This is a genomic window from Flavobacterium sp. SH_e, assembly GCF_025717045.1.
GTDB lineage: Bacteria > Bacteroidota > Bacteroidia > Flavobacteriales > Flavobacteriaceae > Flavobacterium.
Map to the genome: position 1 here is coordinate 115,343 of NZ_JAOVZN010000003.1, position 57,671 is coordinate 173,013.

General features: G+C 36.1%; 44 protein-coding genes (2 of these 44 running past the window's edge). 12 read left to right on the forward strand and 32 right to left on the reverse strand.

Annotated features, from left to right (window positions below):
• The 5 genes from OD917_RS05625 to OD917_RS05645 all read right to left on the reverse strand — a co-directional run.
• Positions 1-311 carry the 5' end (the start) of a zinc-binding alcohol dehydrogenase family protein gene (locus tag OD917_RS05625; protein ID WP_263522570.1) on the reverse strand. The gene continues 826 nt to the left of window position 1, outside the view, so the window shows 311 of its 1,137 coding nt (coding positions 1-311); the start codon lies at positions 309-311; the stop codon falls past the left edge of the window.
• Positions 312-400: 89 nt separating this feature from the next.
• Positions 401-580, reverse strand: coding sequence for a class I lanthipeptide (locus OD917_RS05630; RefSeq protein ID WP_111289879.1), 180 nt, complete (start codon positions 578-580; stop codon positions 401-403).
• A gap of 793 nt (positions 581-1,373) precedes the next feature.
• Entirely contained in the window at positions 1,374-3,356 is a 1,983-nt protein-coding gene (gene mobC / locus OD917_RS05635; protein WP_263522571.1) for a conjugal transfer protein MobC, read from the reverse strand.
• A 31-nt stretch (positions 3,357-3,387) separates the two neighbouring features.
• Positions 3,388-4,665, reverse strand: coding sequence for a relaxase/mobilization nuclease domain-containing protein (locus OD917_RS05640; RefSeq protein WP_263522572.1), 1,278 nt, complete (start codon positions 4,663-4,665; stop codon positions 3,388-3,390).
• Positions 4,650-5,042 (reverse strand): plasmid mobilization protein, encoded by a 393-nt coding sequence (locus OD917_RS05645; RefSeq protein ID WP_263522573.1) that lies wholly within the window; start codon positions 5,040-5,042, stop codon positions 4,650-4,652. The genes OD917_RS05640 and OD917_RS05645 overlap by 16 nt, the downstream gene beginning before the upstream one ends.
• A gap of 309 nt (positions 5,043-5,351) precedes the next feature.
• On the opposite strand from OD917_RS05645, the gene OD917_RS05650 reads away from it, so the two are divergent.
• Positions 5,352-5,645 carry a hypothetical protein gene (locus tag OD917_RS05650; protein ID WP_263522574.1) on the forward strand — a complete coding sequence of 98 codons (294 nt, stop codon included), beginning with the start codon at positions 5,352-5,354 and terminating at the stop codon, positions 5,643-5,645.
• Between the two features lie 138 nt (positions 5,646-5,783).
• Positions 5,784-6,968, forward strand: a complete 1,185-nt coding sequence (locus OD917_RS05655; RefSeq protein WP_263522576.1) for a WG repeat-containing protein — start codon at positions 5,784-5,786, stop codon at positions 6,966-6,968.
• Between the two features lie 316 nt (positions 6,969-7,284).
• On the opposite strand, the gene OD917_RS05660 is transcribed toward OD917_RS05655, so the two are convergent.
• The gene (locus OD917_RS05660; RefSeq protein ID WP_411970328.1) at positions 7,285-7,755 is read right to left on the reverse strand and encodes a JAB domain-containing protein; all 471 of its coding nucleotides are present in this window, start codon (positions 7,753-7,755) and stop codon (positions 7,285-7,287) included.
• A 383-nt stretch (positions 7,756-8,138) separates the two neighbouring features.
• Between OD917_RS05660 and OD917_RS05665 the strand changes: the two genes are divergently transcribed.
• Complete coding sequence (locus tag OD917_RS05665; RefSeq protein ID WP_263522578.1) at positions 8,139-8,459, forward strand: DUF6965 family protein; 321 nt, start codon at positions 8,139-8,141, stop codon at positions 8,457-8,459.
• Positions 8,460-8,663: 204 nt separating this feature from the next.
• Here the strand turns inward: OD917_RS05665 and OD917_RS05670 are convergent, their stop codons facing one another.
• The 7 genes from OD917_RS05670 to mnmE all read right to left on the reverse strand — a co-directional run bounded on the left by OD917_RS05670 (position 8,664) and on the right by mnmE (position 15,533).
• Positions 8,664-9,116 (reverse strand): response regulator, encoded by a 453-nt coding sequence (locus OD917_RS05670; protein ID WP_263522579.1) that lies wholly within the window; start codon positions 9,114-9,116, stop codon positions 8,664-8,666.
• Positions 9,117-9,717: 601 nt separating this feature from the next.
• Positions 9,718-9,924: an exodeoxyribonuclease VII small subunit gene (gene xseB, locus OD917_RS05675; protein ID WP_111289861.1), complete on the reverse strand. Its 207-nt coding sequence runs from the start codon at positions 9,922-9,924 to the stop codon at positions 9,718-9,720.
• Positions 9,902-11,338 (reverse strand): exodeoxyribonuclease VII large subunit, encoded by a 1,437-nt coding sequence (gene xseA, locus OD917_RS05680; RefSeq protein ID WP_263522580.1) that lies wholly within the window; start codon positions 11,336-11,338, stop codon positions 9,902-9,904. Before xseA ends, xseB begins: the two co-directional genes overlap by 23 nt.
• A gap of 135 nt (positions 11,339-11,473) precedes the next feature.
• Positions 11,474-11,719: a hypothetical protein gene (locus OD917_RS05685; protein WP_263522581.1), complete on the reverse strand. Its 246-nt coding sequence runs from the start codon at positions 11,717-11,719 to the stop codon at positions 11,474-11,476.
• A 423-nt stretch (positions 11,720-12,142) separates the two neighbouring features.
• Positions 12,143-13,285: a site-specific integrase gene (locus OD917_RS05690; RefSeq protein ID WP_263522582.1), complete on the reverse strand. Its 1,143-nt coding sequence runs from the start codon at positions 13,283-13,285 to the stop codon at positions 12,143-12,145.
• The gene (locus tag OD917_RS05695) at positions 13,278-13,847 is read right to left on the reverse strand and encodes a helix-turn-helix domain-containing protein (protein ID WP_263522583.1); all 570 of its coding nucleotides are present in this window, start codon (positions 13,845-13,847) and stop codon (positions 13,278-13,280) included. Before OD917_RS05695 ends, OD917_RS05690 begins: the two co-directional genes overlap by 8 nt.
• A gap of 285 nt (positions 13,848-14,132) precedes the next feature.
• Positions 14,133-15,533, reverse strand: coding sequence for a tRNA uridine-5-carboxymethylaminomethyl(34) synthesis GTPase MnmE (mnmE, locus tag OD917_RS05700; protein ID WP_263522584.1), 1,401 nt, complete (start codon positions 15,531-15,533; stop codon positions 14,133-14,135).
• 181 nt (positions 15,534-15,714) lie between these two features.
• Between mnmE and OD917_RS05705 the strand changes: the two genes are divergently transcribed.
• Positions 15,715-16,548 (forward strand): universal stress protein, encoded by an 834-nt coding sequence (locus OD917_RS05705; RefSeq protein WP_263522585.1) that lies wholly within the window; start codon positions 15,715-15,717, stop codon positions 16,546-16,548.
• 61 nt (positions 16,549-16,609) lie between these two features.
• Positions 16,610-18,382, forward strand: coding sequence for a MutS-related protein (locus OD917_RS05710; RefSeq protein ID WP_263522586.1), 1,773 nt, complete (start codon positions 16,610-16,612; stop codon positions 18,380-18,382).
• Positions 18,383-18,541: 159 nt separating this feature from the next.
• Here OD917_RS05710 and OD917_RS05715 read toward each other — a convergent pair whose 3' ends face one another.
• Complete coding sequence (locus OD917_RS05715; protein ID WP_263522587.1) at positions 18,542-20,146, reverse strand: Na+/H+ antiporter; 1,605 nt, start codon at positions 20,144-20,146, stop codon at positions 18,542-18,544.
• 187 nt (positions 20,147-20,333) lie between these two features.
• Between OD917_RS05715 and ribB the strand changes: the two genes are divergently transcribed.
• The gene (gene ribB / locus OD917_RS05720) at positions 20,334-20,996 is read left to right on the forward strand and encodes a 3,4-dihydroxy-2-butanone-4-phosphate synthase (protein WP_263522588.1); all 663 of its coding nucleotides are present in this window, start codon (positions 20,334-20,336) and stop codon (positions 20,994-20,996) included.
• Positions 20,997-21,569 (forward strand): Crp/Fnr family transcriptional regulator, encoded by a 573-nt coding sequence (locus OD917_RS05725; protein ID WP_263522589.1) that lies wholly within the window; start codon positions 20,997-20,999, stop codon positions 21,567-21,569. It begins immediately after the preceding gene.
• Positions 21,570-21,734: 165 nt separating this feature from the next.
• On the opposite strand, the gene OD917_RS05730 is transcribed toward OD917_RS05725, so the two are convergent.
• Complete coding sequence (locus OD917_RS05730; protein WP_263522590.1) at positions 21,735-23,432, reverse strand: ribonucleoside-diphosphate reductase subunit alpha; 1,698 nt, start codon at positions 23,430-23,432, stop codon at positions 21,735-21,737.
• A gap of 18 nt (positions 23,433-23,450) precedes the next feature.
• The gene (locus OD917_RS05735) at positions 23,451-24,425 is read right to left on the reverse strand and encodes a ribonucleotide-diphosphate reductase subunit beta (protein ID WP_263522591.1); all 975 of its coding nucleotides are present in this window, start codon (positions 24,423-24,425) and stop codon (positions 23,451-23,453) included.
• Positions 24,426-25,269: 844 nt separating this feature from the next.
• On the opposite strand from OD917_RS05735, the gene OD917_RS05740 reads away from it, so the two are divergent.
• The 4 genes from OD917_RS05740 (at position 25,270) to OD917_RS05755 (ending at position 30,558) form a co-directional block, all read left to right on the forward strand.
• Positions 25,270-26,760, forward strand: a complete 1,491-nt coding sequence (locus OD917_RS05740) for an ankyrin repeat domain-containing protein (RefSeq protein WP_263522593.1) — start codon at positions 25,270-25,272, stop codon at positions 26,758-26,760.
• A gap of 100 nt (positions 26,761-26,860) precedes the next feature.
• Positions 26,861-27,343, forward strand: coding sequence for a DUF2271 domain-containing protein (locus OD917_RS05745; protein ID WP_263522594.1), 483 nt, complete (start codon positions 26,861-26,863; stop codon positions 27,341-27,343).
• A 27-nt stretch (positions 27,344-27,370) separates the two neighbouring features.
• Positions 27,371-29,554, forward strand: coding sequence for a PepSY domain-containing protein (locus tag OD917_RS05750; protein WP_263522595.1), 2,184 nt, complete (start codon positions 27,371-27,373; stop codon positions 29,552-29,554).
• Between the two features lie 8 nt (positions 29,555-29,562).
• Positions 29,563-30,558 (forward strand): FAD:protein FMN transferase, encoded by a 996-nt coding sequence (locus OD917_RS05755; RefSeq protein ID WP_263522596.1) that lies wholly within the window; start codon positions 29,563-29,565, stop codon positions 30,556-30,558.
• A gap of 308 nt (positions 30,559-30,866) precedes the next feature.
• Here the strand turns inward: OD917_RS05755 and OD917_RS05760 are convergent, their stop codons facing one another.
• Positions 30,867-31,742: an NAD(P)H-binding protein gene (locus OD917_RS05760; RefSeq protein WP_263522597.1), complete on the reverse strand. Its 876-nt coding sequence runs from the start codon at positions 31,740-31,742 to the stop codon at positions 30,867-30,869.
• Positions 31,743-31,823: 81 nt separating this feature from the next.
• Between OD917_RS05760 and OD917_RS05765 the strand changes: the two genes are divergently transcribed.
• Positions 31,824-32,189 carry a winged helix-turn-helix transcriptional regulator gene (locus OD917_RS05765; protein WP_263522598.1) on the forward strand — a complete coding sequence of 122 codons (366 nt, stop codon included), beginning with the start codon at positions 31,824-31,826 and terminating at the stop codon, positions 32,187-32,189.
• 68 nt (positions 32,190-32,257) lie between these two features.
• Here the strand turns inward: OD917_RS05765 and OD917_RS05770 are convergent, their stop codons facing one another.
• From OD917_RS05770 to OD917_RS05840, 15 genes are all read right to left on the reverse strand, one after another.
• On the reverse strand, positions 32,258-33,151 hold the full coding sequence (locus OD917_RS05770; protein ID WP_263522599.1) for a M20/M25/M40 family metallo-hydrolase: 894 nt from the start codon (positions 33,149-33,151) through the stop codon (positions 32,258-32,260).
• A 92-nt stretch (positions 33,152-33,243) separates the two neighbouring features.
• Positions 33,244-34,296 (reverse strand): sialidase family protein, encoded by a 1,053-nt coding sequence (locus tag OD917_RS05775; RefSeq protein WP_263522600.1) that lies wholly within the window; start codon positions 34,294-34,296, stop codon positions 33,244-33,246.
• A 93-nt stretch (positions 34,297-34,389) separates the two neighbouring features.
• A complete protein-coding gene (locus OD917_RS05780; RefSeq protein ID WP_263522601.1) occupies positions 34,390-35,721 on the reverse strand; it encodes a sugar MFS transporter in 1,332 nt (443 codons plus the stop codon).
• A 179-nt stretch (positions 35,722-35,900) separates the two neighbouring features.
• A complete protein-coding gene (locus OD917_RS05785; protein ID WP_263522602.1) occupies positions 35,901-37,487 on the reverse strand; it encodes a SusD/RagB family nutrient-binding outer membrane lipoprotein in 1,587 nt (528 codons plus the stop codon).
• Between the two features lie 17 nt (positions 37,488-37,504).
• Complete coding sequence (locus OD917_RS05790; protein ID WP_263522603.1) at positions 37,505-40,591, reverse strand: SusC/RagA family TonB-linked outer membrane protein; 3,087 nt, start codon at positions 40,589-40,591, stop codon at positions 37,505-37,507.
• Between the two features lie 262 nt (positions 40,592-40,853).
• Positions 40,854-43,514: a glycoside hydrolase family 3 protein gene (locus tag OD917_RS05795; RefSeq protein WP_263522604.1), complete on the reverse strand. Its 2,661-nt coding sequence runs from the start codon at positions 43,512-43,514 to the stop codon at positions 40,854-40,856.
• Between the two features lie 12 nt (positions 43,515-43,526).
• Positions 43,527-45,746 (reverse strand): GH92 family glycosyl hydrolase, encoded by a 2,220-nt coding sequence (locus OD917_RS05800; RefSeq protein WP_411970320.1) that lies wholly within the window; start codon positions 45,744-45,746, stop codon positions 43,527-43,529.
• 35 nt (positions 45,747-45,781) lie between these two features.
• Entirely contained in the window at positions 45,782-47,266 is a 1,485-nt protein-coding gene (locus tag OD917_RS05805) for an alpha-L-fucosidase (RefSeq protein ID WP_263522605.1), read from the reverse strand.
• A 36-nt stretch (positions 47,267-47,302) separates the two neighbouring features.
• The gene (locus tag OD917_RS05810) at positions 47,303-49,156 is read right to left on the reverse strand and encodes a glycoside hydrolase family 35 protein (protein WP_263522606.1); all 1,854 of its coding nucleotides are present in this window, start codon (positions 49,154-49,156) and stop codon (positions 47,303-47,305) included.
• Between the two features lie 193 nt (positions 49,157-49,349).
• Positions 49,350-51,668, reverse strand: a complete 2,319-nt coding sequence (locus OD917_RS05815) for a beta-N-acetylhexosaminidase (protein WP_263522607.1) — start codon at positions 51,666-51,668, stop codon at positions 49,350-49,352.
• A gap of 236 nt (positions 51,669-51,904) precedes the next feature.
• Positions 51,905-52,927 (reverse strand): isoaspartyl peptidase/L-asparaginase family protein, encoded by a 1,023-nt coding sequence (locus OD917_RS05820; RefSeq protein WP_111425716.1) that lies wholly within the window; start codon positions 52,925-52,927, stop codon positions 51,905-51,907.
• A gap of 92 nt (positions 52,928-53,019) precedes the next feature.
• On the reverse strand, positions 53,020-54,138 hold the full coding sequence (locus tag OD917_RS05825) for a putative glycoside hydrolase (RefSeq protein ID WP_263522608.1): 1,119 nt from the start codon (positions 54,136-54,138) through the stop codon (positions 53,020-53,022).
• Entirely contained in the window at positions 54,113-55,180 is a 1,068-nt protein-coding gene (locus OD917_RS05830) for a carbohydrate-binding family 9-like protein (protein WP_263522609.1), read from the reverse strand. Before OD917_RS05830 ends, OD917_RS05825 begins: the two co-directional genes overlap by 26 nt.
• A 7-nt stretch (positions 55,181-55,187) precedes the next feature.
• Entirely contained in the window at positions 55,188-56,153 is a 966-nt protein-coding gene (locus OD917_RS05835; protein ID WP_263522610.1) for a glycoside hydrolase family 130 protein, read from the reverse strand.
• Between the two features lie 297 nt (positions 56,154-56,450).
• Positions 56,451-57,671, reverse strand: the 3' portion of a protein-coding gene (locus OD917_RS05840) for a sodium:solute symporter family protein (protein WP_263522611.1). The gene runs 657 nt beyond the window's last position; only the last 1,221 of its 1,878 coding nucleotides appear in the window; its start codon lies off the right edge, out of view; the stop codon is at positions 56,451-56,453.

Below are 57,671 nucleotides of genomic sequence, written 5' to 3' on the forward strand. Positions count from 1 at the left end.
TTTTTGCCGACAGCTATAACCTCCCCAACAAATTCAGAGCCGATATATGAAAAACCGGCCTCTCCTCTTTCTGCCAGTGCATTAATCTGCTTATCGTATTTAAGTATCAATGACTTATCTCTATAATTGCATGAAATCCCCCTTTTTTTAATTAACACCCTATTATCTGGATCAGCAGATTGCTCTAAAGACAGATCCTCTTCTTCAACTAGGCCTACATTGATGCTTTCATTCTCAAGCTTAAAGTTCCCTGAAAATTTAATGCCTGCAGGGCCATAAATATTACTGCCTATAAGAGAGACGCTTTTCATAATAATTTTTTAAAATATTTCCTTCAGTAAGGAACTCTTTGAATAAATCGCAGAGTTCCTAAAAAATCATTCAGATAGACTTCTGCTATCTATAAGCTAAGTGTGCATAAAAGGCTTCCTCCCGTATCAGTTAAATCAACTGTTACAGTCACCTGTGGCTGATCCTGCTGCTTTCCTCCCTTAATCATTTCCATTTGATCCGCACTTAAATTTGTAATCTGCTTTTTATCAAGTTTTAAAGTTTTTTTATTCTGCTTAATTTTTTTCATAGATGTTTAGTGTTATAAAATAATTAAAAAAGTAAAAAATGTAAAAAAGGCATCTCCTGAAGATTCTAGAAGGAGAGCTTAGGCCAGCAGCAAATAAGATATGATTCTTTTACCGGTATTGGCACAATTGTATAATAATTTTAAGTAGGCGCGGATCTCTTTCCTTTTTTCATAATTATAGTTTTTATCTGATTACATGCACTTAAACTGCTAAAGGCTCCACTATCGCTAAACGAGTCCGAAAAGAAACTATCTAAGTATTATTTTCTTCCAGCCTCATATAATGAAACCTCTATATTTCATTATTTTTTAAATTATTGTAAGAACAAACTTAAAAACCATCTTTTTCAAATCCTTACGGTTTCCCATATTTTAGATAATTTTATTCAAAAAAAAATCAAAAAAAACAGAAATACCCACTTTTACTGACCTCATCAAAACAAAAACTTAAAAAATTTAACATTTCAGAATCCTATTACGAGTAAGCATTAAATAAAATGAAGCTGCTCTAGTTTTAGACAAAAAGCTAAAGTGCCATTTGCATAAAAGAGTTCGCGCGCGTTTAATTGGGCAGCGCATGAAAGCTGTCCGGAATTTTAAATCAAGCTTTATGAAACAGTTTGATATTATATGCGATTTCGGAGTTTTAGAAGCGATGCGAAAAATATGGTTCGCAGGCATATCTGTATTTTATAGTCGGATAGCAGTTAATAAACGCCGAAATAATGAAGAGGAGGAAAGAAATTTGATTCAGAATCTATTATCCCAAAAGAGAAATTATTTAAAGTAGAGCTCATTTCTTCTTAGCCACAATCAGATGCGCCAGCGCCGGATCATTCAAAAGCCTCTGCATCTCAGTGTGGATAATCTCCTGCACATCGCGTCTGATCTGGCTGAAGTTCTGCTGGACCATCGCATTATCCAGCCTTCTGACTGCAGGTATCTCTTTATAGCCTTCCTCCTCTTTCCGCATAGCCTCATGGTTATTTAAGATTTCCGAATGAAAGGTTTTCAATGCAATCTTGCAGTCCGGATTATCCGCTACCATGCCCACAAACTCCCCAGAGCTTAAAGAGGCTACCTTAGAGGGCGGCACGGCAGCTTCCAATTGTCTGGAACGGCTGATGGAGGTATCGGCGCTGTTGATGGAAATGCTCTCCCTGTCCTGCATGATCTTCCCGAAGCGCTCTGACAATTGTTTGGCGGTATCTCCCGTGACCTGTCCCGAGATGATATTTCCGGTGATATTCAGAATCACATCGGCCTGCTCACGCCCATAATCTTTTCTAAGCTGGCTGAAGTCCTGCACCCCCAGACAGGTTGAAACTTTATTGCTTCTCGCCGTGGCAATCAGGCTGTCCATATTGTTGAGATAGATTGTCGGAAACTCATCAAAAATAAGGCTGGATTTAAGCTTTCCTTTTTTGTTGACCAGCTTTACCAGACGGTTCACATAAAGCGACAAAACCGCTCCATAGATCTGTATCTTCTGCGGGTTGTTTCCCATACAGACAATCTTCGGTTCTAAAGGATTATTGATGTCTAAGGTAAAATCATTTCCCGAAAGCACATAATAGAGCTGTGGCGACGAAAGCCTTGCCATGGCTATTTTAGCCGATGCGATCTGACCCTCCAGCTGGTCCATGGCATCATTGAGATAGGCATTGACAAAGGGGTTGATAAGCACCTCGATTTCCCTGTCTGTCCGCAGCAGGGTAAAGAGGCTGTCGTAATCGATCTGCATGAGCTCGATCACATGGGGAAGCGTGCAGAACTCCCCATCATTGTATCTTCTGAGATACCAGATTACGGCCGATAAAAAATTGATCGGCGACTCGACAAAAAAGTCTCCCTGCCGCCTGATCCACTCCCGGTTTAGCCCCAGCAGGATGGTCCTTGCAGACTCCGAAGCATCGGTAATATCTTCCATGCTCTGCGGATCCAAAGGATTGCAGCGGTGCATGATGCTGTCAAAATTAATGAAGTAGCATCTCGGCATCACCTTATAGACATGCTTATACTTCTCAAAGGTATTGTAGACAATCTTGGAAAGGTCATCGTATTTGAAATCATAGACAAACATGCTGAAACCTTTGGCTATGTGCTGGGTGATCACATGGCGGATGACAAAGTAGGATTTGCCCGAACCAGGCGTTCCCAAAACCAGCAGCCCCCTAAAAGGATTGATGATGTTGATCCAGCTGCTGCGCAGCTTATCCTTGAGATAATATCTCGCAGGCAGGTTGATCGAATATTCATTTTCCAGCAGCCGCTCCTCCTGCGGAAAGGTTTCATTCTCGCTGTTGAAAATATCTGTGGCAGCCAGCCTGTTTTTAATAATTCTGGACAGCAGCGTGCCTCCTGAGAGCACCATCAGATACCCCAAAACCGTAACAATCATATACAGCACCGCATTAGCTGGAACAGCATCGCCAAAAAGCAGTACAAGACCGCTTAAAAAATAAACTGCCAGCCCCGAAACTGCATAATAAAATGCCGTTTTAAACCGCAGCTTCTCGTCCTTTCTTCCCTTTGCCCCTAATAGGGAAACCGCCAGAAGCCCCAGCGAAATAAATTTGGATGTATGGAAACTGCCAAACAGCCCCGTCTTATAGACCGAAACTAAAATGGTATCCACAAAACTGCCTGTAAGATTCCATAACTGGAAAGCTCCATACCAGCAATAATAAAAATGAAGCATCAGTACAATGATGCCCATCAGTCTTGTCATATCGAGTATTTTTCTCAGCGCCTGTTCATTCTCTCCTGTCTGCATAGCTGACCGATTTTACCGTTAATAATTTGGATTAATTCAGATCTGAGCGTCTTTTTCCTTTTCTTTTCCCGCGTTTTCTTTTCAATGCTGCAGGAGCATAGTCCGGCTGCCACTCAGGCTTTAAAAGCCTCTGCAATTCTTGGGCCGCGATAGGCTCGGCCGCGCTTGCGCAAAGGTTTTTAAAGGGCGTTTCTTGTGGCTCGGCTTTCACATTCTTCAAGCTGGTTTTATGCGCTGCACCGCCTTCCATTTTCACACTGCCGCCGCAGCGCTCCAGCATGCCTTTGGCACTGTAGCTTTTACCCAGAGCGCTTCCATTTAGAACACATTTGGTCACATGATCCACATAGGTGATTCCATAAAGCTCTCCGGCATCGCTGCGCCGCAGCACGGCATGGATCCCTTCTTTCTGCAGCATTGGAAAAAGCTTTTCCAAATCCATATCTTTCTGCAGAAAAGCAGTGTCCACCGCATTGCGGATCCGCTTCTTTTCAAACGCGATTTCTGACGCATTTAAAGCAAATCTCTTCTCTAAAAAAGCAAGGGTCGGCTTGATTGCAAAATCGCTTGCCTTAATGGGAACTCCAGCAGTCTTCCCCTCCTTATCCAGTATGCGGTATACAAGCCCGCCCGACTTGAAAACCCTAGAATCTTCGCTGCCCCGATCCGCCTTTAAATTGTAGAGCTGCAGCACCGCGTTGAGCTCTGCAAGCGATGCGTATCTATAATTGTAAAGCACCTGCTGCAGCACACTTGATATGGCTTTTTTGGATTCCATTTTTCCATAGGCCGCTCTGCCTGCAGGCACAGGTTTCAGCGATAGGGCAGCTGCTCTTTCCTGCCCTTCTGCCCTCACCAGATTAAAGGATTTTTCAATCTCTTTTCTCGCCTTTTCAGACTGGTTTCTCCCTATGTTCTGCATGTCTATTCTCGAACCGTCCTCCTTTATTTTAACCGACACCAGATGGATGTGCGGATGCCCCGCATCAAAATGCTCATACACCAGATAGGGCTGCTGTCCAAAACCTATTTTTTCCATATAGCTATCAGCTATTTCCATAAGCTTTTCAGCAGGATAATTCTCTGACGGATGAAAGTTCAGCGAGATATGCACGCTGCTTCTTTTCACGTTCCCATTCAGGGCCGCCTGATGCAGGAGCCTGTTGAGTTTCATAGCCCTGGATAGGTCTTCAGCTGCAGCAGGATAATTCCCTTCCCCGATGCATTTTGCCTGGCCATCTTGAACCTTATTTTCATTGTAATTGAAGATGCGGTGCAGCGAATGCCCCGTCTTTATGACTGCAACCATTTCCCGCTTATTTTAGCAGCAAGATTCTGGATCTGCGACACCTGAAAAAGGAGCCGATCGCGCTGCAGCCCAGTCTCTAAAATCCACTGCCTGAACTCGGGGATCTGCTGCAGGGTGTGCAGCTTTTTAACGCTCTGGTTAAAGTTATTTCCAAGAGCGCTGAGCTCTTTTCGAAGCCGTATAAATTCGAGCATGAATTCATCAAGTGACGCATCGCGGTGCTTCACCGTTACAGGTCTGTTTAGAAGGCATTTTCTGAAGTATTCGCTCATCTGCCTGCATGTGGTGGCCTTGAATCTTCTTTCAAGCGCCTCATATTCTGCCGCTGTAAATCTGACCGCAGCGATGCGGGTCCTGTTTAAAATTTCTTTTTTCATCTTCTTTTCCTCCGTTTTTTTTAAGCGTTAAAATGCTTTCCCTTCAGGCTTCAGCTGCCCGCGAGTTCCGAGCAGAAAGGCCGCCAGATTCGTTTGTTTAACAAACGGACATCTGGCCGACTGCAGCAAGGCGGGCAGTCTTCAATCCCTATAGAAGCATTTGGCATCATTGCCGCCAGAAATAAATCCTGCCCGAAGTTATGAAAGGCAGAGCGATCCCTACCATCATGCCCATATTTTGAATAGGCTGCTTTTAAGGCATCTGCCTATCTTTACAGGAGCTGATTATTAATTTAAAAACGTTGAATTATGCTGACAGAAAATGAAGCTGCCCAGGTTTTTGATACCATACTGAGTATCCCTGGCATGAATGAAATGGTGAGAATTGATCTGAAGATTTCACGAAAAAATGTGCTGCTGCTCCATCATGTGATTGAGCGCGGCATTACGGAGAATGGCGGCAGTGTTTCGCTGCTGCTGCAGAGCATTCCAAAGGAGAATACCGAAGAACTCAAACAGCTTTCCGCAGACTGCCTGAGCAGGGCCGGACTTACCGAACTCAATGAAAAGCTTGCCCTCCTCGGAGCAGAAAAAAAACAGTAGAGAACAGAAAGAAAAAGCCGTTAGCGTGAAATTTCTAACGGCTTTTTTGCTATTCCCAGCGCACTATTATTTTTGTTTATGCACAGCTTAAATCCATATTGCTTTTTATGCTATTTTTGGACAGCTAATATTGAATATATGACCCCCGAAGAACTGAAAGGATTTGAAGAAAGACAGGCTGAAATGCAGCAGACCAGAGACCTTTTTGATCTCATCTGCAGCAGGCTGAACCTGAAATACGGAGAGTTCTTTGGATTTCGCGATACAAGAGGATTCGCTGTCCTTAATATTTACAATGATCAGGGAAATAAAACAAGAGCGCTGAAAGTTTCGCAGACTGCAGAAGTTCTTATTGACACCCATAAATACCACTCGGTCTACCAGTCCAATACGAAAAGAAATATCCTTTTCTTCAGCGAGCTGAGAGACAGGCCTGATGGCTATAATACCACCAGAAAGGGAGTGCTGGATGAAAACTTTGAGGTCCTGCTTCCCGCCCAATACGATTCCCTGCGAGACATCAATGAAGACAGCTTTCTGGCCACTATTGACGATTATGCGGGCATACTCAATTCAAGATTTGAAATAATAATCCCTCTAAAGTTCAGGGAAATTGAATACAATGAAACCCTAAAAATTTTCAAAGCCAGGGAACAGATCATTAAAGAAGAAGAAGAAGAAAGCAGCATTTACAGGATCTTTGACCAGAATGGCATGCTGGTCAATACCCTTGAATACGGACTGGTCAATTTTGCCAACAGCCCATCCTTCTATACGGTTTATGATATCGGAAGCTTCTGCAGCGATTATGTGGATCCGACTGTTATGATTGGCAGACAGGGGCTTCTGGACCAGAACTTTAAGACTATAATCCCCCCGCTTTATGATCTGATTTTTAAAGGCGAAAAGTTTATTCTGGCTTACGAAGAAAGAAACGCGGAAGTGGGCCGTGACTATGAGGCGAAAGAAGCGGAAGGCTCCGAATGCTACTATACGCTGGACGGCGGAAAATGGGGTGCATTTGACCATGGCGGAAGCCTTATCATCCCTTTTGAATACAGCTGGATCGGACAGACGCTTAAGGATGATCTGTTTTTAATCAACCCTTCAGGGCTGATGTACTATTACCAGGGCGAACAGGAAGATGGGGCATGGTATGTCAAGGATGGGCTCTGGGGACTCATCAATTCCAAAAACGAAATCATGGTAGAGCCTATCTATAGGCACTATCAATTGTACGACAGCAAGATCATATTCTTTAACAGGCAGTCTGCCGATTATAGAATACTGGATACCAAAGATGCACTGACCATACATTTATAGCATCTGCTCTAAGGCCTGCCTATATCAATAAACGAAAAACTCCCTAAAAAATAGGGAGCTCTTCGGCAGCCGGCGGGTGCCTGAAATGGTATGCGATAACTAACTAAATCATTGTACAGAACCTCCAGACGAACCCCGCCGGTCCCCTGTGCTTTTTCTGGCTGATTGTGCAGCATCGCTATTAATATAAAGCCAAAATTACGGCAATAAAAATCCAAAAGCTTACAGAATCTTCCAATAAGATTATAGGATTCTAAGCTATGCCAAGCCACAACTCTGGAACTGTTCCTAAAAGAATAAAAAACAGAAAAAGGCGCTATAAAGCGCCTTCATCTGCAAAGGAATAATAGCTCTCTTCTGTAATGATCAGATGATCCAGCAGCTTGATGTCCAGCAGCTCTCCTGCCTGTGCTATCTTTGCGGTGATGTATCGGTCAGGGTTTGAAGGCAGCAGCGACCCTGAAGGATGGTTGTGCGTGATAATCAGGCCTACTGCACCTGCTTTAAGCGCTGCCGCAAACAGCAGTCTGATATCCACCACGGTTCCCGTGATGCCTCCCGAGGAAGCTTCGTAAATTCCGAGCACTTTATTGGACTGGTTGAGCAGCAGAACCTTGAACTGCTCAAGGAATTCGATCTTGCCCGGATCCCAGCAGTCCTTTATAAGGCTATATGCATATCTGGAGGATGTAATATGGGGTCTCTCGGAATTTTTAACTTTTGTCCTGTAGACCAGATCGATTTCTGAAACGGTTTTCCAGCTTTTGTTTTCTTCTGTCTTCATGATGCTGCAGATTTAAGGTTAATAGCAGCACCTGCACCGGGCAGAGGCCAGCGAGCGCAGAAAGCAACGCAATAAAGCAGGACGGATGTCCTGCATTTATGGGGGAATTTTTTGCGGCGAACCGCAGGCTCCTGCCCGAACTTTGTGATGGGATTAAACGATAATGCGCTATCCAAGGCGGCTGCCTCCCATTTCAAGAACAAAAGGATCTGGGCATACGGATAGCAGCACCGTACACAGCGCTTATATCAATTCCAGCATGCAGACCGGAAGCAAATGCCTGAATGATAGAACAGTGCCGGAACGGTATGAAAAACAATCGCCAAATATCCTGCAAAACCGCAGTCCGTCTTGCCTGATGTATAGTTTTCAATTATTTTTGCAGCATGAATTACGAAGACATTAAACGGCATTTTGAGAACAATCCTCCGCCTAGAGAAGTCACTTGGACAGAATGGGCAAAGATCACCGATACGCAGGTTTTCCTTAAGAGCTGCTATATCGGCATCAGAAACTTTAACGGTCCCCTAGACCGCTGTCCGGCATGGTGGCATCTGAGGGATTTTTATATTCTCATGAAAAAAACAGCCCAGCTGCAGACGGCTGAACAAGAGATTGTGGCCGAATCGAACCCTCCAGAAACTGCTGCGGACACGCAAATTGAAGAAACTCCCCCGGCAGCTCCTGCTGAAGACGAAGCCGTATAGATCTATTCATTGCAAAACGCTGCAAGCCATAGAAGATTGGCCTGCACGACAGCGAGGATTATCCCTGAAGCAGCCGCCAGCTATAAATAGTAAGAAAAATTCTAATTAAAAACACCGCCAAACAAAAAAAACGGCCCAAAAATTCCGAAAGCAAAAAAAAATATTCACCGGCTGGGCTGTCATTTAACATCTGATTTTACGGGCTTAGAAAAGAAGAAACTTTGTTTTATTTCTTCCGGCTGTCGCGCTCCAGTCTATTGCCAATATGTCCTGCAGCAGATCTTTAAGCTCCTTAAAACTGGAGGGCCTGATCGCGTAAAAATCGGCACCCATTTTATACGATAGATCTATATCCTGAGGACTGCTGCTCGTGGAAAGGATGATCACTTTTATGCAGCTTAACGGCTCCTCGGCATTTCGGATTTCTTCCAGACATTCAAAACCATTTTTAACGGGCATATGAATGTCCAAAAAAATCATTTCCGGCAGGCTGGCCCTCTCCTGATAAAGCATATTGAGCAGCTCCTGTCCGTCTTTGTATACCTTTGAGATTACAGGAAGGCCGAGCTCCTCCATGGCACTGAGAAAGAGCATTCTCTCATCTGCATCATCATTAGCCAAATAAATGGCTTTGAGCGGCTTCTTTTGCTGTAACATGGCCTAATATTTTATGCAGTTGCAGAAGACAAGAATCTAAAAATCTGCAAAGGCCATATACCGGAATATACAGGCAGCTGAAAATCGATAAATAATCGAATTATATCCGTCGAGCGGTTACTAGATCATAAAGGTAGCTTTTCTTTTTGTAGGAAATACTGCTGATCTCGAAAAATACTCAATATTATCAAAACAATAACATATTTTTCCGCATATTTTTTACATTTAGAATTCTGTTTTCTGCTGATGAAAGGAAATACCAATGCCTGGCTGAAATTTGCGGACCAGACAGAACAGACTGACGCGATGGCCAATCAGAATGCCCAGAACATTTTTACTGGTAAAAATACTCGCGAAGATCAGGAAGAACGGTAAAAAATCCTGTACCAAAACGAGTATCGCAATACCCCTGCCTAAAAAAAAACTTAATTCACTTGCTTGAATACAAAAGCCCATTGTTCATCTGAAGCAATGGGCTTTGTTTTGTATCGGCATATAAATAAGGAACGCCTGAAACTTTTCAGCAGAGGCATCCGTTTTATCGGAGTGTAATTTACCTTATAACGCCGTAAATCTTGATTTTAGTATAAGGAACGACATTTTATTCTTTAGGATTCTCCATGCTGCTGATGATTTTGCCCACCTCGGCTTCGGTAGCTTTGAGTTTGGCCTGGCAGAACTCAATGAGCTCTGAGGCTCTTTTTACCTTTGCGGCCAGCTCGTCCACCGAAATGGTCTCATTTTCAATTTCCTTTGAAATAGCGCTTAGTTCGGCAAAAGCCTTTTCATAAGTCAGGTTCTCTTCCATTGTATTGTATTTTTTCTTTAACGGTGCTTATCAGTCTGGTGTCTTTCAGGATCACTTCGATATCGTCCCCCTGCTCTATGCTCTCGCCACTGCTGGCAATGGCATTATTTACTCTGACAATCGCATACCCTTTTCTAAGGATATTCTGCGGCGACATCATTTTTATGGTCTTCTGATGATGCTCCAGCGTAAGCTCCTCTCTGCGAAGATAAGAATTACTGAATGTTTTAATGGCATTTCTCAACTGAACGAGTTCTCCTTTTCGCTCCGCCAGAATCATCTTCGGGCGCTGAAGGGTCTGCTGGGCGGCAACAAGCAGTCTTTTCTGGTTTTCATGCAGCACTGCCCTTGAATTTCTGGCAAGCTGCTCTCTGGTCCTCTCGAGCTGCTTCTTATGGTTTTCAGCCAGTGCTTTTGCGTTATAGGAAACAGCATTTTTCAGCTGGCTGAGTTCCCTGTAATGTCCGAGAAAAAGCTGCTGCGATCTGATCACAATAGTCCGCTGCAATGCGAGTATGCCTTCTTCAAAGCTGCGGTTATGCGCAATGATGAATTCTGCAGCCTTGGTAGGGGTCTTAGTGCTGGTATGCGCCATAAGATCGGTGATGCTGACGTTTTTCTGGTGTCCTATTCCTGTAATGACCGGGATGGGAAACTTCGCCACCGTCCTGCCGATACTGTAATTGTCAAAAATCAGAAAATCGGACTGAGAACCTCCCCCTCTTGCAATAACAATGGCGTCATAAGGAATTCCGGTATTATAGACATCAATAAGCTTATTCAGAAAGAGTTTTGCATTATTGTCTCCCTGCACGACAGTATGGTAATCATCAATCTGGAATGCATAGCCAAAATCATTATGGACCATCGTATGGCGGAAATCCTCATTTCCGGCAGAGCTGCTGGAAGAGATTACCGCAATCTTCTGAATTACCGCAGGAAGCTTAAGACGGCTGTTCAGCGTAGAATACTGCTCGCCTTCTTTCCAGATATAGCCATTTTCCCTGACCAGTCTTGCCAGGGTGGCATTACGCTGCTGTTCCAGAATGCCAAGCATAAAATTACTGTCGATATCCAGCAGGTTTACAGATAGTCCGTAAAGCGGATGGAAGTCTATGCTGACCTGCACCAGCACATGAAGATTGTTGGTGAAGCGCTGTCCGGTTGCTATTTCAAAATCAAGTATCCGCAGCGCACCTGTTCCCCAGGACTTGCCCATAATCTTCGCTGTAATGGTGCTGTCTTTTTCTGATTTCTCCACCAGCTCAAAATAATGGATCTTCTTGTCAGCCTTAAAGGAATGATTGGTGATATCGGCCACTATCCAGTAAGTCTGGCCCTTAAATCGGGCATTGATCGTATCCTGGATCTGGTCATTAAGCTGTGAGAGTCTGATATACTGGTCCTGTCCCATTTAAATATTCATTCCTGAAAAGGATTTTTCTGTTCTGCTATATGATGCCCATTAGAGCAGGGAATTTAAAACTGATTTTATAAAGCATAATGCCTCAATCCTCTCATGTGAAAGCACATTCAAAGGAAATCATTCTTATTTAAGTGTGATTGTGTCCGCAAGGTTTTCCTGATTGATAAAAGCAGCTATATACTCCTGCACTTCATTTCGCTTTTCAGAAGAAGTTTCAAAAGTATTGATATGAAATTCTTCATCCTGATCCACTATATGGATAATTTCGGTATAGCCTTTTGAAATCAGGCTTCCTTTGAGCTTAATTATGGTGTGCTGCTGGCGGGCATCCAAATCTTTTCTCACTTTTAATTGTATCGCTTTTTCCATTCTGAAAGATCTATTAGTGTTTTTTTGATCATTCTCCAATCCAAATATACTTATTTAGATCGTATGCACATCCCGCAGCAGTGTTAAAAAAAAGACTGCTGTCAAGTGAAAATTATAAAAGTCTTAAACATAATTGTATAAAATTAAATACCGCCAAAAAATTACTTTTAAAAAATTATCCTCACGAAAAAAACTTCATCTTAACCCTCTAAAAAAAACTGTTATGGAATACGAAAAGCATGATTACGCACCTGAAGGGTTTGGAGCAGGCACAGAAGCATACGAAGAGGATCTTCTCTTTTATGATATGGAATGGGAAGAATAAAACTTTAAGCAGATAAGCTTTCTGCCAAATTTTGCCAAAATGCTATAAACGCCCCACTTGCAAAAAGGAGGCGTTCAAATTTTATAAGCACTTTCAATTTATTGGATGGAAATTCTGTTTGCAGCGTCTCTTTTCTTCTGATCAATCACTTTTGCATAAATCTGGGTCGTTTTTACGCTCTTGTGCCCAAGCATTTTTGAAATGGTAAAAATATCTGTTCCTGCTGTCAGCTGCAATGTAGCATAAGTATGCCTAAAGCAGTGGAAAGTAATATGCTTGCTTATTCCTGATAGTGCCACCCATACGGGAAGCACACGGTCAACATCCCATTTGTTTAAACCTTTAAATACCTTCTCATTTTCTCCTTTTCTCTTTCCCAAAAGCTCAAAAGCCTCATCAGAAATAGGAATGGACACAGCCCCTTCCGTTTTCTTCTGCCTGAATATGATATAATGGCCGTCATTCTCAATGTAATGCAGTTCTGACCAGGTCAGCTTTGCAATATCTGAATATCTCACACCTGTAAGAACCGAAAACATTGAAATCTTACGTACAGTCAGATTAGGGCAGGGCGTTGCAAAAAGCCTGCGCGTTTCTTCAAGAGTCATAAAATTCCGCTGGGATTCCATTTCCTTTATCGATCCTATCTTGGCATTGATATCCGTTTTCAGCTTATCCTCTCTATAAGCAGCCTTCAGGGTTGTTTTAATCTTGTTATAATAGGAAAGAGCTGTATTTCGTGACAGCTGCTTTTTATTCTTTCTCAAGCTTTTAGCTTTTAAAAGATAATCCCTGAAATCTTCAATTAAAGAAACCGTCACCTCATTAAATGCCAGATCCTTCCCTTTTAGGAAGGCTTCAAAATGGGTAATAGCAGAGGCCCAGATTGACAGATTGTTGCCGACTTTTTTAGCGCCTAATTTTTTATAATACTCAAGAAAAGATTCCCTTCCAACCTCCTGTATTGCTAATTGCTCTTTCTCAAATGCAGAATAGATTTCACTTTTATTGATTTCATTCTGTTTTCTTGCCCTTATAAGTTCAGCAGTGTGGAGATTCTCAGCATTAGCAGCCTTCTCGTACTGATTTGCAGGCTTCTGGTGAAGATAAAGCTTCAAAAATTCTCGTCTTGAGAAACTGTTCGTTTTCGAATCCCAAAATGGAGGATAATAATCAAGATATAAGGATAATCGTCCTCCTGAAATAGCTTTCTTTCTAAGTGTGATACTACTTTTATTCATGATCAATACCTTTTAAATAAACATCCAAATCCTTTTTCTGCACGTATGAATAATTACCGGAGACATACTTTTTTATACCATACTTTTTAATAATAAAGTACAAGCCGCTCTGGCTTATGTTATAAGCCGTCTGTGCCTGGGAAATAGTATAGCAGCCATCCAGATCAAAATCAATCGTATCTGACGCACTTTCTTCTGGCTGGGGGTTCTGAACAATAAATAAACTGCTTATGCTGTCTTTTGATATTAGGGTCCTTCTTCCAAGTTTTACAATATCTAAATCATTTCTGGCAATCATTCTGAATATTGTCCTTCTGCTGATTCCAAAAATTTGGCTGCACTGCAGAATGGTGAAAAAATCCTGCTTTTTAAGCACCTCCAAATCATAGCTTCTGATGCCTTCAGATGCCTCTTCCGGAACATCATTAGTTACTTGTCTTTTTCTGTCCTTGTAGCTCTTACTCGCGCATTTCAGGGAGCAGAAGCGGGTTTTAATTCTCTGCGCGATAAAATTGTTATCGCAAAACTCGCAGATTTTGTTAATTCGAATGTTTGAACTCATAATTTTCTTACATTTTAAGTTATGTGTCCTACTTTATCCGTTCATTTGTGCCATGACGTGCCGCAAGGTGCGTTTATGCGCCACTGTGTGCCATTGAGTGCCATAATTTGTCGATCGAGGTACAAAAATTTGTACCTCGAAATTCGAGGTACAACTGGGGTACAAATCCGAGCAAAACAACACCCAAATATTCCAAAAAACCACCCAATAAAAAAAGAGCTAAAATGTTAATTACCAACATTTTAGCTCTTTTTGTTATTTTTATTTTGTTTCTTTTTGTCCCTTCTACTTGCCGATGCAAAAGTTGGCGAAGATGTTCCCTAACAATTCGTCATTAGAGACTTGACCTGTGATTAACCCGAATTGGTATAAAGCTTCACGAATATCGAGCGCCATTAAATCACTTGAAAGTCCAGACTCTAAGCCAAATTTCACTTTCTGAATTTCATCTAAAGCTTTTAATAATGAATCATAATGTCTTGTATTGGTTACAATAGTTTCATTGTTTCGAAGTGCACCAGTATTTACAAAAGACAATAACTCATTTTTTAAATCTTCTACTCCTATTTTTTCTTTCGCAGAAATTAATAGCAATTTTGCATTTAAATTTTCTAACTGATTAGTAATGTTTGCTACTTCATCATTAGAAAGGATATCTCTTTTATTTACTACAATAATTAGAGGTTTTAGAGGATATTTATTCTTGATTTGTTCAATTTCATTTACAAACTCAGAACTTGAAGTTTGAAATTTCAATCCATCAAATAAATAAATCACGACTTGTGCCTGTTCTATTTTTTCGAAAGTTTTTTTGATTCCGATACTTTCTACAACATCTTTTGTATCACGAATTCCAGCTGTATCAATAAATCTAAATCCGATTCCGCCAATTACCAATTCGTCTTCGATTGTATCGCGTGTTGTTCCAGCAATGTCAGAAACAATTGCACGCTCTTCGTTCAATAAAGCATTCAATAAAGTCGATTTTCCTACATTTGGCTCACCAACAATCGCAACAGGAATTCCGTTTTTAATTACGTTTCCAACGGCAAATGAATCAATAAGACGTTTTAAAACAAATTCAATTCTATTTAATAATTCATGAAATTGTGTTCTATCTGCAAATTCTACATCTTCTTCCGCAAAGTCCAATTCCAATTCAATTAAAGAAGCAAAATTTAAAAGTTCTTCTCGCAATTTTGCAATTTCATTACTGAACCCACCGCGCATTTGCTGCATTGCAATTTGGTGAGAAGCTTCATTGTCTGACGAAATCAAATCGGCAACTGCTTCCGCTTGCGACAAATCTAATTTTCCGTTTAAGAAAGCTCTTAACGTAAATTCACCTGCATCTGCCATTCTACAGCCATTTCGAAGCAATAATTGAATAATTTGCTGTTGAATATAAGTTGACCCGTGGCACGAAATTTCGATCGTGTCTTCTCCTGTATAAGAATTTGGGCCTTTAAATACAGAAACTAAAACTTCGTCTAAGGTTTTGCTTCCATCTACAATATGACCTAAATGCAGTGTATGCGTTTTCTGTTTGGTTAAATCTTTGTTTTTAATAGATTTAAAAACCGAATTACCAATTTTAATAGCTTCAGCTCCCGAAATACGAATTATGGCGATAGCTCCAGCTCCAGATGGTGTGGCTAAAGCAACTATAGAATCTTGATTTATCATGCTGCAAAGGTATAAAAAAAGCCTTAATTTCTTTTCTGCACTAACACGTCTCAATTCTCGTAAAAAAGCAGTAAATTAGATACGGTTAAGAAATCATTAAGTGTTAAAATACTGATAATTATCAGGTTGTTTTCCTTACATAATAAGTAAATTTGAGAAACAAACCTTAATCCTAAATACGATGAAAAAGATATTGTTCCCTACCGATTTCTCTGATGCTGCTACTAACGCATTTGTCCACGCTTTAGAATTTGCTAAAGTTGTAAAAGCCGAATTAATCTTGCTTCATACATTTGAGATTCCTGTTTACGACAGCCAGTTTTTTCCAGAGAATTATGCAGCTATATATAGTTCAATAGAATTAGCAAAATTTGAAATGTTCAAAGATGAAATTCCAAAACTACGCGCGATTGCTGCCGAACGAAAATTAGAAGATATAGTAATAAAACACCGACTAATGGATGGTGACCTTATTTATAACCTTAAAAATGCGGTTGAAGAAGATAGCATAGATTTTGTAATTATGGGTACAAATGGTGTTTCTGACTGGACAAAATTTTTTACGGGATCGAATACCAATTCTGTAATTTCTGGTGTAGAAGTTCCTGTTTTATGTGTACCTGTTGATGCCAAATACAAGAAAATCAAAACCATCGGATTTACTACTCGCTACCGTGAAAAAGATAAAAAAGAGTTAAAAAAAATCTTGAAGATAGCTAAGAAAACAGATGCAAAGGTTAAAAGTTTATATGTAAAAACATCAAATTCTGACGTTTCGGATGGTACTATAAAAGAATGGGAAAAAGAATTTGCAACTGAAAATGTAGAATTTTTGGTTTTGCCAAGTGATGATGTAAAAGAAACCATTCTTGATTTTGTTCTTTACAAAGACATCGATATTTTGACAACTATCACCCACAAACGTTCTTTCTTTGAAAGTTTATTTGACTCTAGTTTTAGTAAAAAAATATCAAAAGAAGTCCAAATTCCAGTTTTGGTTATGCACGAAGATTAACTATTCTAATGAATAATTTTGTAACTTAAAAGCTATATTTGTATTCAAGCAAATTATTAGAATGAAAGCATATCAGGACAACGTTACAAAACATTCAGAATTATATCATAAAACCAACAAAAAATATAACAGCATAAGCCTTTTGAGGTTATTGAGTATTTTTATGTTTTTGTTTTTTATGTTTTACTACATCAAAACAAACGAAATACTTTATGTCTTTTTAGCTGTTTTATCTTTTGCTGGTTTTATTGTTTTAATGAGAATACATTCTAAACTGTCTTTTCAAAAACTATTAGCCGAAACGCTTTTAAAAATTAATCAAAACGAAATAGCTTTTCTAAAGAGAGAAAAAATACCTTTTGAAAATGGTGTCGAATTTATCGATTTTCATCATCCGTATGCGTATGATTTGGATATTTTTGGAGAACATTCTTTATTCCAAAACCTAAACAGAACGGCTTCATTTATTGGAAAAAAAACTCTTGCATATTTATTATTAAACACTCTTCCTAAAACTGAAATTTTAGAAAACCAAGAAGCTATTAATGAATTAAAAAATAAAATAGATTGGAGACAAGAATTTCAAGCACTTGCAATTATTAGCGAAGATTCCAAACAATCTTATGAAGCCATAAAACATTGGACTTCATTTCAAAACAATAGTTTATCTAAAGTTTTAGCAGCACTTTCGATTATTCTTCCTGTTTCCTTTTTTGGATTCTTAGTCGCTTATTTTTTTACTTCTAAAACCATTTTGCTTTCTTACCTGACATACATTTTTATTGCCAATTTAATTGTTTTAGGAAGATCATTAAAAAGAATTCAGTCGGAAATTGCAAAAGCTGACAATATTGATAAAATAATAAAACAATACAGTTTATTGATTGAAAAAATTGAGAATGAATCTTTTAAATCTAAAAAACTAATCCATTTGCAAGAACAACTTCATTTTAAGAATGCTAAGGCAAGTCAGCATTTAAAAAAGCTTTCTGAGTTGTTTTCAAGAATGGATACGATAAATAATTTTGTAACAGCCACTTTATTCAACGGAACATTTTTATTCAATCTGCATGTTTTAAGAGCGCTTTTAAAATGGAAAGAAGATTTTTCTTCAGAAATTGATCGTTGGATAACTATCATTGGCGAAATTGAAGCTCTAAACAGTTTAGCAAATTTAGCTTACAACAATCCAGATTTTGTTTTCCCTGAAATCAATTCTGAGTATAAAATCGAGTTTAAAAATTTAAGCCATCCTTTATTAAATCCTGTAACAAGAATTGGAAATAACACTCAGTTTTATCCTCAATCTTTCGTGATTTTGACTGGATCTAATATGTCTGGAAAAAGTACATTTTTAAGAAGTTTGGGAATCAATATGGTTCTTGGTGGAATTGGCTCAGTTATTTGTGCATCAGATGCTAAGATTCATCCACTTCCAGTTTTAGTTTCAATGAGATTATCAGATTCGTTATCTGATTCTGAATCTTACTTTTTTGCTGAAATTAAACGTTTAAAACAGATCATGGATGCACTTGAAAATCAGCCTGCTTTTGTTCTATTAGATGAGATTTTAAGAGGTACAAATTCCGATGACAAACGAAACGGAACAATTGAAGTCGTTAAGAAAATAATTTCTAAAAAAGCAATCGGTGCAATCGCAACTCACGACATTGAAGTTTGTCTTACGACGAACGAATATCCTGAAATCTTAATCAATCAATGTTTCGAAGTTGAGATTCAAAACAACGATTTACATTTCGATTACAAACTCAGAAACGGGATCTGTAAAAACAAAAGCGCAACATTTTTAATGCAGAAAATGAACGTAATTTAATGATTAATTGTTAATGGTGAATTGTAAATTATCAATGGTTAATTATTAATGGTTAATTATTAATTATTTTCTGTGCGTAAAGAAAGACATTCATAATTCATAATTCATAATTCATAATTCATAATTCATAATTCATAATTTACAATTCACCATTAACAATTAATTCTCCTCGTACATTTCCATCCATAAACGGGTTTCTTCCAAATCTAGCTCTTTTTCTATTTTGCGGAAGATTTCTTCGTTTACAGAGCCCAATTTATGCATCGATTCCAATTTTGCTCGTTCTACGTTCAGCAAATCAATTTGAATTTTAGTGAAATCATTAAAAATTTCACCTCCAAGAAGTTTACCATTTCCGAAAAAATTAGCTGGAAGTTCAGTCTTTTGCAGACGGTTGAATTTTACTTCGTATTTGCTTTTTATATTATGAAGCAATTCATCATTCAATAATGAGAAATTATCTTCAATATGGGCGATAGTTTCTGAGACAATAACATTTCTAATATTATATTCTTCTGCAAGTATCGAGTAGCGTTCAATTTTCAGCTTCTTGATCAACCATGGAAGTGTAAGTCCTTGTATAACCAAAGTCGAAAGTATCACGCAAAAAACCAAGTATATAATTAAATTTCTGAGCGGAAATTCTTCTGTTTTATTCAACATTAACGGAAGTGCCAAAGCTGCCGCCATTGAAACCACTCCACGCATTCCAGACCAGCCAAAAATGATCATATTTCGATAATCGAAAGTTTCTTTTTCTCGAATTCTTTTACTAATTATTCTCGGAAGAATTGTAGCTGGAATGACCCATAAAAAACGAACTAAAATAACCACAATACTAATTACAGCTCCCCAAATGAATAAAGAATTTCCTGAGTAATTACTGATTCCTGCAATAATTTGTCTCAATTGAAGTCCGATTAAAATAAAAATCAAACCGTTTAGAATGTTGTTTAAAACGTCCCAAATAGTATTCGTCATAATTCGGCTTTCATGAGAAAAAATAGTTCCTGATCTTGCGGCAAGGAAAAGACCTGTAGTTACAACTGCCAAAACTCCCGAGCCTTCAAAATGTTCTGCAATTAAATAAGATGCAAATGGCGTTAATAATGTGAGTGTTACCTCGATAATATCATCGCAAACAAATCTTTTATGAATATAAAACATTATGTAACCAACGGCTAAACCTATTGCGATACCAAGAACTGACATCAAAACAAAATTTAATCCTGCCTGCCATAAAACAAAATTTCCTGCTGTAATCGCTGTAAGAGCATATTTGTATGCAACAAGACCGCTTGCATCGTTTACCAAACTTTCTCCTTCGAGAATCGCAATTAATCTTGGATTAAGTCCCAAACCTTTTGTAATTGCTGTTGCAGAGACTGCATCTGGCGGTGAAACAATAGCGCCAAGTAAAAAAGCTAACGGCCAAGAAATATCATCAATAAGCCAATGCGCCGCTACGGCAACTAATCCTGTTGTAAAAAAGACCAAGCCTACAGCAGCAAAAGTTATCGGTCGAATCGACTGCTTAAAGTCAGACCAACTAGTATGCCACGCTGCATGGTACAAAAGTGGTGGAAGAAATATAATAAATACTATTTCTGGACTCAAAGCAATTACTGGAAGTCCTGGAACAACACTAATTACAACGCCACATAAAACAAGGACTATAGGAATTGGAAAATTATATCTTTTGCTAATAAGACTAAGAAAAGCAACTCCAAAAAGCAGCATTATAATAACGGTAATATTCTCCATGTGAGATGGTATTTATTGGATTTTGGATTATAGATTTCGGGTACTAAATTAAGATTTTATGACAACTAAATTAGATAAACATTAAAAAAATAGAACACCGATTTATTGACTTACATCAAACTTTTTGTTTTCAAACAGCGTTAGATTTGCTTTTTAGTTTCTTCAAAATAAGTTTAAAATATATCAAATGATAAGTACAGAAATAAGTCCGTTAGTACAATTTGGCTTAACGAGTAAAGAACGTGTTGAAAATGCTTTAGAACAGCTTAAAAATGGAAAAGGTGTTTTGGTAACCGATGATGAAAACCGTGAAAATGAAGGCGATCTTATTTTTTCTGCCCAACATATGAGCGTTCAAGATATGGCTTTAATGATTCGTGAATGCAGCGGAATTGTCTGTCTTTGTCTAACAAATGAAAAAGCTGATGAATTGAAACTTCCGTATATGGTAAAAGAAAATACAAGCAGTTTTCAAACTCCGTTTACTATTACTATAGAAGCTAAAAATGGAGTAACAACTGGAGTTTCTGCAAAAGATCGAATTACAACGATAAAAACAGCGATTGCAAAAAATGCAAAACCTGAAGATTTAGCAAAACCTGGGCACATTTTTCCACTTAGAGCGAATAATAACGGCGTTTTAGGAAGAAATGGCCATACAGAAGGAAGTGTCGATTTAATGAAACTGGCGGGTTTACAACCTGAAGCTGTTCTTTGCGAATTGATGAACGAAGACGGAAGCATGGCTAAACTACACAAAATCATTAGCTTTGCACAAGAACACGATTTAGTGGTTTTATCTATTGAAGATATTATTTACTATCGCAAATTTGTTAGAGATTACAATTAAATGATATACGAACAGCTTGGCAATTCCATTCGAAAAAGCATTAATGTTTCTGTTGAAGATTTAGAAACCATTCTCTCTTATTTTAAACTTGTAAAAAAAGGGAAAAACGAGATTTTGTTGGCTCAAGGTCAAATCAGTCAAGAGACTTTTTTTGTTGCAAAAGGCTGTTTAAGAATCTTTTTTATTAATGAAGAAGGAAAAGATGTAACTAGATATATTGCTTTTGAAAATCAGTTTGCTACAGCTTTGGTTAGTTTTATTACTAAAATGCCAGCTCTCGAAAATATTCAGGTTGTTGAGAAATCGGAATTGCTGTCTATTTCTCATGAAGATTTTAATCATTTAATGAAAATTATTCCGCAATGGCACGAGTTTTACAGCAATTATTTGGAAAAAGCGTATGTAAATAATGCCAATCGTTTAATGTCTTTTACGACAATGGACGCTTTGGAAAGGTATAATCAGCTCTTGAAAATTAATCCTGCAATTGTAAAACGGCTTCCTAATAAAATTGTGGCTTCTTACATAAATATTTCTCAGGAAACGTTGAGTAGGCTGAAGTCTAAGACTTAAGTTTAGTTTGATTGTGGAGTTACTCTTGGAGATGTCTTCTTCGTCGACATGACAAAACTATTTGGAAAATCTTTGTGGATTTTCGCGTGTGATTCCTCGTTCCTCGGAATGACAAACAGTATGAATAAAAAAGCCGAATCTAATTTAAGATTCGGCTTTTGATTTTTATGATTCACAACTGCTGCAAGAAACAAGACTTGTTACTAATTCTTTAGAAACACTTTGGCTTCTTTGGTAGTACAAACTTTTTACTCCTTGTTGCCAAGCTTCGATCATCAAACGGTTTACATCTTTAATAGCTAATTCTGCTGGAATATTAAGATTTAAACTTTGTCCTTGATCAACAAATTTCTGACGAATTCCTGCCTGCTGTACAATTTCTAACTGGCTAATTTCTTTAAATGTTTTAAAAACATCCTTTTCCTGCTGAGTCAATTGTTCCATGTGCTGAACACTTCCTCCGTTTAACATAATTCCTCTCCAAACTTCTTCGTTATCTAAACCTTTTTCTTCCAACAGTTTTTTAAGGTATTTGTTTTTACGCATGAAATTACCTTTACTCAAACCAGCTTTATAGTAGTTACTGCTGAAAGGCTCAATACCTGGTGAAGTCTGTCCTAAAATTGCAGAAGAAGATGTCGTTGGAGCAATCGCCATTGTAGTTGTATTACGTCTTCCGTAACCTTTTAACAATTCTGGTTCACCGTAAATTCTAGCCAATTCTTGACTTGCTTTATCTGCTTTATCGCTAATATGTTTGAAAATTTCTGTAGTCTTCATTTTAGCTTCCATTCCTTCAAATGGAATCATGTTTTTCTGCAAATAAGAATGCCATCCTAAAACTCCTAAACCTAATGCACGGTGTCTTTTTGCAAATTTATTAGCAGCGGAAAGATAATAGTTTCCTTCTGTTTTTTCGATGAATTCCTGTAAAACAGCATCTAAGAAAAAGATCGCCAATTTTACTGCTTCAGTATCTTTCCATTCTTCATACAATTCTAAGTTCATAGAAGATAAACAGCAAATAAATGATTCATCATGGGTTGAAGGAAGCATAATCTCACTACACAAATTACTTGCATTGATTCTTAGATTCTGATCTTTATAAACTTGGGGTTTATTTTTATTTACATTATCACTAAAGAAAATATAAGGCAAACCTTTTTGTTGGCGGCTTTCTAATACTTTAGCCCAAATTTGTCTTTTTTCGCCATCGCCATCAATCATTTCCTGCATCCAATAATCTGGTACACAGATTCCAGTAAACAAGTTCTGAATTGGATTTCCAATACTTTTAATTTTCAAAAACTCTTCAATATCTGGATGATCAATATCCAAATAAGCTGCAAATGCACCACGACGAACTCCACCTTGTGAAATGGTATCCATTGCCGTATCAAAAAGTTTCATGAAACTTACCGCTCCACTACTCTTTCCGTTATCGGTTACAGCACTTCCGCGTTCGCGCAATTCACCAAAATAACCAGAAGTTCCACCTCCAATTTTAGTCTGCATGATTACTTCTCCAAGCTTATGTGTAATTCCTTCAATTTTATCTGGAACGTGAACATTAAAACAAGAAATTGGCAATCCCCTTTCTGTTCCCATATTTGCCCAAACTGGCGAACTGATACTCATCCAGCCTCTTTCTATCATTTCCATAAAAGACTCTTTCAACTCTGGTTTGTAAAGTCTTTTTGAAGCAGCCGTGCAAATTCTATCAATTGCTCCTTCTACTGTTTCTCCTTTCAAAAGATAACCGCGGTTTAAAATTTGCTCACTTTCAGAATTTTTCCACCACATTTTACTGTCGTTTTGTGGTTCAAAATTGTTATTTGCTGGGTTTGTGTCTATTGTATTCATATATATTATGGGCTTGTATTAGAAAAGATCGTTTGCAGTGATACTCTTGTCGTGTTTCGTATATTCAACTGGACGTTTTGCAAAGAAATCATCTAAACTGTTTGCAAAAACTTCTTCTTCAAACCAAGTCATTTTTGAATACTCTTCTGGAGAAACATTAAAAATGGTTTCGATATTGATTTGCTTCAAACTTTCATCAATTCTAAATTTCATGAAGTTTACCAAATCTTCTTTATTTATAGTTTCAACCGCTCCGTTTTCAAAAATCCAATCTAAAATATCTGCTTCAACCGTAATTGATTCTTTAACGGTTTCTCTAATTAATTCTAAAGTATCTGCATCAAAATATTCAGGGAATTCTTCACGGATTTTATTGATGATATAAATTCCGCCATTTGCATGAATTTGTTCGTCTATTGAAGTCCAAGCGATAATATTGCTCACATTTTTCATATATCCTTTGAATCTTGTGAACGACAATAGAATAGCAAACTGACTGAATAATGAAACATTTTCGATTAAAATACTGAACAAAATCAGCGAAACCATGTATTTTCTGTTGTCCTGAGATTTTGTATCTTTCAGTACATTAGAAAGATAATCTACACGTCTGCGAATCACAGGAACGTCCAAAAGTCTTTCAAATTCGTCATTATAACCTAAAACTTCCAATAAACGAGAATATGCTTCTGAATGTCTGAATTCACATTCTGCAAAAGTAGTTCCCAAACCATTGAATTCTGGTTTTGGAAAATGCTCGTATATATTACCCCAAAAACTTTTTACAGCTACCTCAATCTGTGCGATTGCCAATAAACTATTTTTAATTGCTGTTTTTTCAGCCAAATCCAAATGCGCATGAAAATCTTGCGTATCGGCAGTAAAATCTACTTCAGTGTGTACCCAATAAGCCTTATTAATTGCTTCGGTAAATTGCAGAACCTCAGGATATTCAAAAGGTTTATAATTGATTCTTTTATCAAAAATTGACATATATATAGAGTTTTAAGTGACGAATTTGAAATAGAAAAGCGAGCGCACAAATTTGGGGTCGTATTGGCGTGATTTCTATAATTACAAATTTAACCCACAGTTCTTCTTTTATCCAGTTTTTGATGTTAAAAATCCGTCCAATTATCAACAGTTTTAAAACTTCAAAAAACCTCAAATTCGCAAATTTTATCAACAGTAACATAATATCTTGTAATTGTCAATGAGCTAGCATTTTCCTTAAAATTAATGTTAAGTTATCAACATGAAAAAGCGAACTTTTTTAGTGTCAAATGCAAAACAGTTATCAACACTTCGATTTAAAAAAAGCAAAATCAAAGCTACATTTTTCAACCAAAAAAAGCTTCTTATTAATAATTGTTCTAAATAATTTTTTAAGCTATTTTTTATTTATAAAATCACAACATTCTTGATCACAAATGTTTACAGGAAATAATTTTATGAGATTATTTTTTATTATAAAAAACAAGATCGTTAAAAAGACTTTTTTTGAGACGAAATAAGATTAAAAGACGAATTATGTAATAAACATCCAACAAATTAAAATCTTCCGTACAGTTTCTATCTCTTGAGTTTTCTTTTACCATCAAAATTTCGTTTTTTTCATCTCATACAAATTATAAGATTAAAAAAGAATTAATATTTGCTTAAGCTATCCTTAATTTTAAGCAAAATTAGACTCGAATTCCTTTTTGCGACAAATTATTCTTGGTTTAAGAATATTAATTTCTACATTTGCTTTATTTTTATTTATTCTAAATAGAGAGAAATATTCCTAAAAATTAAATCAATATTGTACAATTCAATAACCATAAATTATCGAAATATGAAAAAGAATCTTTTCGTTTCTTTTGCATTAGCTGCGACTTTATTTGTAAATGCACAGCAAAAAAACTCGTTGTTAGATGCTGCATTCTGGAAAACTTCCCCAAGTGTTGAAACGGTTCAAGCAGAAATCGCTAAAGGAAATAATCCAGCTGAAGCTAATGTAAATGCTTTTGATGTTACAACATTAGCAATTAATAATGATGCTCCTTTTGCAACTATCAAATTTTTAGTAGAACAACCTGGAAATTCGATTACAAAATTAACTCACGATAATCGTATCTATCTGCACTGGGCTGCTTACAAAGGAAATACAGAATTAGTACAATATCTTACAACAAAAGGTTCTGACGTAAATTTTGAAGACAGCCACGGAACTGCTCCTGCTGATTTCGCAGCTTCAAACGGTCAATCAAATCCTGCGATGTACGATGTTTTTTTCAAAGCAGGTCTTAATCCAACAAAAAAATATGCAAACGGCGCTAATCTTCTACTTTTAGCAATTGCAACAGATAAAGATTTAAAAGCTGCCGAATATTTTTCTACTAAAGGAATGTCTTTAAAAGACGTTGATAATGATGGAAATACTGCCTTTACTTATGCTGCAAGAGCAGGAAACCTTCCACTTTTGAAGAAACTTTTAGAAAAAGGAATTAAACCAACTAGCGATGCTCTTTTATTTGCGGCACAAGGAAGCCGTAGAGAAACTAATACTTTGGAAACCTATAAATATTTGGTTGAAGAAGTAAAAATTAAAGCAACTGCTCAAAACAAAGCAGGACAAAACGTATTGCATATTTTGGCTGGAAAACCTAATCAGACAGAAATCATTAAATATTTCTTAGAAAAAGGTGTTGATGTAAACAAAGCTGATAAAGAAGGAAATACGCCAGTTATGGCAGCTGCAGCAGCGAGAGAAACTGCTGTTTTAGAATTGTTTCTTCCAATTGCAAAAAACATAAATGCCCAAAATCTAAAAGGAGAATCTGCTTTGACTTTCGCTGTTAGAAACGGATCTCCAGATGCAGTAAATTTACTTTTGACTAAAGGTGCTGATGTAAATGTAAAAGATAAAGACGGAAATAATTTAGGCGTTTATTTAGTACAATCTTATCGTCCGGCTGGAAGAGAAAAAGTAACTATAGATCCTTTTGATGCAAAAGCTAAATCTCTTCAAGATAAAGGATTGAACTTAGCGACTCCGCAAAAAGATGGAAATACTTTATATCATTTAGCCATTACAAAAAATGATGTTTCACTTCTTAAAAAAATAACTGATTTAAAAGTTGATGTCAATGCTAAAAACAAAGATGGCTTAACAGTATTACATAGAGCTGCAATGATTTCAAAAGATGATTCTGTTTTAAAATATTTAGTTTCTATTGGAGCTAAAAAAGACATCAGCACAGAATTCGACGAAACGGCTTACGCTTTAGCAAAAGAAAATGAGCTGTTAACTAAAAACAACGTTTCTGTTGAATTTTTAAAATAAACAATTAATTAATAATCAATATTTGAAATTCCAAATTCCAAACTCTATTTTTGGGATTTGGGATTTCACATTACAAATCCACACAAATACATAATTTCAGATGAAATCAATATTAAAAATTGCTCTTACAAGCGCTTTTATCTTTCTAGTTTCTTTTCAATCTCAGGCACAATCTAGCAAATACAAGATTATGCTGCAAATGAATAATTATATGGGAGAAGGTGCTTACATCGTTGTTTCTTTAGTTAATTCGGCTGGTGAATACGAAAAAACGCTTTATGTAATGGGCGATGACAAAAAATGGTACAAGTCTTTAAAAGAATGGAATAAATTTCATACTGCAAAATCAGAAGATATTAGTGCAAAAACTGGAGCTTCTGTAACTGGAGGCGATCGTAGTGTGACAACTATCGAAATCGAAAATTCTAAAATTAATAAAGGTTACAAATTACGTTTTGAATCTGCTGTTGAAGATCAGAAATATTATGTGAGCGATCTTGAAATTCCGCTTACAACTGAAGGTCTTGCAGATAAAACTGATGGTAAAGGTTACATCAAATACGTAAGATTAAGTAAAATATAATACGACTACATTTCTAGAATACACTCAATGACTCTTTCTTTTTGGCGTTACGCACATTTGGCTTTGGCCTTATTTTCTTCTATTTTTTTGCTTTTGGCTTCGGTAACAGGAATCATTCTGGCAGTCGATGCAGTTCAGGAAAAAACGCTTCCTTATAAAGCTGAAAATTTTAATAAAATAACTTTAGGCGAAACACTACCAATTTTAAAGAAAGCGTATCCAGAAATTACAGAATTGAGTGTAGATTACAATCAATTTGTAACACTTAAGGCTATTGATGAAGATGGAAATGACGTTAATGCTTACATTGATCCAAAAACTGGAAAAGCATTAGGAACTCCTATAAAAAAATCAGAATTCATTAAATGGATTACTAGTTTGCATCGTTCTCTGTTTCTTCATGAAGCAGGACGATTTTTTGTTGGCGTTATTTCTTTTTGCTTGTTATTAATATCAATTTCGGGTTTCGTGTTGGTTCTAAAAAGACAGCGCGGCATCCGAAATTTCTTTTCTAAAATTATTAAAGAATATTTTGCGCAATATTACCATGTTCTTTTAGGAAGATTAGCTTTAATTCCGATTTTGATTATTTCGCTTACAGGAGCTTATTTATCGTTGGAAAGATTCAACTTTTTTATGGGTGAAGAAAAAGCTAAACCTGTAAAAACAGAACTTTCAGCCAAAGCAAAAACAACTTCCATTTTCAAAACAACTTTATTATCAGATGTAAAAAAAATCGAATTTCCGTTTACAGATGATCCAGAAGAATATTATATAATTGAATTGAAAGATCGAGAAGTTGAAGTAAATCAAGTTACAGGAGCTGTAATTTCTGAAAAAAAATCTCCTATAACTGCACAATATGCAGCTTTGAGTCTTGATCTTCATACGGGAAGAATTAACGGAATCTGGGCTGTAATTTTGGCTATTGCGTGCCTTAATATTTTGTTCTTCATTTATTCTGGTTTTGCGATTACCTTGAAACGAAGATCAAGCCTGATTAAAAATAAATTTAAAGCAAACGAAAGTACTTTTATTCTTTTAGTAGGTTCTGAAAATGGAAGTTCTTTCCGATTTGCAAACGCAATTCTGAAGCAAATAATAGATCAAGGACATAAAGCTTTTATAACCGAATTGAATAAGTTTACCGCTTATCCAAAAGCAGAACATATTATCGTATTTTCTTCAACGCATGGTTTGGGAGATGCGCCTTCTAATGCTAACAAATTCAAAACATTATTAGAAAAACAAAATCAGGAGCAGAAAATCAATTTTTCTGTAGTTGGTTTTGGTTCTAAATCATATCCAGATTTCTGCGGATTTGCAATTGAAATTGATCAGCTTTTAGAAAATCAAAATTGGACGGAACGTTTTTTAGATCTACAAACTGTAAATGACAAATCGGCTGTAGAATTTGTTGAATGGGCAAAATTATGGAGTGCCAAAACAGGAATTCCATTAGCTACAACACCTTCTTTATACAATCACATTCCGAAAGGTTTGCAAAAATTAATGGTTTTAGATAAAACTCCAATTTCTGAGACCGAGCATACTTTTATTTTGACTTTGCGTCCGAACATGAGAACTAAATTCACTTCTGGTGATTTATTAGCAATTTATCCAGCTAATGATTCAAGAGAGCGTCTCTACTCAATTGGAAATCATTCTGGAAATATTCAATTAGTTGTAAAACTTCATCCAAACGGTTTAGGTTCCGGATATTTAAATGCTTTAGAACCTGGAAATGTTATAAAAGCTCAGATTGTTAAAAATCCTGCTTTCCATCTTCCGAAGAAAGCGCAAAAAGTAGCTTTTATTTCTAACGGAACAGGAATCGCTCCTTTCTTAGGAATGATTGAACAGAATAATACTAAAAAAGAACTGCATCTTTATAGCGGATTCAGAATGGAAACGCCAACGCTGATGGCTTATAAAAAGTTTGCAGGAATCATGATTCGGAAAGAACAACTTGATAATTTTCATGTTGCTTTATCTCGTGAAGCAGAACATATTTATGTAATGGATTTGATTAAAAGAGATTCTTCGTTTTTTGTTTATTTATTAAAAAGAGGTGGTGTTATCATGATTTGTGGTTCGCTTCAAATGCAAAAAGATGTTGAAGTAGTTTTGAATGAATTATGCACAGCAAACCAATTAAAAACGCTTTCAGAATATAAGGCCAATAATCAAATTTTAACCGACTGTTATTAGAAAACAATATGTCAATCAATTCTTGCTATCATAAAATTTTATTTCTATTTGTAATTACTTGCTGTTTTTCAGTGCATTCGCAAGTTTTAAGAAAAAGAACGACTTTGCTTATGGGTGGGCGTTTTGACATTAGTATTGTAGATAAAGATTCACTTTCGGCCGAACAAAACATTGATCTAGTTATTGGCGAAATTACCCGAATTGAAAATTTAATTTCTGATTGGAAACCCGATTCTCAAGTTTCCGAGGTTAATCAAAATGCAGGAATAAAACCCATTAAAGTAGATCGTGAAGTTTTCGAATTGACGCAAAGAGCGATTAAACTTTCTGAAATTACCAACGGCGGATTTGACATTAGTTTTGCAGCTTTAGATCGCATTTGGAAATTTGATGGCTCGATGACCGAAATGCCTTCAGCGGAAGCCATAAAAAAATCGGTTGAGAAAGTAGGTTATAAAAATATTATTTTAGACAGTACAGAATCGACTATTTTTCTAAAATTAAAAGGAATGAAAATTGGTTTCGGCGCTCTAGGCGAAGGTTATGCAACCGATAAATGTCGTAAAATGATGCTCGAAAAAGATGTTCAGGCTGGAATAATAAACGGTTCAGGCGATATGAGTACTTGGGGAAAACAACCGAACGGACATGATTGGAAAATTGGAATTACAAATCCGTTTAATCCTGAAAAATTGATTGGAACTGTTGCGCTTAAACAAGGCGCTGTTACGACTTCTGGCAGTTATGAAAAATTTGTTGTTTTTAATGGAAAACGCTATTCTCATATTATAAATCCCGCAACTGGCTATCCCGCAACTGGTTTATGTAGCGTAACTGTTTTTGGCCCAAACGCAGAAACCGCCAACGGTTTAAGCACTTCTATAATGGTTTTAGGCCAAATAGAAGGCCTTCTTTTACTTCAAAAATTTCCTGAATACAGCTGTCTTATGATTACTGATAAAGGGAAAGTTATCAAATCTAAAAACTTTGATTATAATTTGTAAATGGTTAATAGTTAATGGTTAATCGTAAATCATTAACAATTAGCAACTCACATTAAAAAAACATTAGAATCCACAAGGCAATTCTAATAATCTTCTAATTGTTTTATTAAGATTAAATTTTAATTATCATATAAGTTTGCAGTCCAATAAAACTGTAACATTGAAAAAAAATACGGCTGTGAAAACAGCACGTTAACCGCTCTCATTTTGAGATTTTTTTTTTTAAATTAAACATTCCGCTTCTGTCTTTAGTAAGCGGAATGTTTTTTAATTTATGTATTTAAAACATTTTAATCAATTGGTCATGATTAGAATTTTGAAGAAAATTCTTTTGCAAAATCTTCTAATTTGATTTTTCCTTGTACGTTTCCATCATTGTTTAAGAAATCGGCAGCGATAGTTTCGTTTCTTAATCCTGTTCCCATTTCGGTATATAAACCAGCCATTTCTTCAGGAACTCCAGCTTGTGTCATTCCGCCAAAATATTGTTCATCTGTAAACTCAATCCAAGGAAGTTCTGGTTTTCCAATAGCAGCTCCAAAAGTTTTTACAATTTCTGAAGGCGTTTTAACATCACTTACAATGTAACGAATGTTTTTGCCTTCTTGTGTTTTCTGCAATTCTTCTGCTGCGGCAAATGCAATATCTTCTGGATGCACTAACGGAATACGGTTTGACGCAGGGAAATTTGCTCCCATAATCCCCGCTCCTTTTATCATCGGAATATCATTAAAGAAATTAAAGTAGAAATATCCAGCTCTCAAAAATGTAATTGAAGTGTCCAGTTTCTCATAAATCTTTTCAATATTATACAAACCTGCAATTGGTCCGTTTCCTGTCGGTAAATCAGCTCCAATACTGCTTAACATTACTACTCTTTTAATGTTGGCTGTCTGGATTGCTTTTGCGAAAGCGTGACCCGCATCTGTAGTGTTTTTAATAATATTTACTCCACCCATATTTGGAGGTGTCATTGCAAAAAGAGCATCTGCACCTGATAAAGCTTTAGAAAGAAAATCAGCATCGCTAACTGATCCAATTGCTGCTTTTGCACCTAAATTTTCGATGGCGTCTTTTCGATCTGCATTACTGCTGATAACCGTTACATCGTGTCCCGATTTTACTAATTGTGCCGTCAACGGCTTTCCGATATTTCCTAACGAACCTGAGATTATAATTTTCATCTTAAAATGTTTTTTTATTTAACATTACAAAGGTATCTTTGTACTTACTTTTATACAAGTACTTACCCTAAAGTATGTATCATGACAGCAATTAAAGAATCTTCTACTATTCAGGAAAACAAGCAGTATGCGTTGGAAAAATGTCCTGTAACTTTTGTTATGGAAAAAATTGGAGGCTACTGGAAACCTATTATTTTATATCATTTATCGACTGGAGATAAACGTTACAGCGAATTGAAAAGAGCAATTCCGGCCGTAACAGAAAAAATGCTTATTCAGCATTTAAAGCAACTTGAGGCTGATGGTTTGGTTATTCGAGAGGCAAAACCTGTTGTTCCACCATTTGTTACTTATAAACTAAGTAATGCGGGAAATGGCCTTTTACCTGTTATTGATGCAATGGCTGCGTGGGCTTTTAAAGTAAAAGACGGCGTCTATACTATTTAATAGACACCGCCTTTCTTCAAGCAACAAAAAACTAATTAACTTAACTTATTTATATTGAATAACGCTTTTTAATTTTGTTTAATAAAAACCAAAGCTTCTTCGTAATTGGCAATTTGAGTTAGAGCATTGTAAATATATTTTGCAACCAAAGCTCCTCCATCTGAATTAATCAGATCAATATCGTCATCAGGCGTATGATATTGCGGATGTCCGCCTGTATGAAAACCTACGGCAGAAATCGATTCTTTATAAAAGGAAACATGATCAGAACCGCCAACGTCGCCTGCGTGTATAACGGGATTTAATCCGCTATTTTCTTGCAGTTTTTTCATTAATTCAACTCCGTTAGGAAAAGTTCCTGCGCCACCCATATAAAGTTCTTTTTTATCATTTAATCTTCCAACCATATCCATATTCAGCATTACTTTTACGTTTTCTTTTGGAATTGGCAAATGATTGATAAAGTATTTAGAACCAAGCAATCCTTCTTCTTCTCCGCTAAAAGAAATAAAAATGATGCTTCTTTTTGGTTTCACTTTTTCCTTTGAAATTTCTTCTAAAATGCACAATAATGCCGAAACGCCAGAAGCATTATCATCGGCTCCGTTGTGAATAGCAAAAGCTTCTTTCTTTTTACTTCCTGAATTGGGTCCGCCCCAGCCCCAGTGATCGTAATGTGCGCCAATGACAATGTATTCGTTTTTTAGATTCGGATCTGAACCTTCGATATAACCGAAAACATTTTGAGTTGCAACACTATCCGATTTCATTTTATTAATTCCTTCTTTCACAAAAAGTTTGAAAGGCTGATAATAGGAATTATTAAATTCTTTTAAACCGTATTTTTTAAAATACTTCTGAATGTATTCCGCAGCCTCGTTGTTTCCTTTTGTTCCTGGAAAACGCCCTTCTAATTTATCAGAAGATAAATATTTGTCGTGCTTATAAAAGGTTTTAGACATCTCCTTATTTTGAGCATTCGATTGAATACTAAAAAATAAAACAACTAGAAGAAAGTTTTTTAAAGTTTGCATATTTTGTTTTTTGCCGAAAATTATAGACTAAGTTCAAAAGAGGTATGTTTGATATATTTTCTATCATAAGTATATAAAACATGTATTTTTTTGTCTGTTGTCTGGATTATGGCTGGATAACTGAACTCTCCTTTTTCTTGTTTTTCAAGATCAAATAGTTTTTTCCAGTTCAAGCCATCATTAGAATATTCAACATCTAAAATGTTTCGTCCGTTAAACCAATCTTTTCCAATTGGCAGCGGATTATTTACCAATAAAAACATTTTATTGTTGACAGTTAAAACATCAATACCAGAATTTGAATTGACCACATTTATGGTATTCGTACGAATCCAACTTTTTCCATTATCCCCAGACCAGCTAGAAACTACTTTATTGTGTTTGCTTCGAGACAACATTTGGATATCAGTTGAACTATGAATTAAAAATGTCGGCTGAATTACATCTAAGTTTTGATTGTTTTCTACCGCAATTTTCTTCCAAGAATCTGTTGCTTCTGTATATTCTTCTACGTGTATGCGCCATTCGTCTGTGTTTACACTTTCTGTACTGCTTCCACATAAAATTACACCTGGAGTTGTTTCGATAGGTTTGTTACGAATTGGCCCTAAAATTCCGTCTGGAAGATATTTTTGTTCTCCCCAAGTTGTTCCATTGTCTTTTGATACAATCATAGCGCCAAACCATTCTCTAGGATTTTTGCCAATTTTATAAAATAAATATAAGTTCTGACTTTTGCTTTTAAAAAGAACAGGATTCCAACATGGAAGCGTATCTCCATTTTTAATCAAAGGCTGAATTAAATTTTTAGGCGAAGACCATTTTTTATCTTTATAAGCCGAAATATAAATTCCGACATCTTTTGCGCCTTCGTATTTTCCTCCAAACCAAGCAGCTAAAATCTCATTTGGTTTATATTCAACCAAAGTTGATGCGTGACTATTAGTCGTAACTGGAGGATCTGCAATATAACTGCTTTCAATATTTACTGCTTTTGTCTGTGCTTTTATTCCATTCGAAAAAAGAAGAATTGCTAGTACAGCTACTGCAGTATATTTTGTTTTTGATATCATTTTATTATTTTTTATTTTTTTTTAGATGAAAGAAGCAAAAAGAAAAACTTAGAAAGTAAAAATCTTGTCTCTTGCTTCTAAAACATCTTAAATCTAACTATTCTTCAAGCCTACTTTGTGTCCAGCAATTGCATAATATAAAATAAAGATGTAGCATGGAAGTAAAATCCAATACCCTTTTGTTGAAGCGCTTGCTGTAGCATTTACTTCGCTAATACCTTGTGCTATAAGATCTGCTTTTGTACCATCAACAAATTTTCCATACAGTGGCGGAATAACAGCTCCACCTGAAATTGCCATTACGAGAAGAGCCGCTCCAGTTTTTGTAAATTTTCCAAGTCCATTTAGCGTAAGTGGCCAAACTGCTGGCCAAACCAAAGCATTTGCGATTCCTAAACCAGCAACAAATAAAACAGATGTAAATCCAGTTGAAAATACGATACAGAAAGACAAAATAATTCCTAAAACTGCACTAACTCTTAAAGCTAAAGCTTGTGTAATGTATTTCGGAATTAAAAATGCTCCCAAAGCGTAAGTTGCAACCATTGCCAATAGAGTAAATGTGGTGAAAAATTTAGCATCAGCAGCAGGAAATCCTAAAGCGATTCCGTAAGCGATAATGGTGTCACCAGCAATTACTTCTACTCCAACGTACATAAACAACGTTAATACTCCAAGCCAAAGATGCGGAAACTGAAAAATACTCGTTTTTGCTGTTTGTCCTTCTTTTGCTTCTTCAATTGGTGCCGCTTCTACATTTGGAAGCGGTGCTTTACGAATTAATATTCCCAAAATAAACAAAACGACAGCCATAGAAATATAAGGTACTACTACGCTGTCTGCCATATTATTCAGTAAAATATTCTTTTCAAAAACACTAACTTTACTTAGTTTTTCCTGAATTTCATCGATTCCAGATAATAAAATTGATCCGAAAATAAGTGAACCTAAAGCTCCTGCAATTTTATTACAAATTCCCATAATAGAAATTCGTTTTGCAGCACTTTCAATTGGTCCTAAAATAGTAATATATGGATTTGAAGCGGTTTGCAATAAAGTCATTCCAGCTCCTTGAATAAAAATTCCAGTTAAGAACATCCAATACGTTCTAGCTTCGGCAGCGGGAATAAAAATTAAAGCTCCAAGTCCCATGATGAATAATCCTAGAGACATTCCTTTTTTATAGCCAATTTTAGCCAAAATATAAGATGCGGGAAGCGCCATAACCACAAACGAAATATAAGATGCCGAAGCAACTAATAGTGATTGTGCAGAGGTCAATTCGTTAATGGTTTTCATAAACGGAATCAAAGCGCCATTGATCCAGGTTACGAATCCAAAAATGAAAAATAGACTTGCAATTATTAATATTGGTACTAAGGTTGGTTTGGTTTGTGAGGAGTTAGTGGTATTTGCGTTAACCATTCTTTATTTTATTTAATGTTTTGTGGTTTCGATGATTTATTGAATTGGAGAAAATCATCATTTAGTTAAAAGAGCATAATGTTGTCAGAAACACTGACATTGTAATAAAACAAAAGGAGAGTTACCTCTCCTTTTGCGTTTTAAGTAAGGATTGTGTCGATCATTACTCACCAAATTAATTATTTTGTGTCCCACCAAAGTCTAGTTCCACCTGAATCTGGACCTCCTAATTTAGAAATTCCGTCTTCAACAGCTTCTTTGTTTGCTGAGTACTCGTTTGTAGTGTAAATAATTCTTTTCATCAAAGATTTACCAACTCCAGCATCTGGATTATCAGTATTTAAAACTGGATAGATTACTTTAGCATCACTTCTACGTAAATCTGCCCAAGCTTCCCAAGATTCTGGGAAAATTGCTAAGTATTTTTGAACTGCGATTTGAGTTCTTTGATCTGCAGTAGATGCAGACCATGCAACTGGCAATTTAACAGGGATATCTCTTAAATCTAAAGTTGGATATAATGTTAAAATGTTTGGTAATGTTGGTAATGTCGCACCATTGATATATGCATTAACCGTGGCTGCATCTGTTATGTTCCATTGCGCAAGAGATAATCTAATACCTGTTTCATACAAAGTTTTAGCATCTCCGCCCATATTCCATCCATTTAAAGCTCCTTCTGCTCTGCTTAAATAGTTTTCAGAAGCCATAAAAATTTCAATATTTTTAGATTCGCTAAGGTTATTAGCTGCGCCATTTCCTAAAACTTCATTATTAAAAGCAGAGAATTTAGTAGTTCCAAATTGATCTTCTAAACCTCCAACAGGATTTCCTCTATAAACTCCAGTATCGATTGGGGCAAACCATTTTGATAAACGTGGATCATTGTATCCTACTAAGATACTTTCCATAGAAGCTGTCATTACATAACCCCAACTATTAACAATCATGTTTAAGTTGTTTGGAGTAATGTTACTTGCTTTAAAAAACGCACTTTGATCATTTGTTTGCATAACTCCTGCAGCAACAGCAGCTTCTGCTTGAGTTTTTGCTTTAGCAGCATCTTTATCAGAAATTCTTAAAGCTAAACGTAATCTCATACTATTTCCAAAGATTCTCCATTTATCAACACTTCCAGCATAAACTCTATCATTTGGAGAAAGAGATGCAACTGTTGTTGCTGAAGTAGAAGACAATGTAGCATTTGCTTCGTCTAATAATTTAAAGAAATCTTCATAGATAGATTCTACACTGTCGTAAGGAACTTTATCTTTACCATTACCTGCTTCAGTGTAAGGGATTGGTCCATAAGCATCAACCATTTGGTTGTACATGAAAACTTTCCAGATTTTTAAAACTGCTAATGCTTCAGCATTTCCTTCAGAAGCTTTAATAGCATTTGCTAAAGCTGGCGCAGCAACTGTATAAAATCTTGTCCATCCTCTACCTTCGTATCCGTTAACGAACGCATTTCTTTCAGTTCCATATCCACAGTTTAAGTAGTGAATAAAAGTTGAAGACAAAATACCTGTTGCAATACCCCAAGTACCTTGATCATCTACACCTGGAGACGAATAAGAACCGTTGTGGATACCTGCATAAAGCGCAGATGCAAATGCTGGTCCTGCAAGGGTTGGATCTAATTGACTCTCAGTAAGAGAATTTGGATCTGTATTTATTTCGTCGAAATCTTTTGTACAACTAGAAAAAGTAGATAGCATTGCTAGAGCAACTCCTAGTGTTTTTATTTTAAAACTATATTTCATGATATCTCTTTTTTTAATTAAAATCCGAATTTAACATTAACTCCATAATCTCTTGTTGAAGGAATGTTGAAAGATTCTATCCCTTGTAAGTTTCCTGTACCTGCTCCAGCTTCTGGGTCAAAATACTTCGCTTTGTTTAAGAAGAAGAATAAGTTTCTACCAACTAATGAGAAGTCAATACTGCTAAATCCTGAGTTACCTAATAAACGTTTTGGCATTGAGTAACCAAATACAAGCTCTCTTAATCTGATGTTTGTTGCATCGTATACAAATGGTTCTGCAATTGGAGTTCTTTGACCGATTGCTGTCCAGTATTGCTCTGCATTAATACTTGTTGTGTTTTGAGTGTAAGTTCCGTTTCCGTTATCAACAACACCATCAACAATGATTCCACCATTTCTTCCAGCTAATGTAATATCACTTACCCCTAAACCAGCTTGTCTAGCTTGAGTATATGAAATAACTTCACCACCAATTCTGAAATCAACAAGGAAGCTTAAAGAGAAATCTTTATACTTGAAGTTGTTTTTGAAACCTGCAGTCCAATCTGGGTTAAAGTTACCTGCACGAACATCAAAACCATTTGTAGCTAAAGGAATACCAGCGCTGTTCACTAAAATTTGTCCAGCATCATTTCTTTGGAAACCTTTAATGTATAAATCACCATACTCACCACCTTGAACAACTTTACTTCTAACTAAACGTCCTTCACCAATTACTAATTCATCTCTTCCTTCAAAGATAGATTTTACTTTTGATTTATAAGAAGCATAGTTTGCTGTAATATCCCAAGTAAAGTTTTGTGTTTGAATTGGAGTTGCAGTAAGCGTGAACTCCATACCTTTATTTTCAATATCTCCACCGTTTACGATAGCTCTAGAATATCCAGAAGATTCAGGAGTGTTGATGTAGAAAATTTGGTTGTTAGTTAGCGTTTTAAAGTATGTGAAATCTAAACCTAAACGGTTGTTGAAAAATCTAACATCAGCACCAAACTCAGAAGAAGAAGAAATCTCTGGTTTCAAGTTTGGATTAGCTTTTGTACTTTGTCCGTATAACATACCACCGTTACCTCCGATGTATGAGAATCTTTGTTGTGTTTGATAAGGATCAGTATCGTTACCAACTTGTGCATAAGAAGCTCTTAATTTTGCAAAACTAATTGCTTCGGGTAATGTTACCATATCAGAGATAACTGCTGAAAGTCCGAAAGATGGGTAGAAATAGTCATTTGGTAAAGTAGAAGACCAGTCATTTCTAGCTGTTAAATCTAAGAATAAGTAGTTTCTGAAACCAATTTGTCCAAATCCGTAAACAGAGTTAATTCTTTTTTCTGAAGCTGTAGAAGTAGATTGAACTGTCGCTACGTTAGATAATGCGAAGAAGTTTCTTTTACTTAAAACACCACCAGAAGTTAAAGATGAACTATTTTGTTGTAATGAACTCACACCTCCATTAAGACCAATAGAGAAATCTCCAAATTTTTCGCTGTACGCAAGTAAAGCATCTACGTTTAACTCACTTACTGTTTCGTAAGATTCGCTGTAAGATCCCATATTACTATTAAATGCATTAGTAGCATATCTGTTTCTTACGTTTTTGTTAGTCATTTGGTCTAAACCAACTCTACCTTGCAAGCTTAAAGTTTTTGTAAACTCATATTTAAGAGAAGCTAAACCAATAAATCTATTTCTTTTATCTGTACGAGCATCATCTCTTAAGGCAGACCAAAATGGGTTTCCTCCTGGAGATCCAGTTTCATCAACGAAATAGTTTACTTGTCTTTGTCCTGCAGCATCGATATATTCGAAATCTTTGTAATCGTTATAAGCGATACTACGAGGTAATAAATAAGCAGATGTTCCGATAGACTCTTCACCAGTTCTTAATAAGTTATCGATATCTTGAACGATGTAGTTTGTTTTAGCATCTAAAGTTAATTTATCCGAAATTTTGCTAGTTAATCTTAAGTTAAGATTGTGTCTGTCCATTTGGTTTCCTCCAACTATACCTTCAGCACGTGTGTTAGTATAAGAGAAATAACCTTGTGCTTTTTCGTTACCAGCTGTAACAGTTAAAGTGTTTGCTAAGTTATAACCTGTTTTGTAGAAATCAATAACGTTGTTTGGTTGTGGAGAATAGCTTTGTGTAGCTGGTCCAGCATAATTTGGGTTACGAACTAGCTGCCATGCTGACACTTGGCTTCCGTCTAATTTTCCTCCCCAGCTAGATGTTGAATTTGCAACATAAACACCATTTGTACCTTGACCATACTCGTTTTGTAAGTTCATCAAATTATAAGCAGAAGAAGCCATGAAATTAGATGATAACGAAACTGAAGTTTTTCCTGCTTTACCAGATTTAGTTGTAATAACGATTACACCATTTGATGCTCTAGATCCATAAAGAGCTGCTGCAGATGGTCCTTTAAGAACAGTCATCGACGCAATGTCTTCTGGGTTGATGTTAGAGATACCATCAGGTTGTGTAGTTCCTCCTGTATCAATATCAGGATTAGTTGTTGTTGTTCCGTTACTAATTGGCACACCATCTACAACATAAAGAGGTTGGTTGTTTCCATTAAGAGATCTGTTACCTCTTAAAGTAATTCTAGAAGAAGATCCAACACCATTAGAAGTAGTAGAGAAGTTAAGACCCGCAACTTTACCAGAAAGAGAGTTGGCAACGTTTAATGATCTTGCTTCAGAAAGTTCGTCTACTGAAACGTTTTGTGCAGAATAAGTAATAGCTTTTTTCTCTCTCTTAATACCAAGAGCAGTAACTACTACCTCTCCTAACTGCTGCGTGTCTGCACCTAAAGATACGTTAATTGTAGTTTGTGATCCAACAGCAACTTCTTTTGTAGCAGATCCCACATAAGTGAAAACCAAAACTGCTGATTGACCTGGAACGTTAATGCTGTATTTACCATCAAAATCTGATGAAGCACTCGTTTTAGTTCCTTTAACAATAATATTTGCTCCAGGAATCGGAATTCCGCTAACAGCATCTGTTATCGTTCCTTTTACTGTAGTCTGTGCTTGTAGGCTTTGAAACCCAAAAAGGCAGATGACCAACAGTAATTTTAGTACGTTTTTAATCATATTAGTTGTTTTTTTAGAGTTAATAACATGTTAAATTTAAGAATACAATTTGTTAACGAATCATTATTTCGACAAATGACAATTTTCAAAAGGTGTTGGTGAAAGTTTCGCCAATTATTGAAAGAAAACGTTTTCATTTGTAATCAAACTCTGCCTTATTTTAAAGGCCAAAATCTATTAATCTAATAGATTTTGGCCTTTTTTAATTGTATTCTTTTTTTTAACTAAAAAACGTTCAAAATTATTCTGTGTTTAACGTTTTTTAGTTAGAAACCTTGAATGTCGTTTTTTGCAAATCAGTAGAGTTCCCACCCACCATAACTTCGAAGTCTCCAGGCTCGACAACATACTTCATCTCCCTATTATAAAGGCCTAGCTCATCCTTAGTAAGTGTAAATTCAACATTTTTAGTTTCACCTTTTTTGATATTTAATCTTTTGAAACCTCTTAAAGTTTTTTCAGGAGTCGTAACAGAACTGTAAACATCATTTATATATAATTGTACAACTTCATCTCCATCAAGATTTCCAACGTTTTTCACATCAACAGAAACTTTAAGTTCTCCGTTTGGTTTAATTTCTTTTGAACTAATCTTTAAATTTGAATATTCAAACTTCGTATAACTTAATCCGTAACCGAATGTATATAAAGGATGTTCGCTTTCTGCTACATATTTATGAATCGCAGATGGCTTTTGGTTATAATATATAGGTAACTGTCCTACTGATTTTGGAACTGTAATTGGCAATCTTCCTCCTGGATTGTAATCTCCAAATAAAACGTCAGCTACTGCTCTACCTCCTAATTCTCCAGGAAACCATCCTTCTAAAACTGCAGGAATATTTTCAGCAATCCAGTTTGTAGAAAGCGGACGACCGTTCAATAACACACAAACAACAGGAGTACCAGTTTTTTGAATTTCTTCGATTAATTGTTGTTGAATTCCAAATAAGTCTAAAGAAGCCACATCTCTATTTTCTTCAACCAATTCGTTTGATTCTCCTAAAACTACAATTGCAACATCTGCTTTTTTAGCTGCATCGATTGCCGGCTGTAAGTTTACTTTTTCTAAATTCCAACGGAAATGAGCTCTGGCTCCCCAGCCTCCTTCCCACATTTCAATGCGGACTTTGTATTTTTTACCTTTTTCGATGTTTTTTGGAACCGTCACCATACTTGTCGCCCCTTTTGTCCAGTTGTCAATTACCAATTGGTCATCGATATACATTCTGATTCCGTCATCTGAACTTAAACCTAACCAGCCATCAAGTGCTTGATCTGATTTTAAGAATCCTGTCCATCTGATAGAAAAATCATCTACGTTAACACCATCTCCAGGCGCCCAAGGCCAATCAAACTCTAACTGACTGTCAATACGAGTTAATGCTGGAGTTCCCTCTAAATTTCTGTTATTGAAATATTCTCCTTTTAATCCGTTTTGAGATTCGTCTGGAGTAAATAAATATTTAGATGGAATAATTTGTCCTTTTACGATTAACGGAACCCCTTCTTCATAAACCACATTAGCTGTTTTGCCAACCAATTCTTTAACGCCTTCATAAACTGTCATTCCGACACTGTTTTTTGGAGCATAACCTCCCAACCTTGAAGCATTTGCATTTGGTCCGATAACCGCAATATTTTTCAAGTTTTTGCTTAAAGGCAAAATATTATTGTCATTTTTCAATAAAACCATCGATTTTTGAGCCGCTTCTAAAGCAACAGCTTGATTTTCTGGAGTATGAAAACGCTCTTTAATTAGATTTTTATCTGTGTACGGATTTTCAAATAATCCTAATAAGAATTTCAAACGCAAAACTGCTCCCGCTGCACGGTCAATGTTTTCCATTGTCAATTTCTTTTCATTTACCAATTCAATAACAGTGTTTTGCCAGAATTCGTTTGAAAAATCATAGAATTGCATATCAACACCAGCTGAAACCGCTTCTCTAATGGCATCTTTTGGCGAATCAGCAACTTTGTGAGTTGTCTGAATATATTTAATTGCACCTAAATCTGAAACTACCAATCCTTTAAAACCCCATTCGTTTCTCAAAACATCAGTTAATAACCAATGATTTGCTGCACATGGAATTCCGTCTAATTCAGAATATGCACACATAGTTCCTAAAGCACCACCTTTTGTAAATGCTTTTTGGAAAGAAGGCAAATGATCTTCTCTTGCAGAACGTTCTCCAACCAAAATAGGAGAAGAATTTCCTCCCGCTTGCGGAATACCGTGAACGGCAAAGTGTTTTGGTTCTGCAATAATAGAGCGATCCGATTTTAAATCGTCTCCTTGCATTCCTTTAATGAAAGCCAAACCAATTTCGCTATTCAAAAAAGCATCTTCACCAAAAGTTTCAGCAACACGTCCCCATCTTGGCTCGCGTCCTAAATCTAAGTTTGGTCCAAAACCAAAGTGAACTCCATGTGCTCTGGCTTCCATACCAATTACTTTTCCAACTTTATCCATCGTCGCAACATCCCAAGTTGCTCCAAGACCAATGTTCATCGGAAATGCTGTACTTCCTTCATCTAAATATCCGTGAAGCATTTCACACATAATAAGCGCTGGAATTCCCCAGCGGTTTCCTTTTATTACATTGGTTTGCAAATCATTAATCATTTTCGCCGAACGCGGATAAAGATCATGAATCGCTCCAATTCCTAATTTTCCAATTTTTTCTGCCGATTTAGATTTTGCAAAATCTTCTTTATCTTTAAAAAAATCTCCTCTATACATATCCATCTGACGTACTTTTTCTTCAAGTGTCATATGGCTTAACAAGTCTTTTACTCTGTCTTCAACAGGCGCTTTCGCATCTTGATACAGATACTTTTTCTGGGCGTAAGTTTGGTTTAAAAAACCAACAGCCATTACAAAAATAATGGCCGTTTTCTTCATTCTTAATTGTAACATAGTTGTGTGTGTTTAGTTTTGAATCACTTTAAGCTTTGTTCCATTCACAAAATCATCGTGCGAAATAAAGAAGCTGTTAAGTGTTTTTCCGTTTAGCTCAATCGAATTGATTTTCCCACCATTATTGATTTGTCTTTCAATTACAATGCTTTCTTTTTTATAATATCTTGGGTCTAATTTAATCGTCACTCTATGAAACATTGGCGCTGTAATAGTGTAAATTGGATCTCCCGGCGATATTGGATAAATTCCCATCATCGAATACACTAACCAAGCCGACATTGTTCCTGTATCGTCATTACCTGGTAATCCTTTTGGTTCATTTTTGAAATATTCGTGAACCAATTTCTTTACCATGTCCTGAGCTTTGTATTCTTCGCCTTTCACATAATTAAACAAATACGGATTGGCAATATCTGGCTCATTTGCCATATCAAATTGTTTGGTATCGAAGATTTTCTGCAATTGAGCCGAAAACGCTTGATCACCTCCCATTAATTTCTTCAATCCGATAATGTCGTGAGGAACCATAAAAGCGTATTGCCACGCATTTCCTTCGATAAAACCAACGTTCTCTTCAAAATTAGCTCCAGAAGCAGGATCAAATGGCTCGTACCATTTTCCGTCTGGCGTTCTTGGGCGAAGCAGATTTAAGTTTTTATCAAATAGTTTTCTGTAGGATAATGAACGTTCTTTAAAACGTTTTACATTGTCTTTGTCACCGAATTCGTTGGCCATAAGCGAAATAGAATAATCTGAAATATTGTATTCCTGAGTTGTTGAAACTGGGCCTTTGTTATCGGTTGTCAAATATCCTTTTTTGATATAATCTTTCAATCCAGGACGAAGCGGATTATTTTCAATATTATCTGCGCCTTTCAACATCGCATAATAGGCTTTATTAACATCATAATCACGAATTCCTCTCATATAAGTATCTGTAATTACGATACTTGCAGGGTCTCCAACCATAGTAAAAGTTTCAGTCGAATTTAGCTCCCATTTTGGTAACCAGCCGTTTTCATCGAACATATCCAACATACTTTTCACCATATCAGATTGCTGTTTCGGATACACCAAAGACATCAATGGATGTACATTTCGGTAAGTATCCCATAAAGAAAATACGGTATAACGGGTGTCATCGGTTTTAGCAATTTTACTTCTTTTGATTACGGGATATTGTCCGTTAATATCATTTAAAGTATTTGGATGAATTAAAGTGTGATACAAAGCTGTGTAGAAAATCGTGTTTTCATCTTTTGTACCACCTTCAACCAAAATTTTAGACAATTCTTCGTTCCATTCATTGTAGGTTTCTTTGTAAATTGCATCAAAAGATCTGTTACCAACCTCTTTTGCTAAATTTTCACGCGCATTTTCGATACTTACGTACGAAATTCCAATCTTCACTTCAACCGTTTCTTGTTTATCGAATTTATAGGTAAAATAACTTCCAATACTATCCCCTACAACAGTTTTGATTGTATTATCCATCATTCTGGCTTTTCCATTGTAGCCCATCCATTGTGCTTCTACACCGTTGTATTTTGCAGTTTTTTTCCAAACTCCAAATTTATAGGCAGGTTTAGAAAATTGAGCCACAAAATAAACTGGATAAGCATCTTCTGGACTATTGTAACAGAATGATCCAACAGAACGCATTCCTTCAATTTCTGTAGAAGAAACGACTTTTATCATTGCGCCTTCTTCGTTTGTTAATCCTAAACCAAGATTTAGCAAAATATTAGATTGCCCTTTCGGGAAAGTGAATCTGCTAACTCCCACTCGTTTTGAAGCAGTAAATTCGCCTTTTACTTTATACTTATCGATGTTTACGCTGTAATATGCTGCTTTGGCAACTTCATTAGAATAAGTCGAACCATATTTTAAATGATCGATTTCTACATTTCCAGTTGTCGGCATTAATAAAATAACGCCTAATTCTGGACAGCCGACTCCGCTTAAATTCACTTGGCTAAAACCTGTCAAAAACGTATTTTCATTTACATACGGATTAGAAAGCCATTGACTATCTTTTTCCATTGGAGTGTTTTTCACTCCAGCCACATTAAACGGACTAATACTTGCCATACCACGTGGTGCTATTGGTCCCGGATAAGCAGCGCCATAATTGGAAGTACCTATAAACGGATTAACAAAATCTGCAGGTTCTTGTGCAAAAATAGTGATGCTAAAAAACAGCATGTATAAAATACATGCTGTCTTCATTTTATTTTTAATATTTAAAAGCATAGGCTTCATTCTTATCTGTTTATAGCTTCGATTTTTAAAGTCCAAGCTTCTTTTGCAGGAAGATTATTTCTTAAGCTTTCTGGAATAATTACTTTAAATCCGTTTCCTTCTTTTGTCCATTTTAAAGAAGTTTTAGAACCTAGCATTGTGATTTTTGTTCCTTTTTTAGGACTGATAGATTTTACTGCAACTTCAGCAGGAATTTTATCTTCTCCTTCTTTAGCTAAATAAAATGCAAATACATTTCCTGCTTTGTTTTGTGTAAAACAGATGTTTTCTTCCTTGTAAGGTTCGATTGGTTTTGTGTTGTAAATCGCTGTGCTGTTTACTTTCATCCAATCTCCGTAAGCTTGCAATAAATCGTAAGCACCTTTATCCCATTCTCCTTCAGGACTTGGAGCAACGTTTAATAATAAGTTTCCGCCTTTCGCAACAATATCAATCAATAAATGAATCCCTTGACGTCCACTCATGTATTGAGCACCCGGAGAATAAGACCATCCACCGCCTGCAGGGATACAAGATTCCCAAGGATAAGGCAATGTTTTAGCAGGAACACGTCCTTCTGGAGTTAAGTAGTTTTGGTTTTTACCGTGAACTGCTCTATCAACCACAATTAAACCTGGTTGTTTTTGACGCGCTTTAACAACCAATTCATCCATTTTAGGATCTTGATCAACTACTCTATGTTTGATGAAACCGTTTTTAGATTCGTTTTCAGTAAATTTCTCATCGTAGTTTTCTTTGATGTTCACTTGGTCTCTTTTTCTTACCCATCCTCCATCTAACCATAAAATATCAACTTTACCGTAGTTAGAAAGAATTTCTAAGATTTGGTTGTGAGTGAAATCAACATATTTCTGCCATTTTTCAGGATATAATGACGGATCATAGTTTACGTTTCTATCGAAAGGAGGAAAATAAGGATCCCAATAGTTTTCGTTATGCCAGTCTGGTTTAGAGAAATAAGCTCCAGTTGAAATACCTTCGCCTCTAAAAGAGTTGAAAATTTCTTTTAAAACATCTGCTTTTGGATTTGTATGAAAAGGAACATCTTTACTAGTAATCTTGTAATCAGAATATTTCGTATCATACATATTGAAACCGTCATGGTGTTTGGTGGTAAAAACCATGTATTTCATTCCCGCATATTTAGCGGCTTTAGCCCATTTTGCAGGATCAAATTTTACAGGATTAAAAGTTTTTCTTAAACCTTCGTAATCTTTGATATAATCATTATAATTAGATGGATTACTTCCTTTTTTACGTTCACACCATCCGTAATCTTCAGGGCAGATAGACCAAGATTCTACAATACCCCACTGGCTGTAAGTTCCCCAGTGCATTAGCAAACCAAATTTTTTGCCTTGCCATTCGTCTAAGTTTTTTAAAACTAACGGATCTGTTTCTGGTACGTATCTTTCATCTTCATAAATCGCCTGAGCGAATATCTGAGCTGAAAATAAAAGGGCGATTATGAATATTCCTTTTTTCATCTTTAATCTAATTTATAATTTATTATTCTTTGTTTTTTAGTTTAGTTTATCTAGTATCGGTTGATCTGTAAAAGTTAATTCTGTTTGAGCATTTTCATTAAGTTGCTCAAACACGACAAACTTATTTTCGCCCGCTTTCAACCAACAGCCTGGCACGTAAAGTGTTTGTTGTGGCCCAACTTTCCAGTAGCGTCCAAGATTGTGTCCGTTAACAAATACAATTCCTTTTCCCCAATTTGTCATATCAAGAAAAGTATCGGCTGGTTTATCAATGTTAACTGCAGCTTCATATAAAACTGGTCGTCCAGGTTTTACTGTTTCATTTTTAACAGCTGGAACTTCACTCATCGGCATTTTATACATTTCCCATCCACCGCTAATTTCATATTCATTAATAAATACTGGAGAAATAATACCTTTCGTATTATGCACTATTTCGGCTCCGTAATTAATACGTCCCATATTTTCAACTAGAATTTCTAAAATACCGTTAAAAGGAATAGAAAGGGTCAACTCGTAATTTTTGAAAACTCTATTCAATTCACCCACCTTAACTCCGTTTACATAAACGGTAGCAAAGTCTCTCAATCCCTCAATTTTTAATTTGCCAGAAGAAATTGGCTGCGTAAATCGTTTACGATACAAAACATATCCATTTCCCTGACCTAATTTTTCAAATGTTAAAGGCTGATCATTTACAACAGGTTTTTCTTTTTTAATCCAACTTAAAACATCCATACTTGATTTAACAGGCTGATTAGGATATTTTATAACTGGTATTTTCTCTGGAATTGCTGCTAATTTTGTTTTAGAATACTTTTGCATTACTTCACGAATAGCCATGAATTTTGGCGTTGCCCAACCTGCTTCGCTAATAGGTGCATCATAATCATAGCTTGTAATATCTGGCTGAATATCACTTTCTTCATTATAATTTGCTCCAGAAGTAAATCCGAAATTAGTACCTCCGTGCACCATATAATAATTGAAAGAAACGCCTGCATCAAGGTACTTTTTAGTTTGGCTTGCAATCTCGTCTGATCCAATTTTAATAAATGGTTCTGCCCAATGATCTAGCCAGCCAGAATAAAATTCTGCGACCATGTAAGGTCCTTGTCCTTTATGGAATTTATCAACCTGCTTTTTTAAGTTTTCTATATTGGATTCTCCATTTGCAGTTGGTAATACTCCTTCAACACTTCCACCTTCAAACAACCAAGTGCCGTCAGAAGTAAAAAATGGCTCTGGAAATCCAGTTTCTTTAAGCATGTTGTAAATCGCTGTTTTGTATGCTTTATGATCTTCAGCACTAATATCGGTTCTTTGAGAAACATAAGAACCAAATTCATTTTCCGCCTGAACCATAATAATTGGTCCTCCCTGATTAGCAAAATTTCCTTTTACGACTGCATATAAATGTTCCAAATAAGTTTTACAAGCGTCCAAGAATGCTTTGTTATTGGTACGAATTACCAAATCTTTATTATTTTGCAGCCACCAAGGATATCCTCCAAATTCCCATTCACCACATGCATATGGGCCTGGTCTAAGAATTACATATAATCCTTCACTTTTAGCAATACGTAAAAATTCTGCCAAATCTCTATTTCCCGTTTTAAAATCCCATACACCTGGCTCAATTTCGTGATAATTCCAAAACACATAAGTTGCCACAGTATTCAATCCCATAGCTTTAAGCATTTGCAATCGATGTCTCCAATACTCTTTAGGAATACGCTCATAGTGCATTTCCCCCGAATGTATTTTTATAATTTTCCCATCTTTTTGAAATTCTCCATTAGATATAGAAAATCCTTTTGTTTGAGCCTTTGCGAAAAACGGCATCAAACAAATCAATAATACTCCGAGCTTAAATAATATCTTATTCATTTTTTTTCAGATTATACATTTATAAACTTAAAATGACAAACTTGACTTTAAAGCTTTGTCAAAGTTTGAAACTTTGACAAAGCTGTAACAAGCATTTCACGTTAAGCTATGTGTTAGAAACTAGTTTCTTTCTAAACTCTTTTACCAAGTTTCAAAAGAAAAAGAATCTATGTTTCTATGTGTTTAAAAATATTTAATTCACCAAAATCTCATCCACAAACAACCAAGAGCTTTCTCCTTTTGGACTTTTCTTTAAGTTGCCTCCAATTACTTTTACGAAACGCGCATTTTGTTTTTGGAAATTAATTTTGAAATCTTTCAATTCAGGAACCGGATTTGCTGCATACGGGCGTGTAATTTTTCCAACTTGCGTATATTTAATTCCATCAGTAGAAATCAATACTTTCACTTGAATTGGGAAATTAACTCCTGCGCCTTGGCTTTCTAAAGCTCCTACAGATACTTGTTCAATACTTTCTACTTTTTCAAGATCAATTACCAATTCCATATCATTAACCAACCAAGCCTGCCATTGTCCGTCATGGAAATTTTTGCTTCCGCGAATGGCATTTACCATTGTATTAGCATCTCCTTTATAACTCTGGTTGAAAGGCGTTAAGTATTTCACTTTTTTTGCAAATCCTTTGTGGAAAACAATAGTGTCAGTGTAAGTTTTTCCTACTGGCTTGTCATCTTGAAATAAAGAAGCTTTTAAAATGGTAGTTTCTTTAATTTCAATTGGAGCAACATATTTTACTGCGTGATGATCTATATTTTTATCTCCTAAAACGTAGCGGATATCTGGATTAGGAAACTCATTTTTCAACTCTACTTTGATTTGTTTATTCCCTAAATCAGCTGTAGAAGAAGCGGTTACTAAATATGCGCTTTTCGCATAATTTAATCCTTGATAATCGTAACGTTTGAACATTGAGAATAATCTTGATGTAAAATCATTCCAATTACGTTTCTCTTTCGGACTCCATAATGTTTCTGATAAAGCGGCTAATCTTGGAAAAATCATATATTCAGAATCTTTTGGACCCGCAATATGTTCTGCCCATAAATTTGCTTGTCCGCCCAATACATGTGCTGCTTCCTGAGGTGTCATTGTTGAAACTACAGGATCAAATTTATACACTTCGCTTAACGGATTATAAGCATCAAAAGCTAAAGGTTCTTCATTTTGAGGACCTTGGTAAAAGTTGAAATAACAAGGAGTTTCAGGTGTCATAATTACGTCATGGCCTTGATCTGCTGCTTCAATTCCGCCTTTCATTCCTCTCCAGCTCATTACTGTTGCATCGGGAGCTAAACCGCCTTCTAAAATTTCATCCCAGCCGATAACTCTTTTACCTTTTGAATTGATGTATTTTTCCATACGTTTTACAAAATAGCTTTGTAATTCGTCAACACTTTTTAAATGCTCATCTTTAATTCTTTTTTGGCAGTTTGGACATTTTGCCCAATTCGTTTTAGTCGCTTCATCACCACCAATATGAATGTATTTTGAAGGAAAAATGGTAATTACTTCGTCAATTACATTTTGTAAAAATTCAAAAGTCGATTCTTTTCCTGCACAATAAATATCAGTCAAAGGCCAAACTCCACCCGACGGAACACCAATTCTCTGATTGAAACAAGCCAATTCTGGATAAGCCGCAATAGCACTGCTAACGTGAGCTGGCATTTCAATTTCAGGAATAATTTCGATTCCTTTGGTTGAAGCATATTTTACAATTTCTCTTAATTCATCTTGCGTAAAAAATCCGCCATAAGTTCCTTTTTCGTCAGGATTAGTCGTTAATCTGGCATTCCAGCTTGTATTTTCCTGATCTACTCTCCAAGCACCAACTTCTGTTAGCTTTGGATATTTTTTAATTTCGATTCTCCAGCCTTGATCATCAACTAAATGCAAATGTAAAACATTCATTTTGTGCATTGCTAAACGATCGATTGTAGCCAGAATATAATTTTTATCGAAGAAATGACGAGATAAATCCAGCATTAAACCTCTCCATTTGAAACGTGGTTCATCATTAATTGTTAAGCTTGGAATCTGCCATTTTGCAGAAGTGATCGCATATTTACTTTCGATTGCTTCAGGAAGTAACTGTCTGATGCTTTCTAAAGCGTATAAAAATCCATTATTCCCTTTAGCAGAAATAACAATATGAGTCGGATTTACATCTAAAACGTAAGCTTCATTTTTTAAGTTTGCATCTGTTTTCAATAAAACATAATTACTTGCAGGAGCTTTTGTAGTAACTTCTGGTTTCCATCCTGCAGCAACTTCAAATTTAGAAGCCAAAACATTTGCAGCATCTTTTTGGAAATCACCGTTTACTACAAACTTTGTATCTTTTGTAAATTCAAAAACACCTGTTTTAATAAGAGTCTGACTCGGTTTTGGAATGATATGAATATCACTTTCCGTGTAAACTTTCTGTGCGTACGTAGAAGTTACAAGGACAAGAAAACCGATAATCAAATAAGATTTTATAATTCTCATATTCTAAATTATTTTAAAGAAGGTGTAATTTTAAATTGATATATTTTGTCTTTCAACATTTTTTTTGTTTTTGTTTGTCATTTCGACGTAAGGAGAAACCAGACTAGGGCTTCCTCATACTAATTCACTAATCTTTGTGGAGCTACTTTCGAAGATTTCTCCTTAAGTCGAAATGTCAATACTGTCGAAAAACTTTGTCAAAGATTTAACCTTTAACAAAGTTCTAAACGTGATAATTATTTATCCCAAGACATTTTAAATTTCGCGTCTTCCATTCTGTGGCCTTTCACATCATCAGAAACGGCGTAATTAAATCCTGATCTTAGGCTGTAACCTGCGTATTCACCATTTTTATTCAAAGCAATAAAACCAACTTGCAGGTATTCCATGTCTTTGTGGTTTTTATGTTTGTTGTAAATACGTTCTGTAATTTCTTTACAAGCATCGTAAGGAGATTTACCCTGACGCATTAATTCGACAACCATTGCGCTTCCTGCAGTTCTAATAACAGCTTCCCCCAAACCAGTTGCTGCCGCTGCACCCACTTCGTTATCCAAGAAAAGACCCGCGCCGATTATTGGGGAGTCACCGACGCGTCCGTGCATTTTCCAAGCTGCACCGCTCGTGGTACATCCGCCCGAAAGATTGCCCTCTTGGTCTAACATTAGCATGCTTATGGTATCGTGATTTTCTATATTAATAACTGGTTTGTATTTTGAATCTTCCAGCCATTTTTTCCAGTCTTTTTCAGATTCTGGAGTCAATAAATTTTCTTCTTTAAAACCTTCAGACAAAGCAAACTGCAATGCTCCTTGTCCCGCCAACATAACGTGAGGCGTATTTTGCAACACTCTTTTTGCTACAGAAATTGGGTGCATAATTCCCTGCAAAAAACAAACGGATCCACAATTACTGTTGTGATCCATAATACAGGCATCAAGAGTTACTTTCCCTTCGCGATCTGGATATCCTCCATAACCAACACTGCGAACATTTGGATCTGCTTCAGGTATTTTCATTCCAGCTTCGATTGCGTCTAATGCTGATTTTCCTTCTTTTAAGTTTTTCCAAGATTCTTTATTAGCAGGCAAACCGTGATTCCATGTCGAGATGATAATCGGTTTGGTCTGTTTTTTTTCTTTTGATTCTACTTCTGGTTCATTTTCATGATTTGCAGCAAATCCGCTTACGCCCAAAACAGAACTTATGGCTAATGTGCCTAAAGTCGTTTTCTTAATAAAATCTCTTCTATTTGACATGTCTTTTTGGTTTTAATTCAACTTTCAAAAACAAAATGTTCTTAATAGTTGCTAAATTAATCAGTAATAATTTTTAATCCCAGTAAAATCGACTATAACCCCGCTTTTACGGCTGAAATCGTTTTTAAATTACTATCCGATAAAGCATTTCCGTCAAAAAATGAAACTCCTGTTGCACCATTTTTCTTAGCTAGTAAAATCGCTTCTTTCAATTCTGCATCCGATTTTAATCCTGGAATATAAATTCCTGTATTTACTTTCGTTTGTTTTCCTTCTAAATCAGCTACACCTTGTTTGGTCGCGTAACCAACCCAGTCAATTTCTTCATCATAAAAACTATGATAAATCATTGGATATACTTCGTCAATATTCCATTTATCCCAGCGCTGGCGCACCATATGATCTGCCATTTCAGGATAAGGAAATACTGCTGCAGTCAATTTTTTATTGTGTTTGTGAGCAATTTTATAAGCATCGTCAACCACCGCTTTTACTGCATTTAATCTGAAATTTTTCCATTCCATATCAATTGAAGTATTGTGGCTGTTTTTTGGATTTTTGTGATGTTCTTTTTCGAATTTGCTTACGCAAGCATCGCAATAGCAGAAATCAAATTGTGGCAATTCTACATCTTGAACCAAGTTGTATTTTGGCAATAAACTGATTGGCAGGAAAATATCTGGGAAACGAATGTAATCTAAATGTACGCTTTCGATTCCTTCTACTTTTGCTAAACCTTCAACTAAACCTAAAACGTGATTTCTAGATTCTTCTTTAGTTGGACAAAGCCATTGGTAATAATCTACATAAGGGCGATTATCGAAACAAGATTTTCCTTCTTTGCTTACTTGATACCAATCTGGATGCTGTAAGGCAACTGAATCATTTGGACGATTCATTGCCATAATCCAAGCGTGAACTTTTAGTCCTTCTTTTGTTGCAAGCGGAACTAATCTTGCTAATAGTTTCGGATCTGTTTGCGTGTTGATTAAAACTTCGTCGATTCCGCCGTCTTTGTATTTTTTGAATTCTTTCGAATAATCTGTATCCGATTTTTTGGCATCAGCAGTCGTCCAAACTCCAAAAGTGAATTTTCCGTTTTCCTGATCTTTATTTTCTTTTTGTCCGCACGAGAATAAACTCAGCGAAAGCGCAAAAACTAAAACTTTTGACAGCTTTTGTAAGTTATTCGTTCGTAATAATTTTACCATCTTCTTTAATTATTAAGGTTTTGTTTGAAAAAGGACTTTTTACCAAGATATTAAATCCTGATGAATGATTTTCTAAAACTGGTTTTAAAGTCTTTCCGTCAACAATTATATTTTTCGAGCTGATACTTTGTAATGATTTTGCCCAAGATTTATTTTTATCGAAATATCTCTTTTGAGCACGATATAAAGTATACAGTTCCCACTTTACTTTTTCTTCTTGTGGAATTGTAAATTTATCGTCGCTTTCTTTTGAAGAGAAGTATACATAAGCCCATTTTTCGGGCTCATGCATATTTATCACTCCCATAGGCGACCAAACCCAATTGTATTCTGGGAGAAACTTTCCTTCTGAATCTTTTTTACGTTCGTATTTTCCGTCAACAACTGAATGCTGCCAATTTACCCTAGAGAAATTGACTTTCCAGAATTTATCTTTTGGAACAATATTATCGTGATAAGATGTTTTATAAACCGACCACGGAATGGCAATTTCTAATGTCCAGCCTTTGTCTATGTCTGAAGCATTATTTAAAGTTCCGTCTACTTTTACAGCCGATTTTAAACCTGTAATATTCCAATCGTTTAAAACCGTATTCTTTTCTCTGTAAGGTTTATTTATGAATAAATCCCAAGCAGTGTTTAAAGCATTTATTTCCAATTCATAATAATTGTGCGTGTCATTATCCGGATCGATAAAAACCTCAAAATCATTATTGTAAAAAATAATCGTGTCGCGTTGTCTTAGATTTGCCCAAACGTGAGGTTCTTCTATTTTTGCCAGAATATAGTAGTAATTATCGTCCCAAAGCATTTTGACTTGAGTATTGTATTTTGGCTTTTCAACGCCTTCTATGTCGACAAAAGGTGTTGTCCAATCTGCTTTTTCCCAGTCTTTATCTGCCCCGTCTCCATCAATAACAATTTCTTTTGAAGTCTTATACGCAATATAACTTTTTGGTGTAACCCCTTTTTCAGATTGCGAATAACCCATCAATCCAACAAAAAAAACGGCTAGGGACAATAATTTACTTCTACTATGCATCTTTATATTATAAACTATTTTCTTTTGTAAACTGAATTACTTCACTTAATTTTCCGAAAGCGATTGCTACGTGAGTATCTGCCGCACCGTAGTAAACTGCCAATTTATCTTCTTCAATATCGTGTAAAGCCGCACATGGGAAAACTACGTTTGGAACGTCTCCAACCATTTCATAAGTCTCTGCTGGACCTAATAAATAAGGCTGTGTTCTGTATTTTACTTGATCTGGAGAATCAACATCCAATAGAGCAGATCCCATAGCGTAACGGAAACCGTTGCAAGTATTGATAACTCCGTGGTAAATCATTAACCATCCTTCGTCAGTTAAGATTGGAATTGGTCCTGCTCCCACTTTTGTACATTGCCAAGCGCTTTGCTCAAACGGACTTGGTTTCATAACCAATCTATGTTCTCCCCAATATTTCATGTCTGGGCTGTAGCTGATCCAGATATCTCCGAAAGGCGTGTGTCCGTTATCACTTGGACGGCTTAACATGGCGTATTTTCCGTTGATTTTTTGTGGGAATAAAACTCCGTTTCTGTTGAATGGTAAAAAGGCATTTTCGCATTGGAAAAATTCTTTAAAATCGAAAGTATAACCAATACCAATTGTTGGTCCGTTGTAACCGTTACACCAAGTAATCCAATAACGATCTTCAATCCAAACTACGCGAGGATCATATTTATAAGCAGATTCGATCATTTCTGTATTTCCAGACTGCATTACAATTGGTTCGTGGTTGATATCCCAATTGATACCATCTTTACTGAAACCAGCAAAAATATTCATCTGAACCGCTTTATTATCACATCTGAAAACCCCAGCATATCCGTCTCCAAAAGGTACAACTGCACTATTGAATATACTGTTTGATGAAGGAATCGAATATCTGTCGATAATTGGATTCTCAGAATATCTCCACATTACATCTTTACTGTTTTCGGGTCTGTCTTGCCAAGGAATAGTACTCATTTTTTGTTTTTTTTATTTATTAGTTTTTTGTTTTTTATTCTTTTTTAAACACATAGAGACATAGTTTTGCTTTGTCTATAAAAGGCGTTTTACTTGTTTAAATAAATATAGCGTTACCGCCAATCTTGCGTTACCGTAGTTGAAACTACGGGCTATGTTCAAAACTATGTGTTAGAAACTAGTTTCTTTATTTTTCCTATTCAACATCAAAAAAAATCTATGTTTCTATGTGTTTAAATTCTTATCTCAATTAAAGAAATCTTGCTTCTTGCTTCTAAAATCTTTCTCCTCTCTAATCTACTCTTCAATCTTCCTAACTCTATCCAGCCACGTAAACTTCAACACTGTAGTGGTCACTAAGAAAACCGCTAAAGCAACTCCCGCTTTCGGATAATCTCTAATGATGAAATAAATCGGAAGCAGAATCATGCTTGACTGCCAAATAATTCCGATTACACAATTCATCATATCTAAATAGAAATCATTATTTTTTTGGAAAGATTGATCTTCTGCTTTTAATTGTTTGTAAACTGGATTCCAGAATCCCCAAGGTCTAACGTTGCTGTAGAACGATTTTAGAACTTCCATATCGGTTGGTTTGCTTAGGTAAGTTCCTAAAAGACAGCCTAAAATTGACATTCCGAAAATTAATGGAAACAAGTAAATCGATGGCACTTGCGAAAGATCATGCAAGAACGTTCCAGCTGTTAAATTTCCTTTATTTTGATCTAAAATAAACTGAAGAGAAGCTGCAATTAATCCGCCGACCATTCCCCAGAAATAACCCCATCCGTTAAAACGCCACCAAATCCATTTTAAGAAGTTGGCTGCCACGTAACCTCCGTACAAAGCACTTGTAATCCAAAGTGTTAGTGAGTTGATAGAATCTGCAAAGAATCCCATGAAAACTCCAAGACCAACAACTAAGAAAGAAGAAATCTGACTTACTTTGATATAATGTTTATTTGAAGCAACTGGCTTGAAGTATTTTTTATAAATATCATTTACAATATAAGCTGGTCCTGCATTTACGAAAGCAGAGAATCCAGACATGAAGGCAGCTAATAATCCCGCTAAAAGAATTCCTTTAATTCCAACTGGAATATAAAGATTCACCACTTTTGGCATTAACAATTCTAAATCTGCTCCTGTTAGGTTAACATTTGCATTTAATTCTGGTGCTAAATTCACTAAAGCAATAACTACAATTCCTGTAATCAATAAATATCTAGGAATGAATAAAATCAAATTCGTGAAACCACTCATGTAAGCTGCTTCTTTTACCGATTTTGTAGAAAGCACACGCTGTAAATCATAACTTGGAGTTGGCCCTGCAACGCTGGCAAAGAAACCTTTGAATAAAGTCATTCCGATGAAAGCGCCGAACATTTTGTAACCTTCTGTATCAATTAATCGGTTGAAAGTTTCGAATTTATCGCTCCATTGCGTTTCAAATTCCCATCCGAAGAAAACATTTTTCCATTCTGGTGTAATCACCGAATTGATTTGAATATCTGT

Coding starts and splice junctions, on each gene's coding strand:
- OD917_RS05645 (WP_263522573.1), bottom strand. CDS start 5,042: ATGAAAAAAGAAATTTTAAACAGGACCCGCATCGCTGCGGTCAGATTT.
- OD917_RS05760 (WP_263522597.1), bottom strand. CDS start 31,742: ATGAAAATTATAATCTCAGGTTCGTTAGGAAATATCGGAAAGCCGTTG.
- OD917_RS05835 (WP_263522610.1), bottom strand. CDS start 56,153: ATGAGTACTATTCCTTGGCAAGACAGACCCGAAAACAGTAAAGATGTA.
- OD917_RS05775 (WP_263522600.1), bottom strand. CDS start 34,296: ATGATATCAAAAACAAAATATACTGCAGTAGCTGTACTAGCAATTCTT.
- OD917_RS05795 (WP_263522604.1), bottom strand. CDS start 43,514: ATGTTACAATTAAGAATGAAGAAAACGGCCATTATTTTTGTAATGGCT.
- OD917_RS05715 (WP_263522587.1), bottom strand. CDS start 20,146: ATGGAGAATATTACCGTTATTATAATGCTGCTTTTTGGAGTTGCTTTT.
- OD917_RS05820 (WP_111425716.1), bottom strand. CDS start 52,927: ATGTCAAATAGAAGAGATTTTATTAAGAAAACGACTTTAGGCACATTA.
- OD917_RS05725 (WP_263522589.1), top strand. CDS start 20,997: ATGATATACGAACAGCTTGGCAATTCCATTCGAAAAAGCATTAATGTT.
- OD917_RS05815 (WP_263522607.1), bottom strand. CDS start 51,668: ATGAGAATTATAAAATCTTATTTGATTATCGGTTTTCTTGTCCTTGTA.
- OD917_RS05730 (WP_263522590.1), bottom strand. CDS start 23,432: ATGAATACAATAGACACAAACCCAGCAAATAACAATTTTGAACCACAA.
- OD917_RS05695 (WP_263522583.1), bottom strand. CDS start 13,847: ATGAGTTCAAACATTCGAATTAACAAAATCTGCGAGTTTTGCGATAAC.
- ribB (WP_263522588.1), top strand. CDS start 20,334: ATGATAAGTACAGAAATAAGTCCGTTAGTACAATTTGGCTTAACGAGT.
- xseA (WP_263522580.1), bottom strand. CDS start 11,338: ATGGGACAGGACCAGTATATCAGACTCTCACAGCTTAATGACCAGATC.
- OD917_RS05780 (WP_263522601.1), bottom strand. CDS start 35,721: ATGGTTAACGCAAATACCACTAACTCCTCACAAACCAAACCAACCTTA.
- OD917_RS05825 (WP_263522608.1), bottom strand. CDS start 54,138: ATGGTAAAATTATTACGAACGAATAACTTACAAAAGCTGTCAAAAGTT.
- OD917_RS05685 (WP_263522581.1), bottom strand. CDS start 11,719: ATGGAAAAAGCGATACAATTAAAAGTGAGAAAAGATTTGGATGCCCGC.
- OD917_RS05735 (WP_263522591.1), bottom strand. CDS start 24,425: ATGTCAATTTTTGATAAAAGAATCAATTATAAACCTTTTGAATATCCT.
- OD917_RS05670 (WP_263522579.1), bottom strand. CDS start 9,116: ATGTTACAGCAAAAGAAGCCGCTCAAAGCCATTTATTTGGCTAATGAT.
- OD917_RS05640 (WP_263522572.1), bottom strand. CDS start 4,665: ATGGTTGCAGTCATAAAGACGGGGCATTCGCTGCACCGCATCTTCAAT.
- mobC (WP_263522571.1), bottom strand. CDS start 3,356: ATGCAGACAGGAGAGAATGAACAGGCGCTGAGAAAAATACTCGATATG.
- OD917_RS05665 (WP_263522578.1), top strand. CDS start 8,139: ATGAATTACGAAGACATTAAACGGCATTTTGAGAACAATCCTCCGCCT.
- OD917_RS05765 (WP_263522598.1), top strand. CDS start 31,824: ATGACAGCAATTAAAGAATCTTCTACTATTCAGGAAAACAAGCAGTAT.
- OD917_RS05790 (WP_263522603.1), bottom strand. CDS start 40,591: ATGATTAAAAACGTACTAAAATTACTGTTGGTCATCTGCCTTTTTGGG.
- OD917_RS05785 (WP_263522602.1), bottom strand. CDS start 37,487: ATGAAATATAGTTTTAAAATAAAAACACTAGGAGTTGCTCTAGCAATG.
- OD917_RS05710 (WP_263522586.1), top strand. CDS start 16,610: ATGAAAGCATATCAGGACAACGTTACAAAACATTCAGAATTATATCAT.
- OD917_RS05655 (WP_263522576.1), top strand. CDS start 5,784: ATGACCCCCGAAGAACTGAAAGGATTTGAAGAAAGACAGGCTGAAATG.
- OD917_RS05800 (WP_411970320.1), bottom strand. CDS start 45,746: ATGAAGACAGCATGTATTTTATACATGCTGTTTTTTAGCATCACTATT.
- OD917_RS05740 (WP_263522593.1), top strand. CDS start 25,270: ATGAAAAAGAATCTTTTCGTTTCTTTTGCATTAGCTGCGACTTTATTT.
- OD917_RS05705 (WP_263522585.1), top strand. CDS start 15,715: ATGAAAAAGATATTGTTCCCTACCGATTTCTCTGATGCTGCTACTAAC.
- xseB (WP_111289861.1), bottom strand. CDS start 9,924: ATGGAAGAGAACCTGACTTATGAAAAGGCTTTTGCCGAACTAAGCGCT.
- mnmE (WP_263522584.1), bottom strand. CDS start 15,533: ATGATAAATCAAGATTCTATAGTTGCTTTAGCCACACCATCTGGAGCT.
- OD917_RS05830 (WP_263522609.1), bottom strand. CDS start 55,180: ATGCATAGTAGAAGTAAATTATTGTCCCTAGCCGTTTTTTTTGTTGGA.
- OD917_RS05810 (WP_263522606.1), bottom strand. CDS start 49,156: ATGAATAAGATATTATTTAAGCTCGGAGTATTATTGATTTGTTTGATG.
- OD917_RS05650 (WP_263522574.1), top strand. CDS start 5,352: ATGCTGACAGAAAATGAAGCTGCCCAGGTTTTTGATACCATACTGAGT.
- OD917_RS05630 (WP_111289879.1), bottom strand. CDS start 580: ATGAAAAAAATTAAGCAGAATAAAAAAACTTTAAAACTTGATAAAAAG.
- OD917_RS05755 (WP_263522596.1), top strand. CDS start 29,563: ATGTCAATCAATTCTTGCTATCATAAAATTTTATTTCTATTTGTAATT.
- OD917_RS05750 (WP_263522595.1), top strand. CDS start 27,371: ATGACTCTTTCTTTTTGGCGTTACGCACATTTGGCTTTGGCCTTATTT.
- OD917_RS05745 (WP_263522594.1), top strand. CDS start 26,861: ATGAAATCAATATTAAAAATTGCTCTTACAAGCGCTTTTATCTTTCTA.
- OD917_RS05690 (WP_263522582.1), bottom strand. CDS start 13,285: ATGAATAAAAGTAGTATCACACTTAGAAAGAAAGCTATTTCAGGAGGA.
- OD917_RS05770 (WP_263522599.1), bottom strand. CDS start 33,151: ATGTCTAAAACCTTTTATAAGCACGACAAATATTTATCTTCTGATAAA.
- OD917_RS05805 (WP_263522605.1), bottom strand. CDS start 47,266: ATGAAAAAAGGAATATTCATAATCGCCCTTTTATTTTCAGCTCAGATA.